At 41.7% G+C, this 54,869-nt stretch carries 69 protein-coding genes and 1 pseudogene (2 of these 70 cut by a window edge); 19 read left to right on the forward strand and 51 right to left on the reverse strand.

Annotation, left to right across the window (positions count from 1 at the left end; all coding sequences use genetic code 11):
- Positions 1-513, reverse strand: the start of a protein-coding gene (locus SHALO_RS12035; protein ID WP_069478746.1) for a pyridoxal-phosphate-dependent aminotransferase family protein. It extends 597 nt beyond the left edge of the window; only the first 513 of its 1,110 coding nucleotides appear in the window; the start codon lies at positions 511-513; the stop codon falls past the left edge of the window.
- 339 nt (positions 514-852) lie between these two features.
- Between SHALO_RS12035 and SHALO_RS12040 the strand changes: the two genes are divergently transcribed.
- Together SHALO_RS12040 and SHALO_RS12045 are read left to right on the forward strand one after the other, a co-directional pair.
- On the forward strand, positions 853-2,715 hold the full coding sequence (locus tag SHALO_RS12040; RefSeq protein ID WP_069478747.1) for a methyl-accepting chemotaxis protein: 1,863 nt from the start codon (positions 853-855) through the stop codon (positions 2,713-2,715).
- Between the two features lie 371 nt (positions 2,716-3,086).
- Entirely contained in the window at positions 3,087-4,949 is a 1,863-nt protein-coding gene (locus tag SHALO_RS12045; protein WP_069478748.1) for a methyl-accepting chemotaxis protein, read from the forward strand.
- 3 nt (positions 4,950-4,952) lie between these two features.
- Here SHALO_RS12045 and SHALO_RS12050 read toward each other — a convergent pair whose 3' ends face one another.
- The 38 genes and pseudogenes from SHALO_RS12050 to rpsJ all read right to left on the reverse strand — a co-directional run bounded on the left by SHALO_RS12050 (position 4,953) and on the right by rpsJ (position 26,444).
- Complete coding sequence (locus SHALO_RS12050) at positions 4,953-5,609, reverse strand: HAD family hydrolase (RefSeq protein WP_069478749.1); 657 nt, start codon at positions 5,607-5,609, stop codon at positions 4,953-4,955.
- Positions 5,587-7,581, reverse strand: coding sequence for a transketolase (tkt, locus tag SHALO_RS12055; RefSeq protein WP_069478750.1), 1,995 nt, complete (start codon positions 7,579-7,581; stop codon positions 5,587-5,589). Before tkt ends, SHALO_RS12050 begins: the two co-directional genes overlap by 23 nt.
- Before the next feature lie 7 nt (positions 7,582-7,588).
- Positions 7,589-8,449, reverse strand: a complete 861-nt coding sequence (locus SHALO_RS12060; protein WP_069478751.1) for a polyprenyl synthetase family protein — start codon at positions 8,447-8,449, stop codon at positions 7,589-7,591.
- Between the two features lie 10 nt (positions 8,450-8,459).
- Positions 8,460-9,545, reverse strand: a complete 1,086-nt coding sequence (locus tag SHALO_RS12065) for a DUF7488 domain-containing protein (protein ID WP_069478752.1) — start codon at positions 9,543-9,545, stop codon at positions 8,460-8,462.
- A gap of 10 nt (positions 9,546-9,555) precedes the next feature.
- Positions 9,556-9,873 (reverse strand): YbaB/EbfC family nucleoid-associated protein, encoded by a 318-nt coding sequence (locus tag SHALO_RS12070; RefSeq protein ID WP_025345753.1) that lies wholly within the window; start codon positions 9,871-9,873, stop codon positions 9,556-9,558.
- Positions 9,873-10,238, reverse strand: a complete 366-nt coding sequence (gene panD, locus SHALO_RS12075; protein ID WP_069478753.1) for an aspartate 1-decarboxylase — start codon at positions 10,236-10,238, stop codon at positions 9,873-9,875. Before panD ends, SHALO_RS12070 begins: the two co-directional genes overlap by 1 nt.
- A gap of 44 nt (positions 10,239-10,282) precedes the next feature.
- Positions 10,283-11,596, reverse strand: coding sequence for a UDP-N-acetylmuramoyl-L-alanyl-D-glutamate--2,6-diaminopimelate ligase (locus SHALO_RS12080; RefSeq protein WP_069478754.1), 1,314 nt, complete (start codon positions 11,594-11,596; stop codon positions 10,283-10,285).
- Positions 11,597-11,605: 9 nt separating this feature from the next.
- Positions 11,606-12,169, reverse strand: coding sequence for a tetratricopeptide repeat protein (locus SHALO_RS12085; protein ID WP_025345756.1), 564 nt, complete (start codon positions 12,167-12,169; stop codon positions 11,606-11,608).
- Complete coding sequence (locus SHALO_RS12090; RefSeq protein ID WP_025345757.1) at positions 12,169-12,450, reverse strand: NifU family protein; 282 nt, start codon at positions 12,448-12,450, stop codon at positions 12,169-12,171. Before SHALO_RS12090 ends, SHALO_RS12085 begins: the two co-directional genes overlap by 1 nt.
- 149 nt (positions 12,451-12,599) lie before the next feature.
- Complete coding sequence (gene rplQ, locus SHALO_RS12095) at positions 12,600-12,950, reverse strand: 50S ribosomal protein L17 (RefSeq protein ID WP_025345758.1); 351 nt, start codon at positions 12,948-12,950, stop codon at positions 12,600-12,602.
- Between the two features lie 3 nt (positions 12,951-12,953).
- Complete coding sequence (locus SHALO_RS12100; protein ID WP_069478755.1) at positions 12,954-13,967, reverse strand: DNA-directed RNA polymerase subunit alpha; 1,014 nt, start codon at positions 13,965-13,967, stop codon at positions 12,954-12,956.
- 15 nt (positions 13,968-13,982) lie between these two features.
- Positions 13,983-14,609, reverse strand: a complete 627-nt coding sequence (rpsD, locus tag SHALO_RS12105) for a 30S ribosomal protein S4 (protein ID WP_025345760.1) — start codon at positions 14,607-14,609, stop codon at positions 13,983-13,985.
- 76 nt (positions 14,610-14,685) lie between these two features.
- Positions 14,686-15,078, reverse strand: a complete 393-nt coding sequence (rpsK, locus tag SHALO_RS12110) for a 30S ribosomal protein S11 (protein ID WP_014770213.1) — start codon at positions 15,076-15,078, stop codon at positions 14,686-14,688.
- 21 nt (positions 15,079-15,099) lie between these two features.
- Complete coding sequence (rpsM, locus tag SHALO_RS12115; RefSeq protein WP_069478756.1) at positions 15,100-15,468, reverse strand: 30S ribosomal protein S13; 369 nt, start codon at positions 15,466-15,468, stop codon at positions 15,100-15,102.
- A gap of 2 nt (positions 15,469-15,470) precedes the next feature.
- Positions 15,471-15,584, reverse strand: coding sequence for a 50S ribosomal protein L36 (gene rpmJ, locus SHALO_RS12120; RefSeq protein ID WP_038533455.1), 114 nt, complete (start codon positions 15,582-15,584; stop codon positions 15,471-15,473).
- A 163-nt stretch (positions 15,585-15,747) separates the two neighbouring features.
- Complete coding sequence (gene infA, locus SHALO_RS12125) at positions 15,748-15,966, reverse strand: translation initiation factor IF-1 (protein WP_012857710.1); 219 nt, start codon at positions 15,964-15,966, stop codon at positions 15,748-15,750.
- A 16-nt stretch (positions 15,967-15,982) separates the two neighbouring features.
- Positions 15,983-16,741: a type I methionyl aminopeptidase gene (gene map / locus SHALO_RS12130; protein WP_069478757.1), complete on the reverse strand. Its 759-nt coding sequence runs from the start codon at positions 16,739-16,741 to the stop codon at positions 15,983-15,985.
- Positions 16,742-16,745: 4 nt separating this feature from the next.
- Entirely contained in the window at positions 16,746-18,008 is a 1,263-nt protein-coding gene (gene secY, locus SHALO_RS12135; RefSeq protein WP_025345763.1) for a preprotein translocase subunit SecY, read from the reverse strand.
- Positions 18,005-18,409, reverse strand: coding sequence for a 50S ribosomal protein L15 (rplO, locus tag SHALO_RS12140; RefSeq protein WP_025345764.1), 405 nt, complete (start codon positions 18,407-18,409; stop codon positions 18,005-18,007). Before rplO ends, secY begins: the two co-directional genes overlap by 4 nt.
- A 20-nt stretch (positions 18,410-18,429) precedes the next feature.
- Positions 18,430-18,873, reverse strand: a complete 444-nt coding sequence (gene rpsE, locus SHALO_RS12145) for a 30S ribosomal protein S5 (RefSeq protein ID WP_012857714.1) — start codon at positions 18,871-18,873, stop codon at positions 18,430-18,432.
- Between the two features lie 24 nt (positions 18,874-18,897).
- Entirely contained in the window at positions 18,898-19,254 is a 357-nt protein-coding gene (gene rplR, locus SHALO_RS12150; RefSeq protein WP_069478758.1) for a 50S ribosomal protein L18, read from the reverse strand.
- 9 nt (positions 19,255-19,263) lie between these two features.
- Positions 19,264-19,800, reverse strand: coding sequence for a 50S ribosomal protein L6 (gene rplF / locus SHALO_RS12155; RefSeq protein ID WP_069478759.1), 537 nt, complete (start codon positions 19,798-19,800; stop codon positions 19,264-19,266).
- A 75-nt stretch (positions 19,801-19,875) separates the two neighbouring features.
- Complete coding sequence (gene rpsH, locus SHALO_RS12160; RefSeq protein WP_025345767.1) at positions 19,876-20,271, reverse strand: 30S ribosomal protein S8; 396 nt, start codon at positions 20,269-20,271, stop codon at positions 19,876-19,878.
- Between the two features lie 11 nt (positions 20,272-20,282).
- A complete protein-coding gene (locus SHALO_RS12165; RefSeq protein WP_025345768.1) occupies positions 20,283-20,468 on the reverse strand; it encodes a type Z 30S ribosomal protein S14 in 186 nt (61 codons plus the stop codon).
- Position 20,469: 1 nt separating this feature from the next.
- The gene (gene rplE, locus SHALO_RS12170) at positions 20,470-21,015 is read right to left on the reverse strand and encodes a 50S ribosomal protein L5 (RefSeq protein ID WP_069478760.1); all 546 of its coding nucleotides are present in this window, start codon (positions 21,013-21,015) and stop codon (positions 20,470-20,472) included.
- A complete protein-coding gene (gene rplX, locus SHALO_RS12175) occupies positions 21,015-21,251 on the reverse strand; it encodes a 50S ribosomal protein L24 (RefSeq protein WP_025345770.1) in 237 nt (78 codons plus the stop codon). Before rplX ends, rplE begins: the two co-directional genes overlap by 1 nt.
- Positions 21,251-21,619 (reverse strand): 50S ribosomal protein L14, encoded by a 369-nt coding sequence (rplN, locus tag SHALO_RS12180; protein ID WP_012857721.1) that lies wholly within the window; start codon positions 21,617-21,619, stop codon positions 21,251-21,253. The genes rplX and rplN overlap by 1 nt, the downstream gene beginning before the upstream one ends.
- Entirely contained in the window at positions 21,619-21,870 is a 252-nt protein-coding gene (gene rpsQ, locus SHALO_RS12185; RefSeq protein WP_069478761.1) for a 30S ribosomal protein S17, read from the reverse strand. Before rpsQ ends, rplN begins: the two co-directional genes overlap by 1 nt.
- Before the next feature lie 9 nt (positions 21,871-21,879).
- Complete coding sequence (rpmC, locus tag SHALO_RS12190) at positions 21,880-22,068, reverse strand: 50S ribosomal protein L29 (protein WP_037960715.1); 189 nt, start codon at positions 22,066-22,068, stop codon at positions 21,880-21,882.
- A complete protein-coding gene (rplP, locus tag SHALO_RS12195; protein ID WP_025345772.1) occupies positions 22,055-22,480 on the reverse strand; it encodes a 50S ribosomal protein L16 in 426 nt (141 codons plus the stop codon). Before rplP ends, rpmC begins: the two co-directional genes overlap by 14 nt.
- A complete protein-coding gene (gene rpsC / locus SHALO_RS12200) occupies positions 22,480-23,193 on the reverse strand; it encodes a 30S ribosomal protein S3 (protein ID WP_025345773.1) in 714 nt (237 codons plus the stop codon). Before rpsC ends, rplP begins: the two co-directional genes overlap by 1 nt.
- 4 nt (positions 23,194-23,197) lie before the next feature.
- Positions 23,198-23,527 (reverse strand): annotated as a pseudogene (gene rplV, locus SHALO_RS12205) (50S ribosomal protein L22); the annotation flags it as partial.
- 7 nt (positions 23,528-23,534) lie between these two features.
- A complete protein-coding gene (rpsS, locus tag SHALO_RS12210; RefSeq protein WP_025345775.1) occupies positions 23,535-23,816 on the reverse strand; it encodes a 30S ribosomal protein S19 in 282 nt (93 codons plus the stop codon).
- Positions 23,817-24,647, reverse strand: coding sequence for a 50S ribosomal protein L2 (rplB, locus tag SHALO_RS12215; protein WP_025345776.1), 831 nt, complete (start codon positions 24,645-24,647; stop codon positions 23,817-23,819).
- A gap of 2 nt (positions 24,648-24,649) precedes the next feature.
- On the reverse strand, positions 24,650-24,931 hold the full coding sequence (locus SHALO_RS12220) for a 50S ribosomal protein L23 (RefSeq protein WP_025345777.1): 282 nt from the start codon (positions 24,929-24,931) through the stop codon (positions 24,650-24,652).
- Positions 24,932-24,933: 2 nt separating this feature from the next.
- On the reverse strand, positions 24,934-25,548 hold the full coding sequence (gene rplD, locus SHALO_RS12225) for a 50S ribosomal protein L4 (protein ID WP_025345778.1): 615 nt from the start codon (positions 25,546-25,548) through the stop codon (positions 24,934-24,936).
- Positions 25,545-26,123, reverse strand: a complete 579-nt coding sequence (rplC, locus tag SHALO_RS12230; protein WP_025345779.1) for a 50S ribosomal protein L3 — start codon at positions 26,121-26,123, stop codon at positions 25,545-25,547. The genes rplD and rplC overlap by 4 nt, the downstream gene beginning before the upstream one ends.
- A 9-nt stretch (positions 26,124-26,132) precedes the next feature.
- Positions 26,133-26,444 (reverse strand): 30S ribosomal protein S10, encoded by a 312-nt coding sequence (rpsJ, locus tag SHALO_RS12235; protein ID WP_025345780.1) that lies wholly within the window; start codon positions 26,442-26,444, stop codon positions 26,133-26,135.
- A 166-nt stretch (positions 26,445-26,610) separates the two neighbouring features.
- On the opposite strand from rpsJ, the gene SHALO_RS12240 reads away from it, so the two are divergent.
- Positions 26,611-27,687 (forward strand): ATP-binding protein, encoded by a 1,077-nt coding sequence (locus SHALO_RS12240; protein ID WP_238585243.1) that lies wholly within the window; start codon positions 26,611-26,613, stop codon positions 27,685-27,687.
- Here the strand turns inward: SHALO_RS12240 and SHALO_RS12245 are convergent.
- Positions 27,676-28,926: an ATP-binding SpoIIE family protein phosphatase gene (locus SHALO_RS12245; protein WP_069478764.1), complete on the reverse strand. Its 1,251-nt coding sequence runs from the start codon at positions 28,924-28,926 to the stop codon at positions 27,676-27,678. The two genes, SHALO_RS12240 and SHALO_RS12245, sit on opposite strands and share 12 nt — an antisense overlap.
- Positions 28,927-28,994: 68 nt before the next feature.
- Here SHALO_RS12245 and SHALO_RS12250 point away from each other — a divergent pair, with 68 nt between their 5' ends.
- The 11 genes from SHALO_RS12250 (at position 28,995) to feoB (ending at position 40,530) form a co-directional block, all read left to right on the forward strand.
- A complete protein-coding gene (locus SHALO_RS12250) occupies positions 28,995-29,543 on the forward strand; it encodes a ribonuclease HII (protein WP_069478765.1) in 549 nt (182 codons plus the stop codon).
- A 321-nt stretch (positions 29,544-29,864) separates the two neighbouring features.
- Positions 29,865-31,784 (forward strand): FTR1 family iron permease, encoded by a 1,920-nt coding sequence (locus SHALO_RS12255; RefSeq protein ID WP_084010910.1) that lies wholly within the window; start codon positions 29,865-29,867, stop codon positions 31,782-31,784.
- Positions 31,785-31,836: 52 nt separating this feature from the next.
- The gene (locus SHALO_RS12260) at positions 31,837-32,370 is read left to right on the forward strand and encodes an iron transporter (RefSeq protein ID WP_069478766.1); all 534 of its coding nucleotides are present in this window, start codon (positions 31,837-31,839) and stop codon (positions 32,368-32,370) included.
- 108 nt (positions 32,371-32,478) lie between these two features.
- Positions 32,479-33,891: a Fe-S-containing protein gene (locus SHALO_RS12265; RefSeq protein WP_069478767.1), complete on the forward strand. Its 1,413-nt coding sequence runs from the start codon at positions 32,479-32,481 to the stop codon at positions 33,889-33,891.
- The gene (locus tag SHALO_RS12270; RefSeq protein WP_145923259.1) at positions 33,888-35,165 is read left to right on the forward strand and encodes an ABC transporter permease; all 1,278 of its coding nucleotides are present in this window, start codon (positions 33,888-33,890) and stop codon (positions 35,163-35,165) included. Before SHALO_RS12265 ends, SHALO_RS12270 begins: the two co-directional genes overlap by 4 nt.
- Entirely contained in the window at positions 35,152-36,315 is a 1,164-nt protein-coding gene (locus SHALO_RS12275) for an ABC transporter permease (protein ID WP_069478768.1), read from the forward strand. The genes SHALO_RS12270 and SHALO_RS12275 overlap by 14 nt, the downstream gene beginning before the upstream one ends.
- A 6-nt stretch (positions 36,316-36,321) precedes the next feature.
- Positions 36,322-36,984 carry an ABC transporter ATP-binding protein gene (locus SHALO_RS12280; RefSeq protein WP_069478769.1) on the forward strand — a complete coding sequence of 221 codons (663 nt, stop codon included), beginning with the start codon at positions 36,322-36,324 and terminating at the stop codon, positions 36,982-36,984.
- Entirely contained in the window at positions 36,977-37,462 is a 486-nt protein-coding gene (locus SHALO_RS12285; RefSeq protein WP_069478770.1) for a TlpA family protein disulfide reductase, read from the forward strand. Before SHALO_RS12280 ends, SHALO_RS12285 begins: the two co-directional genes overlap by 8 nt.
- On the forward strand, positions 37,423-37,965 hold the full coding sequence (locus SHALO_RS12290) for a TlpA family protein disulfide reductase (protein WP_238585244.1): 543 nt from the start codon (positions 37,423-37,425) through the stop codon (positions 37,963-37,965). The genes SHALO_RS12285 and SHALO_RS12290 overlap by 40 nt, the downstream gene beginning before the upstream one ends.
- Positions 37,966-38,101: 136 nt before the next feature.
- Positions 38,102-38,326: a FeoA family protein gene (locus SHALO_RS12295; protein WP_025345791.1), complete on the forward strand. Its 225-nt coding sequence runs from the start codon at positions 38,102-38,104 to the stop codon at positions 38,324-38,326.
- A complete protein-coding gene (feoB, locus tag SHALO_RS12300; RefSeq protein WP_069478772.1) occupies positions 38,326-40,530 on the forward strand; it encodes a ferrous iron transport protein B in 2,205 nt (734 codons plus the stop codon). The genes SHALO_RS12295 and feoB overlap by 1 nt, the downstream gene beginning before the upstream one ends.
- Before the next feature lie 30 nt (positions 40,531-40,560).
- Here the strand turns inward: feoB and aroC are convergent, their stop codons facing one another.
- Genes aroC through SHALO_RS12320 form a run of 4 tightly spaced genes read right to left on the reverse strand, consistent with a single transcriptional unit; the run spans position 40,561 to position 43,769 of the window.
- Positions 40,561-41,634 carry a chorismate synthase gene (gene aroC, locus SHALO_RS12305; protein WP_069478773.1) on the reverse strand — a complete coding sequence of 358 codons (1,074 nt, stop codon included), beginning with the start codon at positions 41,632-41,634 and terminating at the stop codon, positions 40,561-40,563.
- Positions 41,631-42,314 (reverse strand): ribonuclease III, encoded by a 684-nt coding sequence (gene rnc / locus SHALO_RS12310; RefSeq protein ID WP_025345794.1) that lies wholly within the window; start codon positions 42,312-42,314, stop codon positions 41,631-41,633. The genes aroC and rnc overlap by 4 nt, the downstream gene beginning before the upstream one ends.
- Positions 42,315-42,316: 2 nt before the next feature.
- Complete coding sequence (rnhA, locus tag SHALO_RS12315) at positions 42,317-42,748, reverse strand: ribonuclease HI (protein WP_069478774.1); 432 nt, start codon at positions 42,746-42,748, stop codon at positions 42,317-42,319.
- Positions 42,723-43,769, reverse strand: coding sequence for a tetratricopeptide repeat protein (locus tag SHALO_RS12320; protein ID WP_069478775.1), 1,047 nt, complete (start codon positions 43,767-43,769; stop codon positions 42,723-42,725). The genes rnhA and SHALO_RS12320 overlap by 26 nt, the downstream gene beginning before the upstream one ends.
- A 65-nt stretch (positions 43,770-43,834) precedes the next feature.
- On the opposite strand from SHALO_RS12320, the gene dnaG reads away from it, so the two are divergent.
- The 5 genes from dnaG (at position 43,835) to SHALO_RS12345 (ending at position 48,515) form a co-directional block, all read left to right on the forward strand.
- Complete coding sequence (dnaG, locus tag SHALO_RS12325) at positions 43,835-45,493, forward strand: DNA primase (RefSeq protein WP_069478776.1); 1,659 nt, start codon at positions 43,835-43,837, stop codon at positions 45,491-45,493.
- Positions 45,471-46,454: an argininosuccinate synthase domain-containing protein gene (locus tag SHALO_RS12330; protein ID WP_069478777.1), complete on the forward strand. Its 984-nt coding sequence runs from the start codon at positions 45,471-45,473 to the stop codon at positions 46,452-46,454. Before dnaG ends, SHALO_RS12330 begins: the two co-directional genes overlap by 23 nt.
- A 61-nt stretch (positions 46,455-46,515) precedes the next feature.
- On the forward strand, positions 46,516-46,896 hold the full coding sequence (locus SHALO_RS12335) for a response regulator (RefSeq protein ID WP_069478778.1): 381 nt from the start codon (positions 46,516-46,518) through the stop codon (positions 46,894-46,896).
- Positions 46,897-47,496: a chemotaxis protein CheC gene (locus SHALO_RS12340; RefSeq protein ID WP_069478779.1), complete on the forward strand. Its 600-nt coding sequence runs from the start codon at positions 46,897-46,899 to the stop codon at positions 47,494-47,496. It abuts the gene before it with no gap.
- 2 nt (positions 47,497-47,498) lie between these two features.
- Positions 47,499-48,515, forward strand: coding sequence for a diguanylate cyclase domain-containing protein (locus tag SHALO_RS12345; protein WP_069478780.1), 1,017 nt, complete (start codon positions 47,499-47,501; stop codon positions 48,513-48,515).
- Between the two features lie 159 nt (positions 48,516-48,674).
- Here SHALO_RS12345 and SHALO_RS12350 read toward each other — a convergent pair whose 3' ends face one another.
- The 7 genes in view from SHALO_RS12350 to SHALO_RS12380 are tightly spaced (at most 10 nt apart) and all read right to left on the reverse strand, a layout consistent with a single transcriptional unit that may run on beyond the window.
- Positions 48,675-49,967, reverse strand: coding sequence for a response regulator (locus SHALO_RS12350; protein WP_069478781.1), 1,293 nt, complete (start codon positions 49,965-49,967; stop codon positions 48,675-48,677).
- Complete coding sequence (locus tag SHALO_RS12355) at positions 49,960-51,483, reverse strand: PAS domain-containing sensor histidine kinase (RefSeq protein ID WP_069478782.1); 1,524 nt, start codon at positions 51,481-51,483, stop codon at positions 49,960-49,962. Before SHALO_RS12355 ends, SHALO_RS12350 begins: the two co-directional genes overlap by 8 nt.
- 10 nt (positions 51,484-51,493) lie before the next feature.
- Positions 51,494-52,516, reverse strand: coding sequence for a protein-glutamate methylesterase/protein-glutamine glutaminase (locus SHALO_RS12360; protein ID WP_069478783.1), 1,023 nt, complete (start codon positions 52,514-52,516; stop codon positions 51,494-51,496).
- On the reverse strand, positions 52,513-52,980 hold the full coding sequence (locus SHALO_RS12365) for a chemotaxis protein CheD (protein ID WP_025345805.1): 468 nt from the start codon (positions 52,978-52,980) through the stop codon (positions 52,513-52,515). Before SHALO_RS12365 ends, SHALO_RS12360 begins: the two co-directional genes overlap by 4 nt.
- A complete protein-coding gene (locus SHALO_RS12370) occupies positions 52,980-53,885 on the reverse strand; it encodes a sensor histidine kinase (protein ID WP_069479420.1) in 906 nt (301 codons plus the stop codon). Before SHALO_RS12370 ends, SHALO_RS12365 begins: the two co-directional genes overlap by 1 nt.
- Positions 53,886-53,892: 7 nt before the next feature.
- Positions 53,893-54,723, reverse strand: coding sequence for a CheR family methyltransferase (locus SHALO_RS12375; RefSeq protein ID WP_069478784.1), 831 nt, complete (start codon positions 54,721-54,723; stop codon positions 53,893-53,895).
- Positions 54,723-54,869: the 3' portion of a chemotaxis protein CheA gene (locus SHALO_RS12380; RefSeq protein ID WP_069478785.1), read on the reverse strand. 1,875 nt of this gene lie beyond the right edge of the window; only the last 147 of its 2,022 coding nucleotides appear in the window; its start codon lies beyond the right edge, outside the window — the gene reads right to left on this strand; it ends in the stop codon at positions 54,723-54,725. Before SHALO_RS12380 ends, SHALO_RS12375 begins: the two co-directional genes overlap by 1 nt.

Below are 54,869 nucleotides of genomic sequence, written 5' to 3' on the forward strand. Positions count from 1 at the left end.
ATCGACCTTTTCGACACCTACTGCTGTAATGCCATCGGCAATCACCATGATGTTAGGACGAATCGCTTTGACTGCTTTGGCAACTTCTTCAACCGGATGACGAAGTCCGCCTGCACTCTCGCAGACTTGCATACACACCGCGTCAATACTGGCATCGTTTTTGACCAGCTCTACAATCGCATCGACACTTACAGGTGTGTCCCACTCATTTTTAATTTCGACAAACGGTTTGTTGTAGGCAGCACAAATTTTGCCAAAACGCTCGCCAAATTTTCCCGAATTGACAACAATTGCTTTGCTTTGACACAAATGAAGCACGCAGGCTTCCATCGCTCCTGTTCCGCTTGATGCAAGCATTAAAACTTCTTCCATATTAAAAAGCGTGCTTAAATAACCTCTTGCTTTTCCAAAAATAGCCTCAAATTCAGGTGTTCTATGGTGAATAGTGGGTGTGCTCATCGCCATACGAACCGCTTCAGGAACGGGAGTCGGTCCTGGTGTCAAAAGTAACATACGAGATCCTCATTGTGTATAGTTTTAGGAACCATTGTAACAAAATCTTGCTTGTTGTTTCTTTAGTAGAGTTCTCGCAGAACTCTACACACGCTTTTAAAGCAAAGCTCTGAAAGCTACGCTAACACTGGGTTTTCCTTGGCGGAATGCCCATGCACTTTTAGTGCTTTTAATAGTGGTGCACCCTCTTTCCCTGCATCGCCTTTACATGTAAAAAGTCGTTTAAAAATCGTTTTAGTGCCTTAAACTTATACAGTAATCTGATTTCTCTTCTCAATAAAGACTGTTATAATGTGTTTGATTTTATACCATACTATCTGACACTTCAAGGAGTTTTCTGTGTCGTTTAAAGCCAAAATTATTCTCATCATTTCACTGTGTATGCTTTTTAGCTTAAGTATCTTTAGCCTTTTTAGTTATATCGATACAAAGAAAAACAGCACCATACAGGTCGAAAATAGCCTGCAAATGGCATCCAAATCGTTGAGCGATTATATTGACTTATGGTTGTCTACGAAAAAAAGTGCCGCGGAAAGTATGGCGCGTTCTCTCAAAGATGTTGATCTTTTAACCCCCGCCGATCTGACGGATAAACTCTCTGAAACCACTAAAATGCTAGGAGCCTTTGACTCGTATGTGGGATTGGAAGATGGTGCTATGACGTGGGGAAGCGATAAAAAACAACCCAAAGAGTATGACCCAAGGCAGAGACCTTGGTACAAACAAGCCAAAGAGAGTGGAAAACTTGGGATCACCGATGTCTACATTGGCTCCACATCCAAGGTACAGATGATTACCATTATGGCACCCATTTATCGCGAAAAGAGCTTTATCGGCGTTTTTGGAATCGACATTACGCTCGATACCTTGGTGAAAACTATCAATGATGTTAATTTCAACGGTGGGTATGGCATGTTGCTGGACAGTAAAAACAGCTACATTGTCCACCCCGATAAAGAAAAGCTGGGAAAAGAGTCCACCTTTGCTTCCCAATTGGGAAAAGCAGAAGATCTTGTGGAGTATGAACTGGGTGGTATTCATAAGATTTTTGCTTACCACGTTTCAAAAGAGGCAGGATGGACGCCGGGCATCACCTTTGATAAAGAGGTCGCCTACAGCTTCTTAACGAAACAGATGAGTGAGCTGTTTATCGCAGGCGTGGTGATGTTAGCCCTTTCGATTGCACTGATGATCTTTTTTATCAAAACCCTTTTAAAACCACTGGATAACTTGAATGCCGTGGTTAAAGAGCTCTCCAGTAGCGAGGGAGATCTAAGGCAGAGACTGGAAGCCTCTTCCAAAGATGAGTTTGCGCAAGTTTCAGGCAATATCAATATATTTATCGAAAAACTGCATGAAATCGTAAAAAAATCCAAAAGCATCAGTAATGAAAATGCTTCGATCTCTGAAGAGCTCTCACGGACTGCCGCAGAGGTTGTGAAAAATGTTGGTTCCGAATCCAAGATTGTGGAAACGACCAAAGAAGAGGGAATCGCTCTGGTAAAAAGTCTTGAAACCTCGGTGATCAAAGCTAAAAATTCCCAAGAAGCACTGAGTCAAACGCAACATGACATCGTCGAAGTCAAAAGCAAAGTTGAACAACTGGAATCCACGATGCAAGCCACCGCGATTAAAGAGCAGAGTTTAGCCCAAAGACTTGATAACGTCAGCCACAATGCCAATGAAGTGAAAGATGTCTTAGGCGTCATTCGCGATATTGCCGATCAAACCAATCTTTTAGCACTTAATGCGGCGATAGAAGCGGCACGTGCGGGAGAGCATGGACGAGGGTTTGCCGTTGTTGCCGATGAAGTACGAAAACTAGCCGAACGTACCCAAAAAGGGCTGGTTGAGATCGATGCGACGATCAATGTTGTGGTACAATCCATCATGGATGCCAATAATGACATCACTCAAAATGTCCAAGAGGTACAAGCCTTAGCGTCTATTACAGCAGACCTTCAAAAAGGGATGAACAATGTGGCGAACATCATTCACGCGACGATTGATGCCTCCAACTATACCGTCAATGACTTTATTGAGACCTCAACGAAGATTAAAAAAATTGTTGAAGAGATTGAGCAGATCAATGTAATCTCGAAAGAGAATGTTGGAAGCATTGACAACGTTTCTAAAGCATCCGAACATTTACATGTAATGACGGAAAACCTCAACAATGAGCTGGGAAAATTTAAGTCTTAATCTCATTAGAGTTCTTACAGAACTCTTGACACGTTTTCAAAGCCAAGCTTCAAAAACTACGTTAACACTGGGTAATCTTCGGCAGAAAGCCCACGCACCTTTGGTGCTTTTCTTCTTGCAAAATAAATTTTGCAAGAAGTCTATTATATAAACGTCCAATCACGCTTTGTCTTTGGACGTTCGTTTGACATTTTAGTAACATATCCGTAATCCCAAGAGGCTATAATCCTCCTATTTCAGCAAAAAAATGACTATTATCCTATTAAAGTCTCGTTTTCGTCACAAAAGAGACGCTATAATTAAAAATTAATATTGAAAATACACTTTAAGTATTTTACATGTAAACACTCTCTCACACAAAGGAGTTCTTGATGCAATTCAAAACAAAAGTAACCCTAATTATCGCTCTTCTTATCTGTATCAGTCTTAGCGCATTTGGCGTAGTAAGCTATATCGATACCAAGAAAAACAGCATTACGCAAGTTGAGGCAAATCTCAAGATGGCATCAAGCTCACTTACCGATTATATTGATCTTTGGATATTAGGGCAAAAAAATATTCTGAGTAGTTCGGCTAGAATGCTGAGTGATATGGAAGAGATGAGTGAAGAACAGATCAAGACAATTTTGAAAGAAACTACGAAAACAACGGGTGGAAAAGACAGCTTTTTAGGGTTTGAAACAAGTGGTGTCATGATTTATGGTACCAATACTACGCCTAAAGTTGATCCTCGAAAACGTCCATGGTATACCCTTGCTATGGCAACGCAAAAAGTGAGTGTAACCGATATTTATATAGGTTCGGCGGAACCTATCAATCTAATTGCAGTAACAGCACCGATTGTCAAAAATGGGAAAATTATTGGTGCAGTTGCGACCATGTTTGACTTAAGCCGTGTTGTCAAAGCGGTGAGTGATGTTAAAATAAACGGTGGCTATGGAATGCTTTTGGATACTAAAAAGACCATTATTGCCCATCCCAAAGCCGATCGCTTGGGCAAAGAATCAAATCTCAAACCTTATCTTACCGGTCAACCAGAAGGTTTGATTGAATATACACAAGATGGAGAAAATAAACTTTTTGCCTTTAAAGCTTCTGAAGAGACCAACTGGATTCCAGGCATCGCATTTGATAAAGAGACCGCGTATGCCTTTCTTAATAGCCAAATTAAAGAGCTTTTTGTCATGGGTCTGATTATGCTTGTTCTCTCTATTGCGATTATGGCATATCTAATTAAAATGCTTCTTCAACCACTTGAACGACTCAATAATGTGGTCAAAGACCTCTCCAGTTCAGAAGGCGATCTCAGACAAAGGCTTGAAGCTAACAGCCACGATGAGTTTGGGCAAGTGTCAGGCAACATTAATCGTTTTATTGAAAAACTACACGATATTGTGAAAAAATCCAAAGAGATTAGCAATGAAAATGCTTCCATCTCTGAAGAGCTTTCTCGTACAGCCTCTGAAGTGGTACGCAATGTGGATGCCGAAGCAAAAATCGTCAGCAAAACCAAAGAGAGCGGCATTGCCCTTACCAACGCCATTGAAGCATCGGTTCAAAAAGCAACCACCTCACAAGAAGCACTGCGTAAAACACAACAAGATATCAACACTGTTAAAAATCAAGCCGAGCATTTAGAGCGCACGATGCAAGAAACAGCGGTTAAAGAGCAAAGCTTGGCAGATAGGCTCAATACGGTTAGTCACAATGCCAATGAGGTCAAAGAGGTGCTCAGCATCATCCGCGATATTGCCGATCAGACCAATCTTCTTGCACTCAACGCGGCGATTGAAGCGGCACGTGCAGGTGAACATGGACGTGGTTTTGCTGTCGTTGCCGATGAAGTACGAAAACTCGCCGAACGTACCCAAAAAAGTTTGGTGGAGATTGATGCAACGATCAACGTCGTGGTGCAATCCATCATGGACGCCAACACCGACATCGCTCATAACGCAACCGAGGTCAACGCCCTTGCTGCCATCTCGATGGAGCTTCAAAATGGCATGAATACAATTGATACAACGGTTCAAAAAACAATTGAAGATGCCCATGCAACGGTGGATAATTTTGTGCATACCGCAGCGCAGATTAAAGGTATGGTGGAAGAGATTGAGAAGATCAATGTGATCTCAAAAGAGAATGTCACGAGCATCGACAATGTCTCTCAAGCCTCCGAGCATCTTCACACGATGACAGAAAATCTCAATAACGAACTCGGAAAATTTAAGTCTTAAGTATTAAACCTCAGCGAGAAGTTTTATCACATCGCTGGGGTTTCTTACAAGGTATTTTGCCCCATGCGCTCTTAATTCCGCCTCTTCTCTAAATCCCCACAAAGCACCCACAGCGATCATTCCAGCGTTATTAGCGGTTTGCATATCGATCATTGTATCCCCCAAATAATAACACTCATTTGGCTTTACATGTAAAAGAGAAGAGATCTCTAAAGCGCCCTCGGGGTGGGGCTTTCGTGGAATGCCTTCGCGCGCACCAAAAACAACGTCAAACTTCCATTCGCGCAAATATTTCATCGCACACATTTTGGTGAAGGAGTCTGGTTTATTGGAGAGTATCGCCATCTTAAAGCCTCGTTTTTGCAAGAAGGTGAGCATTTTACTGATACCATCATAAAGCGTGGTATTTTGATTGAACTGCTTTGCATAATGGCTTTGAAACAACGAAACGGCTTCTTGAATCCGTTCAGGCGTTTGAGGGTTGGAGGCGAAGATGTTTTCAAACAGTTTGAAAACACCCTCCCCTACGAAATAGCGGTATTTTTCACGTTCCTGAACTTCAAATCCAAGCGAAACAAGCGCAAAATTAGCACTGATGGCAATGTCTTCTAATGTATCAAGAAGCGTGCCATCAAGGTCAAATACAATGTTTTTTTTCATTATCGTGTTCTAGTTCAGCTTTAAGCGCTTCATAGTCAAGCCCTAAAAATTCACACGCACTCTTTGTTGCTTTGTGCGCGGTAAAGCCAAATTTATCAAATAAAAGTTCTGCTGGACCACTCGCACCAAAACGCTCCATACAGATGACTTTATCCGCATAGCGGTACCATTCAATCCCAGCCCCCGCTTCAATCGCAATGACTTTGGTTTGTGGCTCAATGATCGTTTGAATATACGCCTCATCTTGCTCATTTAAAAGATCAAAACACGGCACACTGACCATATTGCTTGGAATGCCAAACATTGAAAGATAGCATGCCACTTCCAACGCAAGATAGACTTCACTTCCACTTGCCATCAAGGTAACTTGTGCGTTTTCACGTCGTTTTAAAAGATAACCGCCATTTTCCACATCGCCGTGCGCGCGATCGTCTTTAAGTGCTCGAAGCTTTTGGCGTGAGCAGACAAATGCCGCAGGCGCTTGCATACTGAGAGCCTTTTTCCATGCTTTCACATTTTCTCTACCATCGCATGGACGGTAAACGTAGAAGTTTGGAAGCGCTCTAAATTGACTCAGTTGTTCAATCGGCTGGTGCGTTGGGCCATCTTCGCCTACACCGATGCTGTCGTGCGTCCAGATGTAAAAATTTTTCAGTTTCATGAGTGCTGCTAAACGCACTGAGGGTTTCATATAATCGCTAAAGATAAAAAAGGTCGCTCCAAAAGGGATAAACAAGCCGTACAACGCAAACGCGTTGATGATCGCTCCCATCGCATGTTCACGAATACCAAAGTGAATGTTACGACCAAGTGGATAATCGCCAAGTCCTGTCAGCTCACTTTTATTGGAAGGGCCAAGATCGGCACTGCCGCCTAAAAAGCCTGGAATCGCTTGTGCAATCGCGTTGAGAATTTTTCCATTGCTATCGCGTGTTGCGACATCACTCTCAAAATTTGGCCACTCAATTTTTGAAAAATCAGGATTTAACAGTGCTTCTAAAAGAGCTTTTTGATCACTGCTCAGGTCATTTTTCACGCGTGCATTCCAATTTGCCTCTGCCAAATCACCTTTCTCAAGGGCGCAACTAAAGCGCGCATAGACATCTTCATCGACACTAAAACTTTTTTCAGGATCAAACCCTGCTTTGATTTTAGAGTTTTTAATCTCTTCGCATCCTAAGGGGGCACCATGGGCGTGGTGACTTCCTTCCATCTGGCATGCACCTTTTGCAATGGTTGTATCCGCGATAATCAAATAAGGCTTTGTTTGCTCTTTCGATTGCTCTAGGACCGCATTAATCTCATCAAAATCATGCCCATCAATGCGCGAAACTTCCCACCCTTGCGCTTCAAAGCGGTGCTTCACATCTTCGCTCCATGCAATGGAGGTATCGCCCTCAATCGTAATCGCATTGCTATCGTAAATCACGACTAAATTATCTAAAGAAAGATGCCCCGCAAGTGAACACGCTTCATAGCTAATGCCCTCTTGTAAATCGCCATCGCCACACAAGCAGTAGACTTTATGGGTAATCACTTCTGCTTTGGGTTGGTTGAGGACGGTTGCAGCATATTTAGCAGCCATGGCAAACCCCACGGCATTGGTAATACCTTGTCCAAGAGGGCCTGTGGTGACTTCAACACCAGGAACATCGCCGTACTCTGGGTGACCAGGTGTTTTACTTCCAAGTTGTCTAAAGTTTTGTAAATCTTCTAAGCTAATATCATAACCGCTTAAATGTAAAAAAGAGTAGACGAGTGCGGAAGCATGACCTCCACTGAAAACCAAACGGTCACGGTTCAACCACTTTGGATTTTTAGGATTGTGCGTGATATGGCGTGCTAAAATAGTGACGATGTCTGCCAAACCCATAGGAGCGCCTGGATGTCCACTGTTCGCACGTTGCACCATATCGGCTGCCAAAAAACGGATCGTATCGGCTTGTTTTTTCAATATTTTTTTATTTTCCATCGTATATCTATCCTTTAAAATATGCTTCTACAATGCTTTTAAGTCTGTGTGACAAAGCTGCATCAAGCTTTTCTAATTCACCATCCAATTCCAAAAGAAGTTTTTGCTTCACCTCTTGAGCCGATTCCAATCCTAGCAAATTGACAAATGAGTTTTTATGCCCGTCATTGTGCGTAGGTTTGCCAGCCTCTTCACTTGAGAGCGTTGCATCGATGATGTCATCTTGTACTTGGAACAAAAGCCCAAGTTTTAGACCAAACTGATAGAGTGCTTCTTGAATCGTTTTATCCAATTCACAGATCACAGCCCCCATCACCAGCGACGCTGCAATAAGTTTGGCTGTTTTATGAAGGTGTAAAAATGTCAACTCTTCGACATTCAAACGTTTATCTTCAAAAAAACAGTCAATGGCTTGACCCAAAACCATACCATGAATTCCCGAATTGCTCGACAAAATGGAGACCAGTTTTATCTTGATCTCAGCACTGAGAGGAGCATTGGCTAAAAGATAAAACGCGTGGGTGTTGAGGGCATCTCCGATGAGCACCGCAGTGGTTTCATCATAGCTTACATGTAAGGTTGGGTGCCCTCGTCTAAGGGCTGCATCGTCCATGCACGGTAGATCATCGTGAATCAGCGAATAGGTATGCATCATCTCCAAACCAAGGGCTACATGTAAAGCATTTTCAACCAAAAGAGGCTGAGAGCTTTCAACCACACTGAGCAGTAATAAGGGGCGAAATCGCTTTCCCCCAACATCAAGCATTTCACCCAATGCTTGGTTAAAATGGGGGTGAAAACTCTCCACAACGGGGAGTTTTGCTTTTAAAAACAGTTCAAACTTTGCAATTAACTCTTTAGAACTCAAAAGATCCCTTTCAACGCGTCAATGTTACAAAAAATTGGAAATCATCACGATCAAATAAAAGACTCACTTCGCGGTTACGATTTTTTGCCAAATAAGCATCTGCCTCAGTAACACGCTCTATGGGAAGTTGCTCCACTTGCATTAAACGATCTCCCACTTTAAGACCACTTTGTTCAGCAAAAGAGCCACGCGCAATCTCTTTAATACGAAGATTTGTGTCAAACTTAAATCCCTTGCTCTGCAGATAACTCTCTTTTTTAACCTCAGGAATCGGCACTTTTTTCTTTACTTCCTCTTTTTTAGGAAGCGGTTTAGGCGCTAGTAAATTTTCTTCCATCCAAGCATTATTGCGCTGAAGTTGTGCACTTACTTTGCTCAAATCTTTAAGACCTCTGAGGGCATCTGCAAACTCGGCAACGTTTTTCACAGATTTTCCATTCAAGCGTGTAATCACATCGCCCATTTTGAGCTTCGCCTCTTTCACATTGGAATCCACAAAATCAACAATGACGCTCTCATTCCCATCCACAACACGTACACCTAACTCTTGAAATGAAGCGGTTTTACCTTCGATGAAAAGCTTCAATGCTTCTGAGCCAATAAAAAATTTATCACCAATACCAAGGCCATACATTTCACAGCAAAGACCACCCACGAGGGTACTCACTTCGCCCACGCCACCAAATTCAAAGAGCTCATTGACACTGTTTCCGATTTTAGACGCATTAACAGCGATGAGGGAGTTATCGGTCATACTGACAAGCCATTCACCCAGCTTTAATTCACTGGTTGGCTTTAGTTTTACAGGCACCAAAGGTTTTGGAGAATCGAACAGATAGAGATTGGAGTAGTAATCAAACCGAACATACGGAACACTCGGTTTCTCTTTGGAATACGCAACAGCTTGTTTTTCACTAATAGCAATAGCACGCGTTGAGCCAAAAGAGACAATGGAGTGTCTGTTTTTTTCATAACATTGTGAAAAATCGGGATAAACAAACTCTGCTTTGGAAGCAGGAGCTGGCGTAGATGCTGGCACATCGGCTGCACAAAGAGCCCCGGTTATTAAGAGAAGAAAGAGTCCTAGACGTTTCACATACTACTCCTTAATTTTTCGCGCCAAATCCCCCAATGCCGGAGAGCATCTGAGTCGTCGCTAGTTTTTTATTCTCTTCTACCATTTTGGAGACATCGTTCATCGCACTGATCAGTAAAATCTGCAACGACTCTTTGTCCCCAAGCAGTGAATCATCAAGCGTTATATCAATAACTTCACCGTTACCATTCATGCTCACACTCACCATTCCACCGCCGCTTTTAGCGGTAAATTGCTTACTGCTTGCATCTTCGTGCATTTTTTGAGCTTGCTTTTGCGCCTCTTCAAGCATCGCACCCACTTTTGAAAGATCAAAATTTTCAAACATCAGATGTAATCTCTCACTTCGACCAATGTATTATTTTCATCCACCAAAGCAACCGTTGGCTTAAAGGTTTTGAGCTCTTCTTCACTCATATGCGCGTAGGCTATGATGATGATCTTATCGCCAATATGGGCTTTGCGAGCCGCCGCACCGTTTAGGCAAATATCTTTTCCGCCCGCTTTTCCCTCAATCACATAGGTGGTAAAGCGCTCACCATTGTTAATGTTCACGACTTCGACTTTTTGCCCTACATGAAGGTTAGAAGCCTCTATTAACTCTTTATCAATTGTAATCGAACCAACATAGTTCAAATTTGCATCTGTAACCGTGGCTCTGTGAATTTTGCTGTATAGCATCTCAAGCGTCATCGCTTTTATACCTCTTCTGGATTAAGAAATTTGTTTATTTTACCCTATTTTTGCTTAGCCCATTGAGCGATAAGCTCTCTTACGACGCTACGATCATCAAAAGGATATTTTTTACCCTTGATCTCTTGATACGTTTCATCCCCTTTTCCAAGGATCAGAAGCACTTCATTGGGAGCTTGCATCCTCAATGCTTTTTCAATCGCTTCGTGGCGATCTACTTCTACATGTAAAGATTCATGATGATTCATTCCTGCCAAAATTTCAGTGATAATACTTTGGGGATCTTCAGAGCGTGGATTATCGCTGGTTACGACAATTTTTTTAGCATAACGCTGAGCCATCGCTCCCATTTTTGGGCGTTTCGTGCGATCTCTATCACCTCCTGCTCCAAAAACCACGACAAGGTCGCGCTCTTTCATACTATCAAGCACCTTCTCCATGCCATCGGGTGTATGGGCAAAATCAACGATCACCAAAGGATCCTGACTGACGACCTCCATACGACCTTCCACGCCACCAAAGTGCTCTAACGCTTCGCAGATAGACTCCATGGGAGCAACCCCTAACATATCGACGGCACTGATCGCGGCAAGAAGGTTGTAGAGGTTAAAAAAGCCATGTAAGGGGGATTCAAACTCATACACTTTTTCAATCTTCGCAACCGCCGCACTGATGCCCTCTTTGAGCGAATACGCCAAAATTTTATAGGTTGCAGGATGTTCGATCCCATAACTCATCGCGTTCGTGCGGTTAAAACGAATTTTGCTCTCATCTTTGTTGATGAGTTTCAAACTCTCATCGTCAAAAAAGCGACTCTTTACGGCAATATATTCATCAATCGTTTTGTGAAAATCGAGATGATCTTGCGTGACATTGGTCAAAATCTTCAAAGCAAAAGCAATCCCATCGATGCGGTTTTGCACAATGGCATGCGAGCTTACTTCCATCACAAAATACTCACAGCCTGCTTCTACGGCGAGTTTGAGGTTGTGAATCGTCTGTAAAATGGGCGGTGTTGTAAGGCTTTTCTCTTCGATGCGATGATCGTTGATAAAACACCCTCGCGTTCCTTGCAAACCCACTTTTTTGCCAAGATCAAGCAGTATGGAGTAAATAGCAGCCGCTGTGGTTGTTTTACCATTCGTACCCGTAATGCCAATGATTTTAATCGCATCACGGATACCAAGCAGATCCAAGCACGCTTTAGGTGAGATGATGTGAGTGCAGCCATGATCACGCGCACTTTGCTCATACATCGCGTTCAGTTTGGTTAAAACAAAGATGCTTGAGGCATCACATTCGTTTGAATTGTCGGTTACATGTAAAAATGTATTATGATTTGGAAGTTCTATTTTCAAGATGATTCTCTATTTTTGTGCTTTTTTAATCAGCGATAAAAGCTGCTCATCGTTCGGGAAAAGCGTGACGGCACTCTCAAGATAATTCAGGGACATTTCGATAAAACCATTCTCAATCAGTCTGGCTAAAAAGTCAACAAAATCCTCTTTTTTCGAGATGATGACTTTGGTGGAGAACATAATGTCTTCAAATGCCTCTTTAAAGCTACCACGCGCTTCAATCAGTGTCATAAAATCTTCATATTTAATGCCGTTTTCTGCATTAATACGTGCTTCAAAATCACTCTCTTTAAACAAATGCGCTATTTTTTCACTGTGTTCTTCCACGGAGTTAATGATCTCTTCCATCACCTCTTCACAATCTTCAGCACCATTCTCTTTGGTTAAAATATAATACTCAAAAAGCGCCATGGCTTGTTCTTCATTCTGTGTTGCCATATCGCATAAAATAGCTCCAATGCGAGCTTCTTTTGATTGAGGATCAACACTCAGTGCTAATGCAAACTGAAGCATTGCCTCTTGGAAATTTTTTGTGTAAAATTTTTCAATCCCTTTGGTAATATAAGCGTTCATTACTCTCCAATTGCTTCAAACTCATGTTCCATCCCAGGTAAAATATTTACAACTTCAAGCTCAGGATGAATATCAATTCTTAATTGGCGTTCTACGCCGTATTTCAGTGTTTGTCCACTGGATGCGCACCCTTGGCAGGCACCTTGAAGTTGAACAAAAACACGTCCGCTTTTTATGCCTAATAATGTCAGTCCACCGCCGTCTAATGCAAGCATTGGCTTAATTTTTTCAAGTGATTTTTCGACAACGGGAAGCAACTCTTCGTCACTAAATGGTATCATAGATTCTCCTATAGCAAAAGTATCTAATTTAACAATAGTTTGAGTTAAAAGTGACTTAATTTTTAGTGGGGAAAGAAGTGTTTAGGGTAAAAAAAATTTAACGCATAAAAGCTTGGGAGCAAGCCGCTCCCAAAGCAAAAAAGTGAGATTTAGACGAGTTCTAAAAACGCCATAGGCGCTGCATCGCCTTTTCTGATACGTGTTTTTATAATACGGGTGTAACCACCATTTCTCTCAACATATTTAGGTGCGATCTCATTAACCAATTTTTTAGTACACTCTTTATCTTGAAGTGCAGCAAAAACAGTTTTGTGAGCATGATCGCCACCAACTCCTGCTTGCGTAATCAATTTTTCAACAAATCCTCTAAGCTCTTTTGCTTTAGGAACTGTTGTCTCGATTTTCTCATATTTAATGACAGCTATAGCCAAGTTCTTCAACAACGCCGCTCTGTGTGATGAAGTACGACCAAGCTTTCTGTATCCGTGCTTATGTCTCATAAATTAACCCTCGTTGGCTTCAGATTTTAAATCTTCAATTTTTTTCTTGAGCAAACTTGCCGTCTCGTCAGAGAAATTATATCCAACAGGATAACCACTCTCTTCCATAACTTGTCTGATCTCTTCTAACGATTTCTTGCCTAGATTTTTGAGGTTTTTAAGTTCTAACTCGCTCATTAAAGCAAGCTCGCCAATAAATTTCACCTCTGCTCTATCTAAACAGTTGAAGCTACGAGCACTTAGATTTAACTCTTCAATACTCTGTAATAGCTTACCAAGCTCCACATTCTCATTAGAACTCTCACTTTTTGGAGCTACTGCAATATCCAAAATGCCATTAAAAACAGACATTTGTGAATACATTGCTTCAAGTGAATTTTTAAAAGCTTCGATTGGAGAAACAAGTCCGTCTGTTTCAATCGTGAAAACAATTTTCTCATAGTTAGGATTGTCTTCAACCAAAACATTCTCAATATCGTACACAGCTCTTTTTACAGGGGTAAAGAAAGCATCCAGTGCAATATAATCTTCTCCAACCAAACCTCTAATGTTCTCACTTGGAACATAGCCGATCCCTTTTTCAAGGATTAAAGAGAAGTTAAACTCTGCATCTTCATTGATCGTTGCCAAATAACCATCTGGTGTAACAATCTCAATGTGAGCATTGGCTAAATCACTTCCCTTAATCTCTTTTGGTCCAGTAAATGAGTAGTTAACCTCTACACGTTTCTCATCGCCTTTGATTTTGAAACGAATATTTTTAAGGTTAATGATGAAAAGAGCAACATCTTCAAGCATACCGCGCATGCTATCAAATTCATGGGTTACGCCTTCAATCTTTACAGCCGTTGGGGCAGATCCTACGGTACTGCTTAAAAGCAATCTACGTAAAGGATGTGCCAAGGTTACCGCAAAACCAGATTCAAATGGGTATGCACTAATTTGAACCTTATTTGCCGCAATAGTCTCTACCTCAATTTCAGTTGGCATGTAAGCTGATGTATTGATTTTTTTCATATACTACCTACTTTATTATTTAGAGTATAGCTCAACGATTAATCTTTCTTCAACCGGAATCACTACTTCTTCTCTCTCAGGGATGCGTGTAAAAATACCCATTGCTTTTTCTCTCTCAACATCAACCCATGGCGCAATACCAGTTTGTTGTGTTAATTCAAGAGCTCTTTTTACTTGTGGGTTATTTTTAGATTTTTCACAAACCTCAATTTTCTCACCTGCACGCACAACATAGGAAGGAATGTCGACTCTGCTACCATTCACTAAAATATGTCCATGTGTGACTAATTGACGTGCAAATCTTCGTGTTGTTGCAAATCCCATACGGTAAACAACATTATCAAGTCTTCTTTCGATAAGAAGGACAAGGTTAATACCTGTATTTCCCTCTTTACGAGCTGCTTCGTCAAATATACGTCTGAATTGTTTTTCAGAAACTCCATACATAAATTTAGCTTTTTGTTTCTCTCTTAATTGGAGTCCATACTCGCTAATTTTTGATCTTCTTTGTCCGTGTTGACCTGGTGCATATGGTCGCTTATCTAACGCACTTTTACCAGCAAGTCTGCGCTCACCTTTAAGGGCTAAGCTGACACCAAGTCTTCTTTCGAGCTTCTCGACTGGTCCTCTATATCTTGCCATTTTTTCTCCTAATCTATTGCATAAACGAAAAAATTATTTTGTTTCTCTCAAAGACGTTCTATTCTAAAAATTAGAATTAAACTCTTCTTCTTTTTGGAGGTCTACAGCCGTTGTGTGGAAGAGGTGTAATATCTTTTAGGAAAGACACTTTAATACCTTCTGTTGTACCAGCACTTTTTACCGCTGTCTCGCGACCACTGCCCGGGCCTTGAACTTTAATACCGATTTCTTTGAGACCATGTTCTTTTGCTTTAGTCAATGCATCTTCGACGGCTTGTTGTGCTGCATAAGGAGTAGATTTTTTACTACCCTTAAAGCCCAAACTACCTGCACTGCTCCAAGCAATAACATTTCCCATCTCATCAGTTACAGTTACGACAGTGTTATTAAATGTTGCAGAGATATAAATGATACCTTTAGCAATATTTTTCTTAACAACTTTTTTACGTACTACTTTTCTTTTTGCCATCTGTTTCCCTTTGAGACTTCGTTATTTAGCTTTAGCGCCAACGGTGCGTTTTTTACCTTTTCGGGTACGCGCATTCGTTTTTGTTTTTTGTCCACGAACTGGCAAGCCTTTTCTATGTCTAAGACCTCTATAGCTTCCCATATCCATCAAAGCTTTAATATCCATAGCCACTTTTTTACGAAGATCACCCTCTACTTGAAAGTCTGCTTGGATCTCTTTACGAATCGCTGCAACTTCATCTTCACTTAGCTCATGAACTCTTTTATCAAACGAAATTCCAGTTGCTGTTAAAATAGCTCTAGAACTTGTCAAACCTATACCGTAGATGTATGTTAAACCATACTCTACTCTCTTTTTCATTGGAAGGTCTACACCTGCAATCCTTGCCATGCTTATCCTTGTCTCTGTTTGTGTTTTGGATTTACGCAAATGACTCTAACGATACCTTTTCGTTTGATCACCTTGCACTTATCGCACATCTTCTTTACAGAAGGTCGTACTTTCATTCGTGACTCCTGAACTTTATTTCCACTGGAATTTTGAGCTAAACTGTCACAGGTTTGATGATGTATCTCAAACCAACAATCGAAAAAACAGTGGTTCCTTTTTCGATTATTCTTCACACAGCTTTACAAAAGGGGCAAATTATACATAAATTAAGCTAATAATTTACTTATACCTATAAGTTATACGCCCTTTATCCAAACTATACGGTGTCAACTCTACTTTCACGGTATCTCCGGGCATTATCTTAATATAATGCATTCTCATTTTTCCTGCAATGTGACATAAAATCACATGGCTATTTTGGACTTCAACTTTAAAGGTTGCGTTGGGAAGTGCTTCTATCACTTTACCGTCAATTTCAATCACGTCATCTTTTGCCATTTTACCTCCTATAATCTCAAGATAGAGACAAAATTTCTACTTTGCCATCTACGATTGCAACGGTGTGCTCATAGTGGCTTCCTCTTAACCCATCCGCAGAAACAACAGACCATTTATCCGCCAAAATTTTTGGCGTGCCATCTTTATGGCAGATCATTGGCTCTATGCAAAATACCATACCATTTTTGATTTTAGGACCACTTTTGGGATTAATCCCTTCTAAATAGTTAGGAATTTCTGGCTCTTCATGCGGCTTTCTGCCAATGCCATGCCCACAGAATCCATGCAAAGGAACATACCCTTGTTGAAGAATAAATTGCTCAATCGCATGACTTAGCTCTTTAAAGCGCATCTCAGGCTCGATAATATCAATGGCATAATAGAGGGCATCTTTTGCACATGCAATCAAATTCTCATCACTTTTTGATATTTCTCCAACCCCTACAGTTACAGCAGAATCGCCATACCAGCCATCAACCTCTGTACCAATATCAAGTCCTACAATATCACCCTCTTTAAGCTGATACTCTGTAGGAATCCCATGAATAATCACTTCGTTGACAGAGGTACACACACCTGCTGGAAAACCATAAAGGCCTTTAAAGGCAGGACGCGCACCAAGGCTATGAATGTAAGACTCACCCATGGCATTGAGCTCTTTCAAGCTAAGCCCTGGATGAATGTTACATGTAAGATACTCTAACGTTTTGGCAACAATCTTATTAGCAGCAGAAAGCTTTGCAATTTCCTGAGCTTTTTTAATCGTAATTGCCATCTGCTTAAAGACCTACCGCACTAAGTGTTTCATATTTATTCATATACATTTGTGCTTCAATTTTACGCATCGTATCGAGTGCCACTTGAACAACAATTAAAACAGCTGTTCCACCAAAATAGAATGGTACACCCATCACTTTTACCAAAACCCATGGAAGCGTCGAGATAAGCCCTAAATAGATTGATCCCCAAAGGGTTAATCTACCCGCTACTTCATTTAAAAAGAGTGCAGTGCTCTCTCCTGGTCTAACACCGGGAATAAAGCCACCCTGTTTTTTAAGGTTTTCAGAAATATCTTTTGCATTAAAAACAATCGATGCATAAAAATAAGCAAAGAAAATGACGAACAAAAATGTAAGTACATTAAAGACATAGCTGTTTGGATTGAGAAAATCGTGAATAGATTGAACAATCGGATTGGTGCTTGCTTGCATAATCGTTGATGGGAACATCAAAATTGCACTTGCAAAAATAGGAGGAATAACACCACTAAGATTCATTTTAATAGGCACATAGTTCATAATACGTTTGTGTTGATTTTGAAGCACGACTTTTCGCGAATACGAAATCGGAATACGACGCTCACCCATCTCCACATAAATAATAGAACCAACCGTGGCTAAGATGACCACCAAAATACCAATGACCACAAGGAAATTGAGCTCTCCTGTATTGACAAGGTTAATGGTTCCACCAATCGCACTAGGGATTCCTGAAACGATACCTGCAAAAATAATCAAACTGATACCATTACCAATACCACGTTGTGTAATTTGCTCACCAATCCACATGAGTAACATAGTACCCGTAAGCATACTCGCAGCAGCAATCGCTGTAAAGGTTGTCATATCGATCATAATGGCACTCTCGCCAGCACGACCACTTAACCCTCCAAGACCAACGGAAACACCAATGGCTTGTACAATCGTAATAACAATCGTTGCATATCGAATGATCTGCATGTATTTCACCATACCGTCACGTTCTTTTTTCATTTTACCAAGTGTTGGGAAAGTTGCTGCAAGAAGTTCCATAATAATAGACGCGGTGATGTAAGGCATAATACCTAACGATATAATACTAAGACGTTGTGCAGCGTTACCGCTGAACATATTAAACATTCCAAGGGCATTTGAGCTATTGGAGTCGAAGAACTCTTTAATTACAGCTATATTGACACCAGGAACTGGCACGTATGCCAGTATCCTGTATGCAAATATAAACCCTAACGTAACTAAAATCTTCTTCGTAAGATCTTGGCTCATTTACTCATTCCAGTAAAAATGACGTTTTCGTCTTTGATTTTAGCAGTCAACTCTTTAGCACCTGCACCGATCAATTTCACTTTAATAACACTGCTTCCAATTTTATGCACAGTTCTAATCGCATCAACCGTAATTTCAGCCAGTTCTGCAACTGCTTTAATTCTATCAACGTTGATGATATAAGGTTTCACGATTTTAGAAGTAAAACCAACTTTTGGTAATCTTCTTTGAAGTGGTTGTTGACCACCCTCGAAACCTCTTTTACGTTTATAACCTGTACGAGATTTTTGACCGTTGTTACCACGGCTTGCGGTTTTACCCATACCACTACCTTGACCACGACCTACACGTTTGATCTTTTTGGTAGAGTTTTCTGCTGGTGTAAGATTATCTAATGCCATTTTGAATCCTTCTTCTCTACTTAGCTTTTAATCATGCTAAGAGCTTTAATTGTTGCTCTTACCACGTTAGAAGCGTTGTTTGAACCCAATGACTTTGTCAAAATATCTTTAATACCCGCAAGTTCAACGACAGGACGTGTTGCACCACCAGCGATTACGCCGGTACCATCACTTGCTGGCTTAAGAATAATACGACTTGCATTAAATTTAACTTCAACATCATGAGCGATGGTTGAACCTTTGATATTTACTTTGACAATGTTTTTAAACGCATCATCAACTGCTTTTCTAATAGCATCAGGAACCTCTTTAGCCTTACCAAAACCAAAGCCAACAAGACCTTTTTTATTTCCAACAACAACGAGTGCTGTAAATCTAAAACGTCTACCGCCTTTAACAACTTTTGTTACGCGGCCAATGTTAACGATGACTTCTTCAAACTCTTCTCTGTTGTATTTTTCCATTGAATCGTTTTCCTCTTCTTTTTCTTATAGCACTATGCCGTTTGCTCTAAGGCCGTCTGCAAAAGCAGCAACTACCCCATGATACAAATAACCATTTCTATCATAGACAACTTTAGTCAAATTCTTAGCCTTGAGCGTCTCCGCAAACACTTTTGCAACTTCTGTTGCACTTGCTTTGCTAGCATTGAACCCTAATTTTTTGCCATCTACACTTGCCAACGTAACACCACTAATATCATCTATTGCTTGCGCATAAAGAAATCTGTTTGATTTAAAGAAAGAGATTCTTGGTCTTTGTTCTGTACCAGAAATATCTGCTCTTACTCTTTTTTTACGTTTAACTCTTAATGCAAGCTTTCGTTTTAAAATATTTGCTCTCATCTCTTACCCCTACTTCTTGGAAGTTTTTCCGGCTTTACGGATAATAGTTTCATCAGAATATTTAACACCTTTACCTTTGTAAGGCTCTGGAGCTCTAAAACTTCTAATTTCGGCAGCAATCTGACCAACTACTTGCTTGTCATCACCTTGAATAGTCACTACGTTTTTCTCAACAACAATGTGAATATCTTTTGGAAATTCATAATTAATTGGGTGAGAAAATCCAAGTTGAAGCTCAAGAACATTACCATTAACGGCAGCTCTGTAACCAACACCGTTAATTTCAAGTTGCTTTTTAAAACCTTCAGTTAAACCTGTGATAACATTTTGACCAAGGGCCCTGTATGTTCCCCAAAAAGCGCTGCTCTGACGATCAGCACCTTTTGAAATAAATACAAGCTCTCCATCTTGAACGTTTACGTCAACATTTCCCTTGGTGTCCAATACTTTTTGAACACTGCCTTTTTTAAACTCTACTAGATCACCATTCACTGACACTTCAACGCCAGCAGGAATCTTAACAGGCTTTTTACCAATACGAGACATTTTATTTCCTTTTACTTGTCTACGATAAGCTTAAAATCTTAGAATGGATATCGAATACCATAAAAGAACAGCTAATTACCAAATACTACAGATAACTTCGCCACCAAGACCTGCTTTGTGAGCGTCATCATTACTGAGAACACCTTTTGATGTACTAACAACGATCGTACCATAACCATTTTTGAAGCGTTTAATTTCATCGCGACCTTTATAGACTCTACGTCCAGGTTTTGAGATTTTTTTCACTTCATTGATGACTTGGGTGCCTCTTGCATCATACTTCAAAACAACATTGATAAATTTCTTAGGACCTTCTTCAACAACGTTAAAACTTTCGATATAACCTTTGTTTTGGAAAATAACTAAAATCGCTTCAACCAGTTTTGAATGCATTAATTTAGTCACATCAAGTTTACGCATTGATGCATTTCTGATTCTTGTTAAAGAATCTGCTACTAGATCATTAATCATAGTCTATTTCCTTACCAGCTTGCTTTTTTGAGGCCTGGAATAAGACCCTCATTTGCCATTTTACGAAGACAAATTCTGCAGATACCAAAATCTTTGTAAACAGAATGTGGACGTCCGCAAATTTGACATCGTGTGTATGCTCTTACTTGAAACTTAGGCGTTCTTGCAGCCTTTGCAATCATCGATTTTTTAGCCATATTATTTACCTTTTGCGAACGGCAAACCAATGAGTTCAAGAAGTTTAAATGCTTCTTTATCATTGCTAGCAGTTGTTACGATCGTAATATTCATTCCGTGTGTTTTCATGATGTTATCATACTCAACCTCAGGGAACATTAATTGTTCATTAAGACCAAAGTTATAGTTTGCACGTCCGTCAAAACCTACTCTTGGAAGACCTCTAAAATCTTTTACTCTAGGAAGTGCTACTGAGATAAGTTTGTCTAAAAATGCGTACATATTCTCTTTACGAAGTGTTACTTTAACACCGACTGGGTAACCAGCACGTACTTTAAAACCAGCAACTGATTTCTTAGCATTCGCAACAACCGCTTTTTGACCAGCGATTAAAGAGATGGTATCGACGATATTTTGCAATAACTTAGTATCTTTACCTTCTTCACCAGCACCAACGCTGATAACGACTTTTTCAATTTTAGGTGACAACATAGGATTAGCAATATTAAACTCTTTAACCAATGCTGGTTTAACTTCAGCATTAAATTTCTCTTGCAATCTGTTCATTATTTACCCTCTACTTTAGCCACGTTAGAGACATGAATTGGTTTTTCAAGATTTGCAAAACCACCCTTAGGGTTGCTCTCACTTGGCTTAATGGCTTTTTTTACTACCTTGCAACCCTCAACAACGACTTGTGAAGTTTTTGGCAAAACTTGAACAACTTTTGCCTCTTTACCTTTATCGTCGCCTGCGATTACTTTAACAGTATCGCCTTTTTTAATTTTCATCTTAGTCGCCATTATAGTACCTCCGGTGCCAAAGATACGATTTTCATAAAGTTAGCATAACGAACTTCACGACCTACTGGTCCGAAAATCCTTGTACCGATTGGCTCTCTTTTGTTATCAAGAATAACAGCAGCATTTTCATCAAAACGAATCAATGAGCCATTTTCTCTTTGGATCTCTTTTTTTGTTCTTACGATAACCGCTTTAACAACTTGTCCTTTTTTCACTTTACCACTTGGCAAAGCTTTTTTGACAGAAGCGATGATAACATCACCTACCGTTGCATAACGACGTTTACTACCACCAAGAACTTTAATACACATGATCTCTTTAGCACCACTGTTATCAGCAACAGCTAATCTTGTAAAACTTTGTATCATTATTCAACTCCCACTTTAACAACAGCGCTAAGTCTAAAAGACTTTCTTTTTGAAAGTGGTCTGCACTCGATAGCGCTTACTGTGTCGCCGATTTTTACTTGGTTGCTCTCGTCATGGACTAGGTATTTTTTGAAACGTTTAACGAACTTGCGATATCTCGGGTGCATTACACGTCTCTCTACCAAAACGGTGATGGTTTTATCACCAGTTTTCTGAACAACTACGCCTTGAATCTCTCGTTTTAAAGCCATTAGTTACCCCTACTTGTTTTGAGCAGAAATTGCCGTATTAATACGTGCGATATCTCTTCTAACTTCTTTAATCTCATTTGGATTAGTAAGTTGCATTGTTTTTAGCTTTTGTCTTAATGTAAACAAAAGAACCTTTTTCTCTTTTAACAACTCTAAAAGCTCTGACGCGCTTTTGCCGTTTAAATCAATATACTTCATTTTCGCTCTCTCGAGTTACAATCTTGGTTTTGAAAGGCAATTTGTGCATTGCAAGTGTTAATGCTTCACGCGCTAACTCTTCAGGAACACCCGCCATTTCAAAAATAATTCTACCAGGCTTAATATTCATAACCCACTTATCAACAGAACCTTTACCTTTACCCATACGTGTTTCGATAGGTTTAGCCGTTAATGGTTTGTCTGGGAATACACGAATCCAAGTCTTAGCTTGACGCTTAACATGTCGTGTATACGCAATCCTCGCAGCCTCAATTTGGCGTGAATCAATACGTCCAGCTTCAACAGCTTTGAGACCGATTTCACCAAAAGAGATTGATGCGCCACTGCTGGCTTCACCGCGGTTGCGGCCTTTCATCTGCTTTTTATATTTCGTTCTTTTAGGCATTAACATTAGTTTTTACCTCTCTCTTTACGCGCTCTAGGCTTTCGTGAATTCTCTTTTTCAGGTGCTTCTTCTTTTTCAGGAGCAAGTCCTTTTACAAGAACCTCACCTTTAAAGATCCATACTTTAACACCGATAACACCGTATGTTGTATGTGCTTCAGCAAAACCATAATCGATTTTTGCACGAAGTGTATGAAGAGGAACGCGTCCTTCTAAGTACCATTCAGTTCTTGCCATCTCAGCGCCACCAAGACGTCCTGAGACAGAAATTTTAATACCTTTAGCACCTGATTTTTGTGCACCTTGAATCACTTTTTTCATTGCTCTTCTAAAGGCGACACGGCGCTCAAGTTGCATTGCAACGTTTTCTGCACACAATTGAGCAGAAGCTTGTGGGCGTCTCTCTTCTTTAATGTTAACGTTTACATCTTTATCAATTAATTTGGTCAATTTAACTCTTAATTTTTCAATATCAGAGCCTTTTTTACCAATAATGATACCAGGACGTGCAGCAACAACAGTCACTCTAAGCTTTTTAGCAGTACGCTCGATCAATATTTGACTGACACCTGCATAGTAAAGCTCTTTTTTCAAGAATGTTCTAATTTTGTAATCTTCACCAATGCTTGTCGCTAAGGTTTGTTTACTTGGGAACCAACGTGAATCCCAGTTTCTATTAATACCAAGTCTTAAACCAATCGGATTTACTTTTTGACCCATCTTAGTCTTCCTTCTTTGCAGCTTTTGCTACTTCAACAAATACATGAGAAGTTGGTTTTCTAATGCCACTCGCACTACCTCTTGCTCTTGGCAGAAAACGTTTAAGTACCGGACCTGCGTCAACACGGCAAGAAGCAACCACGACTTCTTGTGGTTCAAATCCGCCATTAGAAACAGCAGAAGCGATCACTTTAGAGATGATTTTTGCACCTTTGTTTGGCATAAACTCTAAACTTGCCATAGCAAGCTCAGCATTCATTCCTTGAACTTCATGTGCAATTAACCTTGCTTTTGTAGGAGATAATCTGATAAATTTTAATATTGCTTTGCTCATAGTCTACCTACTTACCAATTTTTTTCTGAACAGAGCCTTTATGACCCTTGAACGTACGAGTTGGTGCGAATTCACCCATTTTATAACCGATATGGTTCTCTGTAACGTACACTGGAACAAAGTTTCTACCGTTATGGACATTGAATGTCAAACCGATCATATCAGGAATAATAGTACTTCTACGAGACCATGTCTTAATCGGCTTGTTTGATTTTGTCTCTTTTGCTTCAACCGTTTTTTTCAACAAATGAGCATCAACAAAAGGACCTTTTTTTAGCGATCTAGCCATCTATTTTCCTTTTCTTCTAGAAATAATCAGTTTGTCGCTCGCTTTTTTCTTACGAGTTTTTCTACCTTTAGTTGGTTGTCCCCATGGAGTTACTGGATGACGTCCTGAGTTGGTTTTACCCTCACCACCACCGTGTGGGTGATCGACTGGGTTCATAGCAGAACCACGTGTTTGAGGACGAATACCACGGTGTCTGTTACGACCCGCTTTACCAATGACGACGTTAGCCCAATCCTCGTTTCCGACAACACCAACCGTAGCCATACACTCAGCCAAGATTTGTCTCATCTCTCCACTTGGAAGTCTTACCATAACATACTGAGTCTCTTTACCCATAAGTTGAGCGTAACCACCAGCACTACGTGCCATTTGTCCGCCTTTACCCGGTTTAAGTTCGACGTTATGTAAGATAGTACCAACAGGGATACTTTTAAGTTTCATTGCGTTACCTGGTTTAATATCCAGTCCGCTTTCAGCTGATTGAATTTTATCGCCCACTTTTAGACCTGATGGTTGAAGAATATATCTTTTGTCACCATCGGCATAATTGATAAGCGCGATTCTACAGTTTCTGTTTGGATCATATTCAATAGCAGCTACGGTTCCCTCTACATCAAATTTTCTTCGTTTGAAGTCAATAATTCTGTAAAGTTTTTTAGCACCCGCTTCTTTATGACGTGAAGTGATTCTACCATTGTTATTTCTACCTGCCGTTGCAGCAATTTTAACAAGGAGTGAAGGAACACTTGCTTTTGCAGTAATGTCACTTGAATCAAGTCCTGTTAAAAATCTACGACTGGGGGTATAGGGTTTAAATGATTTTATTGCCATGATTACGCCTCCACATTCTCTAGTTTAGCGCCCTCTGGCAACTGAACATAAAACTTTTTAAAATCATTACGTTTGCCTTCAATGCCTTTAAACTTCTTAACTTTTCCCATAACTCTAAGAGAATTGATTTTTAATGGTGTAAAACCAAAGTATTGTTTTAATACCTCTTTTAAACCATTTTTTGTCATTCTTACGGAAGTTTGGATAACAACTGTACCATTCTCTTGAAGGCTCAAGCTCTTTTCAGTATAAAGGATTGCCTTAATATCAGTAATATCAGCCATTCTTAGCCCTCTTTTGTGATTGTTTCAAGCACTGATTTTTCTATGATTACCGCATAGAACGCAGTTGCTAAATACGCATTAAGCTCATTCGCTTCGACAAGGTAGCAGTTTTGAAGATTTCTAAACGCTAACAATGTATTCTCATCAACCAATTGCTTAACGATTAATGCGTCTCTTGTACCAAGTGTTTTTACGATTTTTGCTGCATCTTTGGTTTTACCTGATTCAACAGTTAAAGAATCAACAACAAAAAGTGCGTTATTGAGCGCTTTTTCATTCAATGCGAATTCAAGTGCTAATTTTTTCTGTTTTTTATTGACTTTCAAATCATAGTTTTTGTTAGCTCGTGGGCCAAATGCAGCACCACCACCAACCCATACTGGACTTCTTCTACTGCCAGCACGTGCACCACCACGACCTTTTTGAGCCCATGGTTTTTTACCACCACCGCTTACTTCACCTTTTGTTTTGGTGTTAGCAGTGTTGGAACGAAGCGCAGCTTGGTATGATTTGACATAAAGATATAGGTTATGTGAATGGATCTCTTCAAAACTTGAAGGAAGAGCCAATGCACCAACATTTTCTAATTTTTCATTTAATACGATTGCGCTACTCATTTAACAATCCTTGCTTTACCTAATGATCCATTTGCACCTGGAACGGAGCCTTTAACAGCTAAGATACCATTTTGTGCGTCAAATGAAACGATCTCATTTTTTACAGTCACTTGAGTGTTACCATAATGACCTGGCATTTTTTTGCCTTTTTGAACACGACCTGGCCATTCGCAGTTACCGATTGAGCCCGTAGTTCTATGGAAACGGTGACCGTGTGCACCAGGACCTCCACTAAAATTGTGACGTTTCATAACGCCTGTAAACCCTCTACCTTTAGTACTCAAAGACACTTTAAGTGTTTTTGCTTCACCCAAAGGTGCTGTATCTAAATCGCCTGCTTCAGCGTTTGCAACATCAAGTGTTACGAAACGATTGAATGCAGCAGAAAGGTTATACTTCTTTTGCTGACCCGCAATAGCTTTGTTCATTTTTTTGCCACTCACATATGAAACTAAAGCACGTTTTTCAGCGTTAACTTCACATACTTTTGCTTCTAAAACTCTGAGTAACGTGACAGGAACGCTTGGTACTGCGATTGTTCGGCTCATGCCGATTTTTTCAATAATATATTCCATCATTACCCCTTATTTACCCATAGCTCTAACTTCAACATTGACTTCAGGTGCCAAGTCAAGTTTCATGAGTGAATCAACTGTATCAGTCGTCGCAGACACGATGTCGATCATACGTGCATGGATTCTCATCTCAAATTGCTCTCTTGAAGATTTGTTTACGTGCGGAGATCTAAGCACTGTATAGCGCTTGATTTTTGTAGGCATAGGAATTGGTCCGACGATCTCGGCTCCAGTTCGTTTGACAGCTTCGACGATAGCTGCAACAGATCTGTCTAAAACTCTATGGTCATACGCCTTGAGTTTAAGTCTAATTTTTTCCATTTGGTACCCCTGTAAAGAACTTGCCACCTTGAAGATGACCTAATTAAAGGACTGTGATTTTACAACAATAGATATAAGAAGTCAAGAAACATAGGGCTTTTTAGTGTACAAATATTCATTTTATTTCCTTTTAATAAGGAAGATAATAAACTTTCCCCAAAGGAAAATGATGCAAACACTCCAATTTTTTTACGAAATGAATTTTAAAAACAGTCTCTTTTTGGATCGAAAACTATCCATCACGCATAAAAAAACCATTCTGTATGGTCCACGAAAGAGTGGTAAAAGCCATCTGATTGTTGATCATTTGAGCCATTATGAAAAAGGGAGTTACCTCTACATTGATTTTTCCGATGATCGTGTTGAGCCTCATTTAGTTGCGGAGCACTTGCCTCTTTTTGTTCAAAAAAACCGCATCAAACTCCTTGTCATCGAGCATTTTGACTTCTCATTTGAACTTCCCAATGTGGATGAAATCCTGCTTTCTACCTCTTTTACATGTAAAACACTTGTGGGCTTTGACTCCCTCACACTTTACCCTTTAGATTTTGAGGAGTTCATCTCGTTTGATAAAAAACACTCGAATATTGAGCATCTTTTCAATCTCTTTGCAAGCCACGGCACCTACCCACACATCGTACAAAGTGTTGAGCAAGATTATCAACGGCAGATGCAGATGATGTTGCATCTTATTTTAAATGACACGACCACCTTTTTGATCTACAAACGTTTGTGTGAACTGCAAGGAAGCAAAATTTCGCTCTTTCAAATTTACAACCATTTAAAGAGTTTTACAAAAATTTCCAAAGATAAACTGTATGCCATCACGTCTGAGCTGATTGATCAGAAACTTCTCTTTTTTATAGAAAAGTACAATCAACCCAGTGCCGCTAAAAAAGTCTATCCGATTGATTTTGCCCTTAAAGACGCCCTCACGTTTAAAAAAGATTTTTTGAAGCGTTTTGAAAATATGGTTTTTTTGGAGCTGATTAAGCGCGATAAAAATGTCTTTTATGAAGAGGGTATTGACTTTTTTATCCCCGAAGAATCGCTTGCCATTGTCTGCGTTGGCTTTGCAACCACGGAGGCGATTGAGATGAAACTTCAAAAGCTTTTACCGACCTTTTGGGCTTTACATGTAAAGCGTATTGAAGTCGTCACCCTGAGCAGTGAAAGTACCAAAGACATCGAAGGCTTTAGCTTCTCCATCGCCCCTTTTTGGGAGTGGGCGCTACAACTCTAACGTGGGCGTGATGAATTTTTGAATCGTAATGGCATTGCCTTTTTTGTTGAAATAGAAGTGATCCAAAAGCTTGCGAATAATGACAAATCCGCGCCCGCTAAACTTCTCCGCATTAAGGACAATATTTTTCAGCACCATCGTATCAAATCCTTCGCCTTGATCGCTAATCGTCGCTTCAAAGAGTTCGCGTTTACCATTAGGAATGATGCCATAGATGATTTTGATCTTTTTGCGCTGGTGCACTTTCTCAAGTCGCAGCATCTCCTCATCAAATAAATTGTGCTCAATCAGATAATTCTTCCGTGCTTTATCAACCCCAAAACTGCCATGTTCCAAAGCATTGAGCAGAAGCTCTGAGAGGGTTAGCATAATCTGGCTCGATGTTTTACTATCGATATAATGTGCTTTAAGATACTGCGTAATTCCAAGCAGTGCTGCATCAATCGCTTCGTAAGTACTTGGGATACGAAGCACTTTAAACGTTTTGGAAATCTCCAATTTTTGGATGTAAATATAGGTCAGATCATCATCACCCTTACCTATACGCTCTTTCACTTTATCACGAAAATCTTTCACACAAATAGAGTCAATAAAATCTTCTTTCAAACACGAAGCATAGAGTTTTCCATCATGCAGAAGACTCTCGCTGAGCCCATCGCTGTAGCAGAGCATCTTTGCAATTGGAACGGAAGGAAGGATATTGCTGCGAACACTTTTTGTGAAAACACTTAAGGGAGGATTGTTACTGCGAATCGATTGAAATTCACCTTTTTCACTGATGATAAAAAAAGCGGGCATGCCACAGGATGCGTATTTGATAACCGATGCGTGAATGTCATACTCCACGAGCACAATACTCATGATCTCTTCATCAAACAGATTTTTTTGTAAAAATTTGAGCGTTTTGGTGATCCACACATCAAAAACAAAGCCCTCTTCCTCTTCGAGCTCATCGAAAAAATAGTTCAAAAATCGTGTGATCGCCATCGCACTCATCGCCGCAGAAAGTCCTTTGCCCATCGCATCAGCGATAAATCCCACCAACCTTCCATCGTTGGTTTTGCGAAGCGAGTAGGTGTCGCCACTGAGCGTGCTGTGCGGTTTGTAAGAGATGTCCACGCGCAAAAGCTCTTTTTTCTTGTTTTTCGTCAAATCAATTTGCTGATAGTACAGGTCGTTTTTGATGACAAAAAGCTCTTTATTGAACGCTTTTTCAAGATCTTCTTTGTGGTGGAACATGGATTAACTCCTTTGGGACATTTTAGCAAATCTACACTAAACTTCGTTTACATGTAAAAGGAGTTTGGATGTTGTGTGGTATTGATGAAGCAGGACGTGGATGTTTAGCAGGACCGTTAGTGGTAGCAGGCGCTATTTTGAAAGAGCCCGTCATAGGACTCAATGACTCCAAACAACTCACTGAAAAACAGCGCGAAGCATTTTTCGAGATTCTTCAAAGTAAAGCCGAATTTAAAATCGTCTTTTGCGATCATGCTATGGTCGATGCCAAAGGGCTCAGTGCCTGCCTTAGATACGCTATAGAGACCATTAAAGCCCATTTTGAAGGGCACGATATTTTAATGGACGGTAACTGCAATTTTGGTGTTTCGGGCATCACAACGATGGTCAAAGCCGATGCCAAAGTTCCAGAAGTCAGTGCTGCAAGCATTTTAGCCAAAGTGAGTCGCGATCGCTACATGTACGAGATCGCGCCCACCTATCCGCAGTACGAATTTGAAAAACACAAAGGCTATGGCAGTGCTTTACATGTAGAAAAAATCAAAGCCTATGGCTACTGCGAAATTCACCGAAAATCTTTCAAACTCAAAGCACTCTCTCAACCTTCACTGTTTTGATCAATAACACGCCTTTAAAGCAAAGCTTTAAAGACTACGTTAGCCACTGAGGCACTGAAGCTTGCCAACTTTGTTGGCAGAATAAGGCTTGCTTCATACATTCTTGTCAGATCAAAAAAACAAAGCTCTTTGCCTGCGCTAGCCACTGGATTCTTCAAAAAACTTCGTTTTCATCTCTTTTTTTGTGTGTGTTAAAAATTATTTAACACAAATTTAATACTTCTCAAAGAATTAGAGTACTATTATTCGATTGCGATTATCAATATGTAACTCAATTTTATTTACATGTAACGCATAACGTAATGAATCAAAGGTAACTCAATGAACTGTAAAATGCTCTGCTTATTTCTGATGGGATTTCTCCCTTCCTTGCTTTTTTCGGCGGCTACAACGAATTATGCGGATATTATGAACCGAATCAACCAAACTTTTAAAGAGAGTTTAGCACTGTATGAAAAAGGAGAGCAAGACGAAGCGAAACAAGTGGCGCAAAGTGCCTATTTTGAGCTTTTTGAAAACCTTGAAGGACCGATCCGCATCAACATTTCGGGTAAAAAATCCTACGCGATGGAAGCGCAATTTGTCTCCATTCGTAAGCTGATTAACGATGGCGCATCGATTGCGGAAGTCAAAGCCGTTATGGACAATCTTTCCGCTGAGATGGCAGAAGTGCTTCCCAAACTGGAGAAAGGAACACGCCTTGTGGGTGAAAAAGGCGATGATGCTAGCCCTGCGCAAATGGTAACCGAAGCCCCTAAGCCTACATTAGATATCAAATGGAAAACACTCTACAACCACATCGAAGCCAAATACGCCAAAGCCTTGGTTTCTTTTGAAAAAGGCGATAAAGAAGAGACAAAATTTATCATTACCTCGGTCAAATTTGAAGATTATCGCAACGGCATGATCGAAACAGCGGTACGTAAATATATCTCCAAATGGCGCGATAGCCAAATCCAACAAGAGATGGGACGTGTGATTCGCGCGGTGGATGAAGAGATTCACACCAAAGAGGAGCTCAAAGAAGAGTTAGAACGTCTGAAAAGCAACATCTGGCATAGCCTTCTTGAACTTCCCGCTGACGCGGTTAAACTTGCAGTGGTAAGCGTTAAAGAAGAGGCGATTGAAGAAGTTAAAGAAGATTTTGCTCCTGTGATGGCAAATCTTAAAGCAAAATTGGCGGAAGCGCACACGCTCTACAGCAAAGGTGAAGCGAAAAAAGCGATGCAACTGGTTCAAAATTCCTATTTCGACATCTTTGAAGCCAGTGGGATGGAAGTTAAAATTGGCGCAGTCGATAGCACTCTTAAAACAAGCATCGAAGGCTCCTTTAGCAAAATTGTTGCACTCATGAAAAACCAAAGTACGCCTGAAAGTGTTTTGAGTGAGATGGATTCATTGAATACACAAGTGGCAACGGGAGCTGAAAAACTCTCAGGGTCGGATTCACCATGGAGTCAATTCCTCTACTCGTTGATCATCATTTTACGCGAAGGTATTGAAGCACTCATCGTTGTCACCGCCGTCATCGCCTATTTGATTAAAAGCGGTAATGCAACACGTCTTAACATCGTTTACAGCGCGTTATGGAGTGCCATTGCCCTTAGCTTTGTGACCGCTTTTGTGATGAACTTGATTTTTCAAAACCCGGGAGAATCACGCGAAATGTTAGAGGGTGCCACGATGCTCGTCGCCGTTGGACTGCTGTACTACGTAGGCTTTTGGCTTCTCTCCAATGCCCACGCGAAAAAATGGAGCCATTACATTGCAGAAAAAGTCTCAGAGTCCCTCAGTTCTGGCTCGATTCGAGCACTTTGGTTTACCGTTTTTTTAGCGGTTTACCGTGAAGGTGCAGAGACCGTACTTTTTTACCAAGCACTTATTTTCGATGCAAAAACACCGCTTGGGTACAGCATGTTAGCCGCAGGATTTGGCATGGGTGTCATTGCCCTTGTCATCCTCTTTTTCCTCCTCAAAGCAGGAGCGATCAGGATTCCAATTAAGCCTTTTTTCATGATCACCAGCGCGATCATTTTTTACATGGCAATCGTCTTTACTGGCAAAGGCATTATGGAATTGGTTGAGGGAAAAGTATTTCAACCCACCCTTATTGAGGGCTTTCCAACGCTAACGTGGCTTGGAATTTACCCGTACATGCAAAGCTTTATTCCCCAAGCAATGCTCGTTATTGGGCTGATTGTGGGCTCGTTATACATCATGATTCAAGCGAAAAAAGCTTGAATCTCAAAAAAAGGAGAACAATTTTGAGATCTAAATTTTCTAAGGAGGAACTATGTTAAAAATGTTGGCAAAATCAGTCTTAGCACTGAGCGTAGCCGTTATGTTAGCCCATGCCGCAGAGGCTGAGATGAAAGAGTACCCCATCGGTGAAGAAGTGGTGATGAATCACATGAGTGTTGCCGCTGTGTACCTTAAACCGATCGATATGGAGCCAAAAGGTATCGACCTAGCACCCTCACAAGCCGATGTGCATCTTGAAGCAGACATCAGCGCAACGGAGGGAAATACCAATGGTTTTGCAGCTGGTGAATGGGTTCCTTATTTGAGCGTGAGTTATGAGATCAAAAATCTCGACACAGGCAAAAGCAAAAAAGGCACCTTTATGCCAATGGTTGCGGCCGATGGTCCTCACTACGGTGCCAACATCAAAATGTTAGGTGTCGGTAACTACGAAGTGAAGTTCACAATCGACAATCCTTCAAAACAAGGTTTTGGAAGACATGCTGATGCAGCTTCTGGTGTTGGCAAATGGTTTGAACCGTTCACAACAAGCTACAAATTTAAATACACAGGTATTCAAGACTAAAAACCCTAAGAAGAGCCTTTGTGCTCTTCTTTTAACCTAAAATTTGCGTCTCTTTTTTTACATGTAAACGAAAAAAGACGCAAGTTTTTTGTTGAAGGACACGACGCAATGTCAATTTATTTTATCCACGTGATGCAAGCATTACTGGGCTTTACGCTTTTGAGCGCTTTATGGGGAAAATACCCGAGCCTCAAAGCCACTTTTTTAGCCTCTTTTATCGGTATTTGGATAGGAATTGGACTCTTTGAATTCGCCAATCTCTACCTTTGGGACACCACGCTCAAACTCTATGCCAACGGTGTTATCGCCGTTTTATTGCTTCTGGGCTGGGCTGTGTGTCTGCTTCCTTTCAAAAGCGTTAAACTAGCACTCATAGCACTGCTTGCGATCTCTTTTGGTATAGAATACGGCACGCTTAGCCGTGATTTTCCACTGCTGAAAGGTGCCCTTTTAGACACACTTTCCATCGTCTCTTTGGGCATTGTGATCTTAAGCGCAGGTTTGCTTTTGCTTCTTTACTGGTTGATGACAAAAGTCGCTGAAAAGATCCGTCCTAGTGTTCGAAACACTGCCATTGCGCTTACTACTCTCTTTTTGCTGTTAGATATTTTAGGGGAACTTGGCATTGCTTTAATGCGTTTGGGCGTACTTCCGACCTCAACGTGGCTTCTCTCAGCCGTTGCCAAAGTGTTGCACTACTCCGCATTTTTCACGTACATTTACCTTGCCATCATCGTTGTCTTAAGTACTCTTTTTCTGCGCCAACAACCGCGCAAAGAGCCTAAAGAAACTGTGGGCGTCATCGCTTCTAGGCGCATTCGTGCGACACGAGCGCATCTGCAAAAAATCTTTACATGTAACATCATGATCGTCCTTACAATGAGTGCATTTATACTCTATTACGATCTTGTTGCTTCACGTCCACCAACCATTTCAACACCCACGATTTTAGAGCCCGTGAATGGTGAATTTAAAATTCCGATGGAACTGTTGCGCGACAACGACCTGCACCGTTTTGCCTACATTACCGATGAGGGCAATAAGATTCGCTTCTTTTTGCTCAACCGTTACAAAGGCAAAGACGCCCCCGTTGCTGTGTTTGACGCGTGCATGATTTGTGGCGATATGGGCTATGTCAAAAAAGGGGATGAGCTCATTTGTATCTCGTGCAATGTGCGTATTTTTATCCCTTCTGTGGGTAAAGAAGGTGGGTGTAACCCCATTCCGTTCCCCTATCAGTTCGATGGCAAAGAGATCATATTCAAGCTAGAGACGATTCTCAAAGGGGTGAACTACTTCTCAGAGGTCGTGGAAAAAAGCGTGAGTGACCCCGTCAGTGGTGCCAAAATGATTAACCTCAAAGCGCCTAAAACCTACGTCTTTGGTGGAAAAACGTACTACTTTGAAAACAACGATACGTATGAAAAATTTAAAGAAAACCCTGAGCGCTACGTGGGTACGGCTAGTGAATCGCACTGGAGAGCACAAGGCTACCAAGCGTTAGGAGACGTGAGCAAATGATGGAATACAAACTCCTTAAAAGCGCCCTCTGGGGCAATAAAACTCAAAAGATGCTCGCCTTTTTGACCATCTTTTTAGCCTCCATGCTGGTCGCGTCGATGCTCAATATCACGCTTGGCATTGGCGATAAGGTGGCTCAAGAGCTTCGCAGTTACGGCTCCAATATCATTGTATTGCCCAAAGGTGGCGCACTGAGTATGGAGATTGAGGGCAAAACCTTTAAGCCTTTGCAAGAGGATGCTTACTTGGATGAGAGCAAACTGCCTAAAATCAAAGAGGTATTTTGGCGCAACAACATCGCTGCGTATGCTCCTTTTTTAGAGGGGAAAATCGCTTGGTCGAAAGAGACAACGCCTGTTGCCATCATTGGAACCTATTTTGATAAAAATCTTCCTATCGCCGATGAGCCAAATTACCGCATTGGTGTCAAGTCGCTCTACCCGTTTTGGAGCGTTGAAGGAGCGTGGATCGAGGATGATACGGAAGCGAATATCTTGGTGGGTGAAACCCTAGCCAAAGATCACCACATCGCCATTGGTGACACTTTAATACTTGCAGATAAATCTTTACATGTAAAGGGTATTTTAAAAGGGGCACAAGAGGCTGAGAGCAAGATCATGATGTCGATGGCTTTGGCACAAACACTGCTGGGTAAACCTGAAAAAATATCTCGCGTGGAAGTCTCAGCCCTCACCGTTCCAGAAGATGACCTCTCGATGAAAGCCAAACGTAACCCTGCGGAACTGGACACGTTGGAGTATGACCATTGGTACTGCACCGCATATGTCAGCTCCATTGCCTACCAAATCGAAGAAGAGTACAAAGGCGCTACGGCAAAGGCACTGATGAAAGTGAGTGATGGCGAGAGCAAAGTCGTGAAGAAAATCCAATCGCTGATGGGCATGGTCAGCATCATCGCGCTCATTGCTGCCTCCATTGGCATCGCTTCGTTGATGGCGTCAGAGATTCACCGTCGTAAAAAAGAGATCGGACTGTTAAAAGCGCTAGGTGCAAGCAATCTTGCGATCTATACGCTTTTCATCGCAGAATCACTCAGTGTCGCCCTTATCGCTGGAACCGTCGGAGCACTCGTGGGTTATGGGCTTTCGATGCTGATTGCACTCAGTATCTTCGGACATGCGGTTGAAATTTCATGGATTATTTTACCTCTTACGATCAGTTTTGCGCTCATTATCGCGTTTGTGGGCTCACTGCTTCCGATGCGAGGCGTGATCGATCTTTTACCTGCGGAGGTGCTTTATGGTCGCAAATAAAAAACACTCCTTGCGCAGTGCTTTTTTACTCCGTTCGGTCTTTAAAAGCCTTCGTTTCAGTTACGATCGCACCCTCATCATTTTTATCTCCATCATGCTAGGGGCGTGCGTAACGGGTGCTTTTGTCAATGTTTATCTCGACATCGACTCTAAGATGCGCAAAGAGCTGAAGGCGTATGGCGCCAATGTGCTTTTCACGCCCCAATCGGTTGAAAAATCCCTTTTCTTCGATCAAAGCGATTATGAAAAGTCTTTACATGTAATCCCAAAAGGCTCCCTTTTAGGTGCCTCACCCTACCTCTTTGGAACGGTGCGCTTAAGTCTGGGCGATGCCGTGATGGCAGGCGTTGACTTTGCAGGAATGAAAGTAGCGAAGCCTTTTTTAGAGGTCGTACAAGGAACGTACATCAATGTCGATTTTGACGAACGAAACGCCCTCGTCGGTGTGGATTTGGCAAAAAAGATGGAGCTCAAAGTAGGCTCAAGCATCAACTTAGTTAATGAACAAAGCGGCTTTTCCACGACCATTCGCATCAAAGGGATCGTCTCTAGTGGCGATAAAGAAGATGGACTGCTCTTTGTCGCCCTCCCCTTGGCGCAAAAAGTCTTAGGCAAAGCGGGGCAAATCCATCTGGTTGAAGCGGTCATCTTAGGCGATTTTGATCAGATCAATGCGATCAGTACGGAGCTTTCCAAAGTAGGCAGTTTCAGCGCCAAACCTCTCGCGCGTATCTCACTCTCCGAGGGTCTGATCTTAGATAAAATCAAATTTTTGATGGCATTGGTCGCCTTTACGGTGCTACTGATCACCTCCATGTGTGTCAACACTACGCTGAGCTCCATCATCTTTTCACGCACGAAAGAGATCGCCCTGCTTCGCGCCCTTGGTGCATCCAAACGCAATGTCGCCACTCTTTTTGGCACCGAAATCTTTTTGATGACCCTGTTTGCTTCGGTCTTAGGGGCATTTTTAGGCTTCTTTTTATCCCAATTTTTTGGCACGGTTATCTTTGGCTCAGGCATTGATTTTCGCTTTTTATCGATTCCGATTGCGACCATTTTATCGCTGCTGTTTGCAGCCATTGCCGCATACTTTCCCATCAAGCGTTCATTGAACTTGCCTGTGGCGACTATTTTAAGAGGAGAATAATTCTTAATGACACCTGTATTAGAACTTAAAAATATTGAAAAAAAATTTGGCGACGTGATCGCATTAGAGGGCATCAATCTATCCGTACACAAAGGTGAGTGGATCAGCATTATGGGACCATCGGGTTCTGGAAAAACAACCCTTTTAAACATTCTCTCGTTGATGGATGCTCCAACCAGTGGTGAATACCTTTTAGGTGGCGTTGATGCAGGCTTTTTGGATGAAGCGCAAAAGCTTGTGATCAGACGTGAAAAAGTGGGGCTTATCTTTCAACAATTTCACCTGATTCCCTACCTCAGTGCGCTTGAAAATGTGATGCTAGCGCAGTATTACCACAGCAGCGTGGATGAAGAAGATGCCAAAGCCGCCCTTGCAAAAGTGGGATTAGCTCACCGTTTAACGCATCGTCCTTCTGAGCTTTCAGGCGGTGAGCAACAACGTTTGTGTATCGCGCGTTCACTTATCAATGATCCTGAAATTCTCCTCGCCGATGAACCAACAGGTAATCTGGATGAGCAAAATGAGAAAGTCATCCTCGATCTTTTCTGTCGTTTACGCGAAGAAGGCAAAACGATCATTCTGATCACCCATAACCCTGAACTTGGGCGCTATGCCGATCGCATCATCAACCTTCGTCATGGCAAAATGGAAGAGGCTTCTCATGCGTAACTCTTTTTGTGCTCTGCTTTTTTTGACACTGCTTTTCACTGCCTGCACTGGCGTACCTCAAAAAGCAAAGATGAACGCACAAGCACCTGAACTCTCGGCAAAAACCCTGAGTGGTGACGCGGTTCATCTGTCCAATTACGCTGGTAAAGTTGTTGTGCTTCGCTTTTGGATGATCGGGTGTGCTTCGTGTACCGAGGCGATGCCTTTGTTAGATCAATTGCAGGAGCAATATCCCGATACATTAGCCATCGTTGCGATCAATTCACTCAATGAAAACAAAGAGATTGCCGCGTTTGAAGCCCAGTCAAAATTTCACTATCCGCTTTTAAAAGATGATATTGATATTACGGCGAAACGTTACAATGTGCGTTCCGTTCCGATTATGTTTTTGATTGACGATCAAGGTGTTTTAAAAGAGGTCATCCATGGAGAACTGCCATGGAAAGAAGCTCAAAAAATCATTATGAAGTACCTCTAATGCGCTACTTTGGATGGCTTCTGATCTTATTTTTGAGCGGTTGCACTGAAAACCTTACACAAAAAAATCACATCGTTATTGGTGAGAATAAACCCATTCAAAGTACGTTTACCCCCAAAGAGGCACGTCTAAAGCTCTCGTATGAGAAACCGTATCTGCTCTTTTTCTTCTCCAAAACGTGCGGTGCGTGTAAAGAGGCGATTCCGTACTTAAATGAATTGGCGCAAAGCTTTCAAGGAGAGGTTGAGATCATTGGTATTTTAGGCGGAAGTTCACGCAGTGATAACGACATTGCCTTTTTAAATCAGCACGATGTTCGCTTTAAAGTCATCTCAGATCCGCAATCAACGGAGTATTTTAGCAAAGCCGTGGGTGGTGTTTACGGTGTGCCTCTGTTTGCTTTTTTCTCCAGTGATGGCAAAGAGATGAAACGTTTTTTAGGGCTTGTTCCAAAATCTCTTTTGGAGGAGACACTCAAAACGATACGTCCTAACGAGTTTTAAAACGACACCTCACGTTATAACTGCATCGAAAAAGCAGTTCTATTCTAATTGTATTTTAATAATCGTTTTTATTTAGACGTAAGGTTACTGTCTATATAATGCGCTCTTATAAAATTGGATTTAGAAAGGAGTGCTTATGGATTTATCCCAAATCACTAAAAATCAAAAAGCGCATATCACTCATATACACGCACAACATTCATTGAAAAAACGCCTCTTTTCCCTAGGTCTTGGTGTAGGCAAAGAGGTCGAAGTCGTCGAGACAAGCCTTCAAAAAAACACGATTAAAATTACCCTTGGCTTTAGCGCCGTTGCCCTTCGTTTCGATGAAGCGAAACTCATCGAAGTCGAGGTTGCCTAATGAAAAAAATTGTTATTGCCCTTGTAGGACAACCCAATGTCGGCAAAAGTCACCTTGCCAATGCCATCAGTGGCTCCAATCTGAAAATCGGAAACTTTGCTGGTGTGACGGTTGAAAAAGCAACTGCGCGTCTCAGTACTGAGGATTTTGCGATTGAATTTATCGACCTTCCAGGTCTTTACTCTTTGGAAGATTTTGCCGCGGATGAAAAAGTGACCAAAGACTTTTTGCTCACAGCCGAATACGACCTGATCTTAAATGTGCTTGACTCTACGAACTTAGAGCGCAATTTAATGCTTACCACCGAGCTTATGGAGCTTCAAAAAAAGATGGTGATTGCACTCAACATGGACGATGAAGCGATCAAAGAAGGCATTCACATCAACGCCGATGCCATGAGCAAAATTCTCTCTATTCCATGTATCCGTGTCTCTTCTAAGACTAAAACCAACATCGATCTTTTGGTTGAAAAGATTTTACATGTAAGCAAAAATCCCCTCGTTGAGCCTAAAATGGTCTACAGCGATGAAGTCGAAGAGCAACTCCAAACCATCGTAAAATTTTTAGATGACAAACATTTTCATGGCAAAGATGCACTCACAAACCGCCAAATCGCTGTCGGGCTTTTATGGCAGAAAAAAGAGATGTATGCGTATATGCACGAACATCCGCTGTACGTTGAGCTTCAACCGATTCTTAACAATGCGCTAGGACACGTTTACATGTACTGCCAATGCGAGGAGATCGAAGAGGTTATCAACCGCCAACACAGCGCATTTTCAACTGGTTTGACTGCTGAAGTTCTGAATGTTACTCACGTTAAAAATCGCAATCTCACACAAAAAATCGACACGATTTTGATTCATAAACTTCTCGGGCTTCCTATCTTTATCTTCCTCATGTGGGGACTGTTTCAACTCACCTTTACACTCGGTGAAATCCCTATGGGCTGGATCGAAGAGAGCTTTGGCTGGTTGGGTGAAACCATTGGAGCATCGATCACCAATGAAGCGCTGAAATCACTCATTGTTGATGGTATCATCGCAGGTGTGGGAAGCGTTATCATGTTTTTACCGAACATTATGATCCTTTTCTTAGGCATTGCGCTGTTAGAAACGACAGGCTACATGTCAAGAGCCGCGTTTTTACTTGATGGCTTCTTCCATAAATTTGGGCTTCACGGTAAAAGTTTTGTTCCCCTTGTCACGGGCTTTGGTTGTTCTGTGCCTGCGTATATGGCAGCACGTACGCTTAAAAACAAAAAAGATCGATTGCTGACAATGTTCATCATTGGTTTTATGAGTTGTGGCGCACGTCTTCCTGTGTATGTTCTGTTTGCAGGTGCTTTTTTTGATGAAAGCATGGCAGGAAATGCTCTGTTTGCCATCTACATCATCGGCGCTCTTTTAGGACTCATCGCGGCGAAGATTTTGCGTGTAACGGCGTTTAAAGGGGAAGATGAACCGTTTGTTATGGAGATGCCAAAATACCGTCTTCCAAGCCTGAAACTGCTCTGGTTTGTGGTCTATTCTAAGTCTGCAATGTACATCAAAAAAGCGGGAACGTTTATTCTTTTGGCGTCCATGCTCATCTGGTTTATCAGCTCTTACCCTCAAAACAGCCTGATCGAAGAGGAGTACACGACCAAAATTGAAGCGCTCCAAGCACAACTGGATGAAGCGGTTTCCATGGAACCCGTAGCACCAAAACAAGAAGTGACTGAAGAGGCTACCGCTGAGCTAACAACTCAAGATTCCGCTTCCATCGAAGATACCATTGCCGCTCTTGAAAATGAAAAACATGAAAAATTGGTGGAAAATACCTACCTTGGTATCATGGGAAAAGCGATTGAGCCTGCGTTTGCACCGCTTGGATTTGACTGGAAAATGGGGGTTGCTACGATTAGTGGATTGGCGGCCAAAGAGGTCATCGTCTCAACGCTGGGCGTTCTCTACTCCTTAGGCGATGAAGTGACAGAAGAGGACACCTCACTTCGTGAAGTCATTGCTTCCAATATGAGTCTTGCTTCTGCGATGGCATTTATCGTCTTTGTTATGGTTTATCTGCCATGCCTTGCCGCAACCGCTGTGTTTGCCAAAGAGGCTGAGAGCATCAAATACACGGTGTACTTAGTCGCATTTACCTTCATCACCGCATGGGTGCTTGCGTTTATCACCTACCGAGTCGTTCTACTGTTGAGCTAAAAAATGTGGCTACCTCTCATAGCCACACCTTTACATGTAAACGCGTTTGAGCTGGTCGATGTTCGATCCTAGATTTAACAGCAGCAGATCGGCAATGACCAATGCCGCCATCGATTCTGCCACGACGCTACCGCGCACGGCGATGCACGGATCGTGCCTTCCTTTGAGATTACATGTAAGCGCATTTCCCTTTGTATCGATCGTCTCTTGGGCGATGAAAATAGAAGGTGTAGGCTTAAAATAGACTTTACATGTAATCACATCGCCATTGCTCATACCGCCCAAAATACCACCGCTGTGGTTGGTTGCAAAGCCCTCTTTTGTGATCGCATCGTTGTTTTGCGAGCCTTTGAGTGCTGAAGCGCTAAACCCTTCACCGATTTCCACGCCTTTAACGCCGTTTATCCCCATCATCGCTTCAGCCAACAGCGCGTCTAATTTATAATAAATCGGCTCACCCAGTCCGATAGGTGCGCCCACAACCTGCACAAGCGCCACGCCACCGACCGAATCGTGCGCATTTTTAGCCTCTAAAATGATCATCTTTTGCGCCTCTTCGACACTGGCATCGAGCGCGTAAATCTCGCTTTGGCTGACACGCGCAAAATCGTAGCTTTTCGCTTCAATGCCACCAATGGCGCAAATGCCGCTTTGAACCTTTACATGTAACGTATTTAAAAGCAATTTAGCAATCGCACCTGCCGCCACACGTGCCGCGGTTTCTCTAGCACTACTGCGTCCGCCACCGCGGTAATCTCGGATACCGTATTTATGAAAATAGGTAAAATCGGCATGTCCTGGGCGAAAAAGGTCTTTGACACTCTCATAATCACCGCTTTTTTGGTTTTCGTTGAAAATCACCATCGCTATGGGTGTGCCCGTACTAAGGCCTTCAAAAACACCGCTTAAAATCTCGATTTTATCGCCCTCTTTGCGCGCGGTGGCAAATTTATTTTGCCCTGGTTTTCGACGATCGAGTTCACTTTGGATAAATTCCTCATCGATTTCCAAGCCTGCTGGTACGCCATCGACGACACAACCGATCGCCTTTCCATGCGACTCACCAAAGGTTGTAAAACAAAAACGCTTGCCAAAGGTATTCATCGAACTTCCTTTTTCAGAATCTCCAACGCCAACATGGCTGCTTTTTGTTGCGCCTCTTTTTTGCTTTTGCCACTCGCAACAGAGAGGTCACGTCCTCTCACGGAGACGGCGATTTCAAACTCTTTTTTATGATCAGGCCCAAAGGAGCGCACCAAGCGGTACTCTGGCGTCATGCCAAAATGGGCTTGTGTGAGCTCTTGAAGTGTGGTTTTATGGTCTCTAAAAATAGCGTCCATATCGATTTTAGGGTACGCCTCTTCCAAAAGTGCCACTGCCAAATCCCTCGCCTTTTCAAGTCCTGCTTCGAGGTAAAGTGCGCCGATGATCGCTTCAAATGCGTTAGAGAGCAAGGAAGGTTTTTCGCGTCCGTTGTTGTTCTCTTCGGCTAAGGAGATATAGATGTATTCGCCCAAATGCAGCAGACGTGCGAGCTTTTCAAAGCTTTTTTCATTCACTAAGGAAGCTCGAAGTTTTGAGAGTTCACCCTCCGCTACTTCAGTAAATTCGTGATACAGATACTCACCCACGATGAGATCAAGCACCGCGTCGCCTAAAAATTCAAGGCGCTCGTTGTTGTAGGGTTGTTTGGAACTTTTGTGTGTCAGTGCCTCGATTATCAGGTTTTGATCCCTAAACTGATAACCCAAGCGCTTCTGTATCGCTTCTAATCTTTTTTGCATAATTATGACTCCATCAATTTAATTTTGGTTGCTTCTTCTTTAGCGATTTTATCGCACATTTCATTCTCGGCGTGCCCGTCGTGTCCTCTGACCCAAATGCCATGCACCTTATGGATTTTGGAAACGTCGAGGTAACGTTGCCACATTTGTGGATTTTTTACCTTCGCAAAGTTTTTGCGTTTCCATCCATCCAGCCACTCGTTAATCCCTTTGATCACATAACTCGAATCGCTAATAAGTGTGACATCACACGGCTCTTTAAGCGCCGCTAAGCCTTCGATGACCGCCAAAAGTTCCATCTGATTGTTCGTAGCGTTTGCCATTCCACCACTCACGATGCGCTCGGTCGTGCCAAACCGTAAAATCGCGCAATAGCCACCCGCTCCCGGATTTCCGAGGGAGGAGCCATCACAGAAAAGAGATATTTTCTTCATGATCCGCTTTAATAAGGTTGGTTTGAATCGTTACAGTGTCGATGCTTTGGCAGTGCGGACATCTGTAAAAATGAATCGGGAAAACGTGTTTGCATTCAAAGCAAAGGTACTCAAAACTAATACTTGCTTTCGTATACCCCACACTGTGGAGTTTGCCTAAAACATCGAGCGCAAACGGCGCTTCGTTCTTGGGTTCAATATAAGGCGTAAGACCTCGTGCCATCGCGATTTGCTGCACGAGAGGATCTTTACATGTAAGAATGTCATAGACCATAAAATCCACATACCACAACAGATCCATCATCCCTCGAAATGGCAAGGTTTCAAAAAGTGAAGGCTCAATTTTGATGCCAGTTTCCAGCATGAATTCAAATAATTTTCGCTTTAAAAAAGGCACTGTGGAGGAGAGTTCAAGAAGTTTTTCAACTTTTTCGCCCTCTTTGAGGCGACTGTCTTTAATCGTGCTCAGCGCTTTTAAGTAAGCTCGCTGTACACCAACTTTGGCACCCAACTCTTCCAAAGAGTCCAATACCTCTTCGGCTTTGGTGTATTCTTGAAGTTGCTCATAAGCAACGGTTAAATACTTCAAAGACTCCTCGTTGCGTGGATGCAGGTGCAATGACTCTAAAAAAACTTCAGAGCTTCGGCGAAGAAAACCCGCTTTAAAATAGGTCTTGCCCAACGTGGAGAGAAGGTACTGCTTCTCATCTTTGCCTTTAACGCGTTTGAGCGTGACCAGATAGATATTGATCGCTTTTTCATAATCGCCCCCTTTGTCATACGCATGCGCAAGCAGGGCTAGAGATTCGAGAGGAATGGAAGCGTCTTCGAGGAGCTTTTTATACTCGTTTTCATCGGTGACAATTTCAAATTTTTTAACAAATTTATCGATGCTTTGCTTCTCTTCTTTACTCTTGAAAACACCCCACCAATAGTTGGAAAACGAGATGACAAAAACAATCGCAAACAAGATAATGACGCCAAAGAGGGGATCACGGTACGCTATAAAAAAATTATCCAAAACGTAAACCTTCGCATGTAAGTTTGTAAAGATGTCTATTATACCAAACTTGCTATAATTTAGTCATGATAGACAAAACATCCATAGAGAATCTCAAACAACGCCTTGATATTGTTGACGTCGTAGGCTCGTACTTGGAGCTGAAGAAAAATGGCGCGAACTACAAGTGCGTCTGCCCATTTCACAACGACACCAGCCCAAGCCTTGTGGTGAGCCCTTCGAAACAAATTTACCACTGTTTTGCCTGTGGCGCAGGAGGCGATAGCATCAAATTTGTGATGGAATACGAAAAGCTCTCCTACCCTGAAACCATCGAAAAACTCGCCAACATGGTCAACTTTTCACTCTCCTACACCACCAATGAAGGGGTGAAAAAAGAGGATCGAAAGTTGATGGAGACGCTCAATCTTTTCTACGTCAAACAGCTCGATTTTACCCCTTTTGCTAAGGAATATCTTGCAAAACGAGGCATCTCTGAAGCTTCTGCTGAGAAGTTTGAGATCGGTTATGCACCTGCTTCCTTTGCCACACTGGATTTTCTAAGCTCCAGAGGTTACGCGATGAGCGAAGGCATAGAGTATGGCGTCGCAGGCGTGGGTGAGAACAATCAGCCTTATGCGCGTTTTATCGAGCGTGTCACGTTTCCCATCTATTCACCGAGCAACCGACTTGTTGGGTTTGGCGGACGCACGCTTTCCAATCACCCAGCCAAATATGTCAATTCGCCGCAAACCAAGCACTTTAACAAATCCCAACTGCTTTATGGTTATCAGCTCGCCAAAGAGAGCATTTATAAGAAAAAATCCATCATCATCACCGAAGGGTATCTTGATGTTATCATGCTGCATCAAGCAGGCTTTACGCACGCCGTTGCAACGCTTGGAACCGCCCTTACGAACGAGCATATTCCCCTTATCACGAGGGGTGATCCTGAAGTAATTGTGGCGTACGATGGCGATGATGCGGGCATTAACGCAGCACTCAAGGCTTCGTTTTTGCTCAGTGCGCATGGCGTCAAAGGAGGCGTTGTGCTCTTTGGCAATGGCATGGACCCTGCCGATATGGTGCAAAATGGTTTGATGGACGCGCTCAATCATCTCTTTCGAACGCCTCAACCCTTCATCGAGTTTGCACTAGAGCGCATGGTCAAAAAGTACAATCTCAAAGACCCTTTAGCCAAACAGCAAGCGTTAACTGAAGCGATGAGTTACCTCAAAACGCTTCCGCAAGCGATTCAAGAGAGCTACACAGGCATGCTCTCTGAAAAACTAGGTTTGCATCACAATTTGGTCAAAATCCAAAGCCATAAACCGCAAAGACTTGATAAAAAAGAGCGTGTGTTTGAAGATATGTTGGAGCTTACCATCATCAAAACAATTCTCAGCCAGCCCAATCTGATTGACACGGTGCTTGATACCATCGATAGTTCCATGTTCAAAACCCATCACGAAGAATTTTCGCTTCTTTTGGAAAATCAACTCGAACACCCCAAACTCAGGCGCATTCTGCTTTGGGAAGATATTAAAATTTACGATGAGAAGTCACTCATTGCTTCGATGGTCGCTTTTTTGTACCATTACTACAACGAAAAGTTCCAAGAGATCAAAACCGCGCGTGAGCTTAGTTACGATAAAAAGCAGTTTTTGATCCGCAAAATACAAGAAAAAATGATGAAATTAAAACAAGGTGAATTGGTTCCGTATGAAAGCATTAGTACTCTATAGTGGCGGGCTTGACAGCATGCTCGCGATGAAACTCTTAAGCGATCAGGGCATTGAAGTCATTGCTCTGCACATTAACATTGGATTTGGTATCAAAGAAGACCATTATGAAACACTCAAACGTCGTTCCGCCATCGCAGGGGCAACACTCGAAGTGATCGATGTGCGCGATCATTTTCTTCAAGAAATTCTCTTTAGCCCCAAACACGGCTATGGCAAACAGTTCAATCCGTGCATCGACTGTCATGGGTTTATGTTCACGGTCGCAAAATCCCTGCTTCCACGCTATGGCGCTTCGTTTATTGCAACCGGTGAAGTGGTTGGACAGCGCCCTATGAGCCAAAACAAAGACGCGTTACGTCTTGTAAAAAAGATCGCCAATGACATTGATGAAGACATCATTCTTCGTCCACTCTGCGCACAAGTGATGGAAGAGACCAAGCCTGAACGTGAAGGGTGGGTTGATCGAAGCAGGCTTTTAGGCTTTAATGGAAGAGGACGTCATGCACAACTTGCCCTTGCCAAAGAGCTTGGCTGGGAAGATTTCCCTACACCTGCAGGCGGATGTTTGTTGACCGATGTGCAATTTACCGCCCGTATGCGAGACTTCATAGCGCATGACACCTTTGCCAAAGAGGACATTGACGTGCTAAAAAATGGAAGGCATTTTAGGCTTCCTGATGGTGCGAAATTGGTCATTGGGCGCAATGAACACGAGAACGATTTTCTTGATTCCCTACACAATTCCAAGTTTAATCTTTTACATGTAAGCGGTGAAATGAATGCGCCAAGTTCCCTTCTTTCCAAAAATGCTTCCGAATCAGATGAAGCAATTGCGTGTCGGATGGTGCTTAGTTTTACCAAAGCCATTCCAGAGCAAACCTACGCACTGAATCTTGGCGAAAAAGTTCTTCATGCGATGCCTTATGCAAGTAAAGAGGAGAGTAAAAAATATCTTATATAGTTTTTTAAAGATATTTTTTGTACTATATTCGGTTATAGAATTACACTATGAGGATTATGAGATGGGCTTATCGAACAAAATGATTTTTTTAGTCGTGGATGATTCAAAAATATCACGAAAATGGCTTATCGAAATGATTCCAAAAAAGATCCTTGAAAATGCAGAAATCATCGAAGGTTGCAATGGTGAAGAGGCAATTGCACTCTACACGGAGTATCAACCCGATGTCGTTTTTTTAGATATTACGATGCCTGTTTTAGATGGTTTTGAGGCATTGGAGCGTATTCGCACACTGAATAAAGATGCACTGGTGGTGATGATCTCTGCTGATCGTCAAAAAAGCACGAAAGAGAAAGTTTTAAGCCTTGGTGCTTCGGCACTGATCTCAAAACCTATTGATGAAGAAGAATTTCGTACAACCTTACTAAAGTTGGTATTTTAAATGGTAACATCCTATTTTAACCCTCAACAAGAAGATGTTTTAAAAGAGCTAATTAACGTCTCTTTTGGACTCTCTGCCTCTTTAATTGGCGATATGCTCGACAACCATGCAAAACTACACATTCCTGATATTTCAAATATTGCCATCCACAATTTAGATGATAAAATCATCGAAGTCTTAGAAGAAGATTCTGAGTTTTACCTGACAAAGCAACGCTTTTTAGGCTCTTTTAATGGCGAAGTCCTTTTTGTCTTTAATCGTTACTCAGCACGCATGTTTTGCAATCTTTTGCTAAAGCAAGAGTTGAGCGAAGAAAACGATATCAAATCCTCTATTTTAGAGCTAACCAATATCATAACCTCAGCGTGTATTGGAAAATTTTGTGAGATCATTCATGGCGAGACGATCTTTAAAGTCCCTTCCATCGAAAAACGTGAAATCTCTAAGATGGACAAATACGACAAAATCGAAGGGTATGACAATGTCATTGTTATCAAAACTGCCCTTGATATCGAAAAAGAGAATATCTTAGGGCATATGTTTATACTTCTGAATAACGAAATGCTCGATCATCTCAAAAATACGATTGATAAGATTTAACAATGATAAACTGCGAAAAAATAATTGATTCAATTAATGTGGGTATTTTAACGATTGATGCTGATCTTAAGATCTACTCTGTCAACAAATGGTTTGCCGTACACAGCGACATTGACGCTGAACAGACCATCGGGAAAAATCTTCTTGATCTGTTCGAGCTCTCACCTGAGCACCTCAAATCTCTAAAACGCCATATCAAAGCGGCGCTCACACTGGGCGGTCCCTCTTTTTTTACAGCCGATGCAAATCACTATCTTTTTCCTATGAAAAACTCCACCACAACGAAATCCATTTTTGAGTTTATGCAGCAAGATATCACGATTATGCCTTACAATAGCGAGCAAAAGCAGGTCACTGTGCTTATTTACGACCAAACCAGTTTGATGGAAGAAAAAGCCAAATGCAATAAAGAGAGTGAAGAGCTTGCCAATGCTAACAGGGTTGCGAATGCGACGATTCGCAAACTTGAAACGGCTAAAAATAAACTGTTGAAACAAAAAGAGATCATCTACAAGCAAGCGCATTATGACCACCTAACGTCCTTAGCCAACCGAACCTTGCTCACACAACGCATGCAACTTTTGATCGAAAACAACCAAAACAGCGGTAAGAAATTTGGTGTTCTCTTTTTGGATCTGGATAATTTCAAAGAGATTAATGACACACTCGGACATGATGTGGGCGATATGATTTTGATTCATGTAGCAAAAACGCTGCTGTTAGCCACGAGGAAGAGCGATACAGTTGCGCGTTTTGGAGGGGATGAGTTTATTATTTTAGTCGATGATATTGGCGAAGAGAACAATCTCAATCACATCGCTAGCAAGCTGATTCAAGCCATCACCCAACCCATTCGCATTCGAAACTTCGATTTACATGTAACGACCAGTATTGGCATTAGCCTCTTCCCAAATCATGGTGTTGACTTTAACCAGCTTATCAAAAATGCCGACCTTGCCCTTTATGTTGCCAAAGCAGAAGGTCGAAATACCTACAAAATCCATCACCAATCCAAATAAATAACAGCTCAGCTCATGCTCTTTAGGGGCATGAGCAAACCTGATTTTGCAAACACTCAAAGCACCAAAGGTGCGTGGGCACTCTGCCCAAGTGTACCCAGTGTTAACGTAGTGTTTAAAGCTTTGCTTTAAACACGTGTCAAGCGCTCTTGATAAAACTCAAAAGAACTCTATATCATCATCATGAGTTGGATCGAGGCTCTTCTCATCAAAAATGGCTTCTATTTGAATGCACGAACTCAAAAGGGATGAGTCAAGATAGTGAATATCGCGTGCCACTTGGGTTATAAACACATTTTCTCGCCATGAAGAGAGATCGTGCAGAAGATTGAGCAGCATGGCGGAGAGGCGTTTGGATTTGTCGGTATCAAATTGCTCTTCAGTGAGCGTTCCTAGAAAATCAATCAACGTCCTTACCGCAAAACCTAAATGCTCAAACTCCATCAATTCCGCTAAAATTTCGGCATACTCTTGGAAATTTTCATAAATAACCGATAAATTGCGCTTATTGGGCTCTTTTTCAAATACTAAAATAGCTTTGTCGGTATCGTCATTAATGATCTCTAAACCATCAATTTTTGAAAGAAAGGAGATCGCCGTAGAGTTGATATAATCCACAGCACTTTGCACGTTATCGTGCGTTTTAGAGAGGATTTTTTTGGTCTCATCACTCATCTCTACACTACTTGAGGTTGTATCGCGCTTGATCTCTTTATCCAGCTGGAACGTGAGCATGTCATTGGAGAGAATATACTTGGCATTGGCAAAATGTTTGAGCAAAATATTTTTAATGATATTGCCGTTTAGTGGCTTTACATGTAAAAGCATCATGTAGAGTTTTTCTTCGCTCTCCTCCATGACAATACTGCATTCGTATTCATGTTTTAACAGCCATAAACCAAAGCCATAAATAAGACGCACGCAGTCACTTAGATTGATAATATTTTTCTCACAATTGAGCCAATAGTCCCAAAACTGAGCCAATGCCTCTTCGTCATCAATACGAAAAGTAATGTTTCGGTGAAACACATGGGCATTAAAAGGATTCAGAGCACTTGAGAATTTATGAATCTGTTTATTGCGCAAGGCAATAATGCGTAAATACTGTCTGATACGTTGTAAAAAATGCTCGGCATTCAGCGGTTTGGTGAGGTAATCTTCTGCACCCAAAGAGAGCATTCTGTTTTTTGAGGTATCATCATCAAGGGCACTAAGGGCGATGATCATACTCTTTTTATTGACCTGTTTAATGAATTGCGTCGCCTCAAAACCATCTAAAACGGGCATCATAATGTCCATAAAAATCAGATCAAAATGGTTTTTAACACACATTTCTACGGCAACTTGCCCATCTTCAGCTTCAAAGATTTCGATGCCATCCACCTCTTCAAGCAAAAGATTGAGCGTGAGCCTGTTATTATCATTATCGTCAACAATCAACACTTTATACATTTTTTTGCTCCTTTAATCTTTTGGTTAAACTAAATTTTGCGCCACCTAACAAAGGGGAATCTTCGATTTTATACTCTAATTTCAATCCTTCGCATAAAAGCTTCACAAAATGAAGCCCAATGCCCGTTCCCTTTTTTTCAATAACACCCGTTCCTGACGCACTTTGAGTGTAGAGTTCAAACACCTCTTCTTTATCTTTAATCCCTTTGCCATCGTCTTGCACCACGATCTCTATTTTTTCACTATCGGATGCTAAAAAGACCTCAACAATCGAATTGCCATATTTAATCGCATTGGAGAGAATGTTTGAGAGAATTTGTTTAAAACGGTACTCATCGCTCGTAATAAAAGGACCGCTTTCATCGCTTTGAAAAAACAGCATGCGTTTATGCTCAATTGCCAAGGCAGCATGCTTTTCAAGCACATCTAAAATAGCCTCTTTGACATTAAAAAGCGTCAAATTGTAGTGTAATTTCTGATGACGCAGTTTTCCAAGATCTAAGATATTGGTGACATTTTCGAGCATCGAAGAGGCACTTTTATAAATCTGCTCCAAAAGGTAAACACGCTTGGCTTTTGGCACTTCATCAATATTGGGCATGTGTTTATAGAGGTATTGCGAAAAGTTCAAAATGGCATTGAGGGGCGTTTTGAGTTCATGTGTAAAGAGCACCAAAAAAGCATCTTTGGCTTCGGCAAGCTGCTCTTGTTCCTGCGCCTTACGACTAATCTCATTCGCTGCGCGTTCTTGTTGTAAAAAGTTGGTAATGTCATGGCGAATGGCAAGATACTGAAGAATTTTCCCGTTCGTTTGCTCTTTAAAAGGAATAATAATGGTCTCCGCCCAAAAGTCACTGCCATCTTTGTTGCGATTGATAATCTGCGCACGCCAGACTTCACCTTGGGTGATCGTCTTCCACATGTCGCTAAAGACCTCAGGTGCCGTTTGTGGATGTTTAATAATGCGGTGATTTTGCCCCATTAACTCTTCACGTTCATAGCCTGTGACTTTCAAAAAATTATCATTCATATAGGTGATATTTCCATCAAGATCCGTTTGAGAGACAATCGAAAAATCAATCAATGTTTGAAAATAGTGACGCTCTGCAAGATAGCTATCATCTAAAAACGTTTTGATGCACTCTTTAAAATGGTCCAACACAGCCTCACTTTCATGTTTCATACTCAAATATCGCTCGCATTTAAGCGCTAAAATTTCATCCAACATACTCAATTGATCGGTTTGTAAAAAAAGAATTATTTTCACATGAGCATCACGTTCTCTGGCACGTTTCAATGCGGGAAGGTAGAGATGTTCGTTACGCGATGAGAGCGATCCAAAGATCAGATCGATCTTTTTTTCTTCCATCATCGTCTCAATTTCGCACGCAGAAATGTTTACATGTAAAGCATCGCACAGCTTCTTGGCTGCATTAACAAACACGGCATCGTAGGCTATTTCTCCGATCAGCAGTGCTGAAATGAGGCGAGGTTGATCCAAAAGGTGTGCAGCCATTTTTCTCTCCTTACACTAACATTTTGACAATAGCATGCGCGATCTCAGGAAGCGGTAAAACCTCATCCACACCACCCAACTTAACCGACTCTTTGGGCATGCCATACACCACGCAACTCTCTTCATTTTGTGCAATGGTTTTAGCCCCTGCTTCGTGCATGTGAAACAACCCTCGTGCACCATCACTTCCCATTCCCGTCAAAATCACGCCAATCGCGTTGCTTCCTGCCACTTTGGAAACGGAGTTAAACAACACATCCACACTCGGACAATGCCCACTGACCTTAGCTCCCAGTCCAATTTCAATAAAATAACTCGCCCCTGAGCGTCTTAACACCATGTGTTTTCCACCTTGAGCGATGTACACGGTTCCCGTTTGCAAAAACTCCCCATGACGTGCCATTTTAACATCCAGTACGCAGAGTTGATTCAGCCGCATCGCAAACGATTCTAAAAAACTGTGGGGCATGTGCTGTACCACTAAAACCGCAGGCGAAGTGGAAGGAAGTCCTCCAAGAACGACTTTAAGCGCCTCCGTTCCACCCGTACTCGCCCCGATAACAATCACTTTATGCGTTGTCTCCGAAAGGCTCGTATGATGCGGGTTCACTTTCATCATGGGAATCTTTTTTTGCACGCGTGCATGCGAGGCATTGACTACTTTTTGAATCAACTCCTCTTTAATCTCCTCTTTACCATCGTAAATATGCGAATGGGGTTTTGTCACATAATCGATCGCACCTGCTTCCAGTGCGTCCAAAGTGGTATTGGCACTGTTGCGCGTCAGCGAAGAGACCATGACGACGGGGGTGGGATAGTGCAACATCAGCTTTTGCAAAAAGGTCACACCATCCATGCGTGGCATCTCAACATCCAAGCAAATGACGTCAGGTTTAAGCTCCACAATCATATCGCGCGCAATGTACGCATCCGCAGCCAATCCCACCACTTTAAGCCTAGCATCGCTCTCTAGGATTTCTCGTAAAATGTGGCGGGCTGTGGCGCTGTCATCCACAATTAAAACACGGATCATTCCATGATCTCGTTTTGCACATATTTTAAGATAATGCGATTCGCATCGCTGATCATCATAATCCGTCTGCCATTATTGCCACCCGTATCTTCGGCTCTGATGGGGATGCTGTAGTGTCTTAAGATCTCTTTGGCAATCAGAACATTTTTCTGCCCGATGAGTTGACCTTCCGAATTGGTACGGTGAATGTTCGCCCCTCCAAAGATTTTCGCCTCCATGTTGCGCCGCAGACAGCCTATATTTTCCATATTTTCAATCAGTTTTGGAATCGCGACATTGCCGTATTTTGGACTCTCCAGTCCATTGCCATTCCACAGTGCTAACAAGTAGTGATTCATCCCACCAATGAGTTCGACTTTGTCGTACAGGCACACACTCACGCATGAACCCAGCACGGTGACAATCTCGGTAGGTTTAATGCCCACAAAAATTTCTCCAACATGGATAAATTTACGAGGCAGCATCAAAACTCTTTCATCTCTTGCGTATCGTCAAACATAAATTCATTCGCACTCTCACTCATCAACGCCTCCGCCTTGGAGGTATCTTGAAGTTTAAGGCAAAGATTAAACTGTGTTAAATTCTCGTTTGAGCTGTAGGTCACCTCTCCGTCGAGGGATTCCACCAGCGCATTGACGATGCTAAGCCCAAGACCTAGTCCATCGATGGATGTCCTTGCTTTGCTCGCATGCACACCTACTTTTTTAAACCGACTAAAGAGTTCTTTATTAGGATCTTTGATAATAACATCCCCCGTATTGGCGATGCTGATAAGCAGATGATCGTCTTCTATCCGTGCGCTTATCCTGACATTGTGTGTTGGAAAAGAGTATTCACACGCATTGGAAATGAGGTTGGCAAAAATGGTGTGCAGTTTTTTGGCATCGCTGACGATCAAACGATCCAGTTCAATGTCTGAGCTAAAGTGAAGCTCTTTTTCCTCAATCAGATACGCAAACGCCTCTTTTGCTTCTTCGATAATCAAGCGCAAATCAATTTCACTCCAGTAATTGGCGATTTCTCCTGCTTCAATCTCAGCTGCGGTGAAAATGTTGTTGAGCTGAAAATCAAGCTTGCGAAGCTCCATATCCAAAAGAAGTTTCATCGTCTGTGTCTTAGGCGAATCCTCATTTTTGCGCATCATCGAAGAGAGATTGAGCAGAGAACTGAGAGGATTATTAAAGACATTTTTGATTAAAGAGAGAAACTCTCCTTTGATGGAATCATGCTCTTTGAGTTTTTCATTGAGCACATAAAGCTTTTTCGTTAAAAATTCCATCTCTTCAAGCGTACTGTTTTTTTGATCAAAGCGTCGTTTGACCTCTTCAAGTAAAACCGTATCACTGACATCCTCAAAATTTCGTTTCATACTCATATTAAGCCTTTTGATAAATTGAAGCACTCTTCGATCTAAAATCTTTTTTCATATCCGTAAGCGCTTCGGAACTTCCTATAAAAAGATACCCATTTTTTGGCAAAATCGTGTAAAATCGATCCACAAGTGCACTTTGGGTTGATTTGTCAAAATAGATCATCACGTTACGGCAAAAAATAATGTTAAGGGCTTTCGCATCAAAAAGTGAATAATCCCCCGTAACGAGGTTAAATTCTCGAAACAAAATTCTCTGTTTCACTGCGTCACGAATGCGGTAAAACGCTTCACCTTCGACCATTTCCGTGCTAAAGTATTTGCGCAAATAGAGCTCGTTTAAAGAGAGAATGGCTTTTTGACTGTAAAGACCATTCATCGCTATTTTTAACACTTTTGATGAAACATCGGTTGCTAGAATCTTTATATCATACTGCGTATAATTGGGAAGATGTTCCATAAGAAACATCGCAATACTGTATGGCTCTTCGCCACTTGAGCACGCTGCAGACCAGATGCGAAGTTTGCCACCTGAGCGCTCTATAATGGAAGGAAGTTCTCTTTTTAAAAACTCCCACTGTTTTGCTTCTCTAAAAAACGAGGTCACATTGGTCGAAATAAGCGAAGAGAGATACTCTAGCTCGCCTCTTTTTTTATCGGCGACTAAATAGTCATAATACGCCCCAAAGCTCGAAAGTCCTAATTGCTTGACCCGTTTGGCGAGTCTCGCTTGCACCAGATAAATCTTATGATCGCCTAAACTAATGCCGATGTGTTGGTAGATGTATGCCTGTAAAAGCGCAAACTCTTTACGCCTTAAAACGAGCCGTTCAACCATCAGTACAACTCTTCAACGTTTAAGATGAGCGCTATTTCGCCATTGCCCATCACAGCACCTCCACTGACTCCCTCTGTTTTGGCTAAAAATCCACCCAATGTTTTAATGACCACTTGCTGTCTGCCCACCAATTCATCCACCAAAAG

The sequence above is a fragment of the Sulfurospirillum halorespirans DSM 13726 genome, assembly GCF_001723605.1.
GTDB classification, from domain to species: Bacteria; Campylobacterota; Campylobacteria; order Campylobacterales; family Sulfurospirillaceae; genus Sulfurospirillum; species Sulfurospirillum halorespirans.

Excerpts from the sequence above, each read along its gene's own strand:
- SHALO_RS12045 (WP_069478748.1), top strand. The coding sequence starts at position 3,087 with ATGCAATTCAAAACAAAAGTAACCCTAATTATCGCTCTTCTTATCTGT.
- SHALO_RS12050 (WP_069478749.1), bottom strand. The coding sequence starts at position 5,609 with ATGAAAAAAAACATTGTATTTGACCTTGATGGCACGCTTCTTGATACA.
- tkt (WP_069478750.1), bottom strand. The coding sequence starts at position 7,581 with ATGGAAAATAAAAAAATATTGAAAAAACAAGCCGATACGATCCGTTTT.
- SHALO_RS12070 (WP_025345753.1), bottom strand. The coding sequence starts at position 9,873 with ATGTTTGAAAATTTTGATCTTTCAAAAGTGGGTGCGATGCTTGAAGAG.
- panD (WP_069478753.1), bottom strand. The coding sequence starts at position 10,238 with ATGACGCTTGAGATGCTATACAGCAAAATTCACAGAGCCACGGTTACA.
- SHALO_RS12085 (WP_025345756.1), bottom strand. The coding sequence starts at position 12,169 with ATGAACGCTTATATTACCAAAGGGATTGAAAAATTTTACACAAAAAAT.
- SHALO_RS12090 (WP_025345757.1), bottom strand. The coding sequence starts at position 12,450 with ATGATACCATTTAGTGACGAAGAGTTGCTTCCCGTTGTCGAAAAATCA.
- rplQ (WP_025345758.1), bottom strand. The coding sequence starts at position 12,950 with ATGAGACATAAGCACGGATACAGAAAGCTTGGTCGTACTTCATCACAC.
- SHALO_RS12100 (WP_069478755.1), bottom strand. The coding sequence starts at position 13,967 with ATGAAAAAAATCAATACATCAGCTTACATGCCAACTGAAATTGAGGTA.
- rpsD (WP_025345760.1), bottom strand. The coding sequence starts at position 14,609 with ATGGCAAGATATAGAGGACCAGTCGAGAAGCTCGAAAGAAGACTTGGT.
- rpsK (WP_014770213.1), bottom strand. The coding sequence starts at position 15,078 with ATGGCAAAAAGAAAAGTAGTACGTAAAAAAGTTGTTAAGAAAAATATT.
- rpsM (WP_069478756.1), bottom strand. The coding sequence starts at position 15,468 with ATGGCAAGGATTGCAGGTGTAGACCTTCCAATGAAAAAGAGAGTAGAG.
- rpmJ (WP_038533455.1), bottom strand. The coding sequence starts at position 15,584 with ATGAAAGTACGACCTTCTGTAAAGAAGATGTGCGATAAGTGCAAGGTG.
- infA (WP_012857710.1), bottom strand. The coding sequence starts at position 15,966 with ATGGCAAAAGATGACGTGATTGAAATTGACGGTAAAGTGATAGAAGCA.
- map (WP_069478757.1), bottom strand. The coding sequence starts at position 16,741 with ATGGCAATTACGATTAAAAAAGCTCAGGAAATTGCAAAGCTTTCTGCT.
- secY (WP_025345763.1), bottom strand. The coding sequence starts at position 18,008 with ATGAGCCAAGATCTTACGAAGAAGATTTTAGTTACGTTAGGGTTTATA.
- rplO (WP_025345764.1), bottom strand. The coding sequence starts at position 18,409 with ATGGCATTAGATAATCTTACACCAGCAGAAAACTCTACCAAAAAGATC.
- rpsE (WP_012857714.1), bottom strand. The coding sequence starts at position 18,873 with ATGGAAAAATACAACAGAGAAGAGTTTGAAGAAGTCATCGTTAACATT.
- rplR (WP_069478758.1), bottom strand. The coding sequence starts at position 19,254 with ATGAGAGCAAATATTTTAAAACGAAAGCTTGCATTAAGAGTTAAACGT.
- rplF (WP_069478759.1), bottom strand. The coding sequence starts at position 19,800 with ATGTCTCGTATTGGTAAAAAGCCTGTTAAGATTCCTGCTGGCGTTGAA.
- rpsH (WP_025345767.1), bottom strand. The coding sequence starts at position 20,271 with ATGATTAATGATCTAGTAGCAGATTCTTTAACAAGAATCAGAAATGCA.
- SHALO_RS12165 (WP_025345768.1), bottom strand. The coding sequence starts at position 20,468 with ATGGCTAAAAAATCGATGATTGCAAAGGCTGCAAGAACGCCTAAGTTT.
- rplE (WP_069478760.1), bottom strand. The coding sequence starts at position 21,015 with ATGAACAGATTGCAAGAGAAATTTAATGCTGAAGTTAAACCAGCATTG.
- rplX (WP_025345770.1), bottom strand. The coding sequence starts at position 21,251 with ATGGCGACTAAGATGAAAATTAAAAAAGGCGATACTGTTAAAGTAATC.
- rplN (WP_012857721.1), bottom strand. The coding sequence starts at position 21,619 with ATGATACAAAGTTTTACAAGATTAGCTGTTGCTGATAACAGTGGTGCT.
- rpsQ (WP_069478761.1), bottom strand. The coding sequence starts at position 21,870 with ATGGCTTTAAAACGAGAGATTCAAGGCGTAGTTGTTCAGAAAACTGGT.
- rpmC (WP_037960715.1), bottom strand. The coding sequence starts at position 22,068 with ATGAAGTATATTGATTTAAACGGCAAAAGCGCGTCAGAGCTTTTAGAG.
- rplP (WP_025345772.1), bottom strand. The coding sequence starts at position 22,480 with ATGTTAATGCCTAAAAGAACGAAATATAAAAAGCAGATGAAAGGCCGC.
- rpsC (WP_025345773.1), bottom strand. The coding sequence starts at position 23,193 with ATGGGTCAAAAAGTAAATCCGATTGGTTTAAGACTTGGTATTAATAGA.
- rpsS (WP_025345775.1), bottom strand. The coding sequence starts at position 23,816 with ATGGCTAGATCGCTAAAAAAAGGTCCTTTTGTTGATGCTCATTTGTTG.
- rplB (WP_025345776.1), bottom strand. The coding sequence starts at position 24,647 with ATGGCAATAAAATCATTTAAACCCTATACCCCCAGTCGTAGATTTTTA.
- SHALO_RS12220 (WP_025345777.1), bottom strand. The coding sequence starts at position 24,931 with ATGGCTGATATTACTGATATTAAGGCAATCCTTTATACTGAAAAGAGC.
- rplD (WP_025345778.1), bottom strand. The coding sequence starts at position 25,548 with ATGAGTAGCGCAATCGTATTAAATGAAAAATTAGAAAATGTTGGTGCA.
- rplC (WP_025345779.1), bottom strand. The coding sequence starts at position 26,123 with ATGGAATATATTATTGAAAAAATCGGCATGAGCCGAACAATCGCAGTA.
- rpsJ (WP_025345780.1), bottom strand. The coding sequence starts at position 26,444 with ATGGAAAAAATTAGACTTAAACTCAAGGCGTATGACCATAGAGTTTTA.
- SHALO_RS12240 (WP_238585243.1), top strand. The coding sequence starts at position 26,611 with ATGATGCAAACACTCCAATTTTTTTACGAAATGAATTTTAAAAACAGT.
- SHALO_RS12245 (WP_069478764.1), bottom strand. The coding sequence starts at position 28,926 with ATGTTCCACCACAAAGAAGATCTTGAAAAAGCGTTCAATAAAGAGCTT.
- SHALO_RS12250 (WP_069478765.1), top strand. The coding sequence starts at position 28,995 with ATGTTGTGTGGTATTGATGAAGCAGGACGTGGATGTTTAGCAGGACCG.
- SHALO_RS12255 (WP_084010910.1), top strand. The coding sequence starts at position 29,865 with ATGAACTGTAAAATGCTCTGCTTATTTCTGATGGGATTTCTCCCTTCC.
- SHALO_RS12260 (WP_069478766.1), top strand. The coding sequence starts at position 31,837 with ATGTTAAAAATGTTGGCAAAATCAGTCTTAGCACTGAGCGTAGCCGTT.
- SHALO_RS12265 (WP_069478767.1), top strand. The coding sequence starts at position 32,479 with ATGTCAATTTATTTTATCCACGTGATGCAAGCATTACTGGGCTTTACG.
- SHALO_RS12270 (WP_145923259.1), top strand. The coding sequence starts at position 33,888 with ATGATGGAATACAAACTCCTTAAAAGCGCCCTCTGGGGCAATAAAACT.
- SHALO_RS12275 (WP_069478768.1), top strand. The coding sequence starts at position 35,152 with ATGGTCGCAAATAAAAAACACTCCTTGCGCAGTGCTTTTTTACTCCGT.
- SHALO_RS12280 (WP_069478769.1), top strand. The coding sequence starts at position 36,322 with ATGACACCTGTATTAGAACTTAAAAATATTGAAAAAAAATTTGGCGAC.
- SHALO_RS12285 (WP_069478770.1), top strand. The coding sequence starts at position 36,977 with ATGCGTAACTCTTTTTGTGCTCTGCTTTTTTTGACACTGCTTTTCACT.
- SHALO_RS12290 (WP_238585244.1), top strand. The coding sequence starts at position 37,423 with ATGGAAAGAAGCTCAAAAAATCATTATGAAGTACCTCTAATGCGCTAC.
- SHALO_RS12295 (WP_025345791.1), top strand. The coding sequence starts at position 38,102 with ATGGATTTATCCCAAATCACTAAAAATCAAAAAGCGCATATCACTCAT.
- feoB (WP_069478772.1), top strand. The coding sequence starts at position 38,326 with ATGAAAAAAATTGTTATTGCCCTTGTAGGACAACCCAATGTCGGCAAA.
- aroC (WP_069478773.1), bottom strand. The coding sequence starts at position 41,634 with ATGAATACCTTTGGCAAGCGTTTTTGTTTTACAACCTTTGGTGAGTCG.
- rnc (WP_025345794.1), bottom strand. The coding sequence starts at position 42,314 with ATGCAAAAAAGATTAGAAGCGATACAGAAGCGCTTGGGTTATCAGTTT.
- rnhA (WP_069478774.1), bottom strand. The coding sequence starts at position 42,748 with ATGAAGAAAATATCTCTTTTCTGTGATGGCTCCTCCCTCGGAAATCCG.
- dnaG (WP_069478776.1), top strand. The coding sequence starts at position 43,835 with ATGATAGACAAAACATCCATAGAGAATCTCAAACAACGCCTTGATATT.
- SHALO_RS12330 (WP_069478777.1), top strand. The coding sequence starts at position 45,471 with ATGAAAGCATTAGTACTCTATAGTGGCGGGCTTGACAGCATGCTCGCG.
- SHALO_RS12335 (WP_069478778.1), top strand. The coding sequence starts at position 46,516 with ATGGGCTTATCGAACAAAATGATTTTTTTAGTCGTGGATGATTCAAAA.
- SHALO_RS12340 (WP_069478779.1), top strand. The coding sequence starts at position 46,897 with ATGGTAACATCCTATTTTAACCCTCAACAAGAAGATGTTTTAAAAGAG.
- SHALO_RS12345 (WP_069478780.1), top strand. The coding sequence starts at position 47,499 with ATGATAAACTGCGAAAAAATAATTGATTCAATTAATGTGGGTATTTTA.
- SHALO_RS12350 (WP_069478781.1), bottom strand. The coding sequence starts at position 49,967 with ATGTATAAAGTGTTGATTGTTGACGATAATGATAATAACAGGCTCACG.
- SHALO_RS12355 (WP_069478782.1), bottom strand. The coding sequence starts at position 51,483 with ATGGCTGCACACCTTTTGGATCAACCTCGCCTCATTTCAGCACTGCTG.
- SHALO_RS12360 (WP_069478783.1), bottom strand. The coding sequence starts at position 52,516 with ATGATCCGTGTTTTAATTGTGGATGACAGCGCCACAGCCCGCCACATT.
- SHALO_RS12365 (WP_025345805.1), bottom strand. The coding sequence starts at position 52,980 with ATGCTGCCTCGTAAATTTATCCATGTTGGAGAAATTTTTGTGGGCATT.
- SHALO_RS12370 (WP_069479420.1), bottom strand. The coding sequence starts at position 53,885 with ATGAAACGAAATTTTGAGGATGTCAGTGATACGGTTTTACTTGAAGAG.
- SHALO_RS12375 (WP_069478784.1), bottom strand. The coding sequence starts at position 54,723 with ATGGTTGAACGGCTCGTTTTAAGGCGTAAAGAGTTTGCGCTTTTACAG.